Annotated in this window: 46 protein-coding genes (1 of these 46 running past the window's edge); 29 read left to right on the top strand and 17 right to left on the bottom strand. The window is 57.8% G+C overall.

Features of this window, described 5'->3' with window-relative positions; genetic code table 11:
- The 4 genes in view from ACR0FB_RS12950 to ACR0FB_RS12935 are tightly spaced (at most 47 nt apart) and all read right to left on the bottom strand, a layout consistent with a single transcriptional unit that may run on beyond the window.
- Window positions 1–73 carry the beginning of a type I secretion system permease/ATPase gene (locus ACR0FB_RS12950; protein WP_480621069.1) on the bottom strand. 2075 nt of this gene lie to the left of the window's left edge, so only the first 73 of its 2148 coding nucleotides appear in the window; its start codon is at window positions 71–73; its stop codon lies beyond the left edge, outside the window.
- Window positions 70–1413: a TolC family protein gene (locus ACR0FB_RS12945; RefSeq protein WP_480491030.1), complete on the bottom strand. Its 1344-nt coding sequence runs from the start codon at window positions 1411–1413 to the stop codon at window positions 70–72. The genes ACR0FB_RS12950 and ACR0FB_RS12945 overlap by 4 nt, the downstream gene beginning before the upstream one ends.
- Window positions 1400–2233 carry a SapC family protein gene (locus tag ACR0FB_RS12940; protein WP_480621071.1) on the bottom strand — a complete coding sequence of 278 codons (834 nt, stop codon included), beginning with the start codon at window positions 2231–2233 and terminating at the stop codon, window positions 1400–1402. The genes ACR0FB_RS12945 and ACR0FB_RS12940 overlap by 14 nt, the downstream gene beginning before the upstream one ends.
- Window positions 2234–2280: 47 nt before the next feature.
- Window positions 2281–6195 (bottom strand): beta strand repeat-containing protein, encoded by a 3915-nt coding sequence (locus ACR0FB_RS12935; RefSeq protein WP_480621073.1) that lies wholly within the window; start codon window positions 6193–6195, stop codon window positions 2281–2283.
- Window positions 6196–6346: 151 nt separating this feature from the next.
- On the opposite strand from ACR0FB_RS12935, the gene ACR0FB_RS12930 reads away from it, so the two are divergent.
- From ACR0FB_RS12930 to rfbA, 5 genes are all read left to right on the top strand, one after another.
- On the top strand, window positions 6347–8404 hold the full coding sequence (locus ACR0FB_RS12930; protein ID WP_480621075.1) for a dockerin type I domain-containing protein: 2058 nt from the start codon (window positions 6347–6349) through the stop codon (window positions 8402–8404).
- A gap of 377 nt (window positions 8405–8781) precedes the next feature.
- Window positions 8782–9351 (top strand): dTDP-4-dehydrorhamnose 3,5-epimerase, encoded by a 570-nt coding sequence (gene rfbC / locus ACR0FB_RS12925; protein WP_210093419.1) that lies wholly within the window; start codon window positions 8782–8784, stop codon window positions 9349–9351.
- Complete coding sequence (gene rfbB, locus ACR0FB_RS12920; RefSeq protein ID WP_171724549.1) at window positions 9348–10388, top strand: dTDP-glucose 4,6-dehydratase; 1041 nt, start codon at window positions 9348–9350, stop codon at window positions 10386–10388. Before rfbC ends, rfbB begins: the two co-directional genes overlap by 4 nt.
- A complete protein-coding gene (rfbD, locus tag ACR0FB_RS12915) occupies window positions 10385–11248 on the top strand; it encodes a dTDP-4-dehydrorhamnose reductase (RefSeq protein ID WP_480621077.1) in 864 nt (287 codons plus the stop codon). Before rfbB ends, rfbD begins: the two co-directional genes overlap by 4 nt.
- A gap of 18 nt (window positions 11249–11266) precedes the next feature.
- A complete protein-coding gene (rfbA, locus tag ACR0FB_RS12910; protein WP_480621079.1) occupies window positions 11267–12133 on the top strand; it encodes a glucose-1-phosphate thymidylyltransferase RfbA in 867 nt (288 codons plus the stop codon).
- 73 nt (window positions 12134–12206) lie between these two features.
- Here the strand turns inward: rfbA and ACR0FB_RS12905 are convergent, their stop codons facing one another.
- The gene (locus ACR0FB_RS12905; protein WP_171636345.1) at window positions 12207–13061 is read right to left on the bottom strand and encodes a glycosyltransferase family 2 protein; all 855 of its coding nucleotides are present in this window, start codon (window positions 13059–13061) and stop codon (window positions 12207–12209) included.
- A 205-nt stretch (window positions 13062–13266) separates the two neighbouring features.
- Here ACR0FB_RS12905 and ACR0FB_RS12900 point away from each other — a divergent pair, with 205 nt between their 5' ends.
- The 4 genes from ACR0FB_RS12900 (at window position 13267) to ACR0FB_RS12885 (ending at window position 17542) form a co-directional block, all read left to right on the top strand.
- Window positions 13267–13542, top strand: a complete 276-nt coding sequence (locus ACR0FB_RS12900) for a hypothetical protein (RefSeq protein WP_480621082.1) — start codon at window positions 13267–13269, stop codon at window positions 13540–13542.
- Window positions 13543–13937: 395 nt separating this feature from the next.
- A complete protein-coding gene (locus tag ACR0FB_RS12895) occupies window positions 13938–14852 on the top strand; it encodes a class I SAM-dependent methyltransferase (RefSeq protein ID WP_210093415.1) in 915 nt (304 codons plus the stop codon).
- Window positions 14852–16117 carry a glycosyltransferase WbsX family protein gene (locus ACR0FB_RS12890; protein WP_480621084.1) on the top strand — a complete coding sequence of 422 codons (1266 nt, stop codon included), beginning with the start codon at window positions 14852–14854 and terminating at the stop codon, window positions 16115–16117. Before ACR0FB_RS12895 ends, ACR0FB_RS12890 begins: the two co-directional genes overlap by 1 nt.
- 129 nt (window positions 16118–16246) lie before the next feature.
- Complete coding sequence (locus tag ACR0FB_RS12885; protein ID WP_216600201.1) at window positions 16247–17542, top strand: glycosyltransferase WbsX family protein; 1296 nt, start codon at window positions 16247–16249, stop codon at window positions 17540–17542.
- An 81-nt stretch (window positions 17543–17623) separates the two neighbouring features.
- On the opposite strand, the gene ACR0FB_RS12880 is transcribed toward ACR0FB_RS12885, so the two are convergent.
- A complete protein-coding gene (locus ACR0FB_RS12880; protein WP_480621086.1) occupies window positions 17624–18589 on the bottom strand; it encodes a LysR family transcriptional regulator in 966 nt (321 codons plus the stop codon).
- Here ACR0FB_RS12880 and ACR0FB_RS12875 point away from each other — a divergent pair.
- Complete coding sequence (locus tag ACR0FB_RS12875; protein WP_480621088.1) at window positions 18582–19697, top strand: phosphotransferase family protein; 1116 nt, start codon at window positions 18582–18584, stop codon at window positions 19695–19697. The two genes, ACR0FB_RS12880 and ACR0FB_RS12875, sit on opposite strands and share 8 nt — an antisense overlap.
- Window positions 19698–19708: 11 nt before the next feature.
- Window positions 19709–20950 carry an acyl-CoA dehydrogenase family protein gene (locus tag ACR0FB_RS12870; protein ID WP_171724541.1) on the top strand — a complete coding sequence of 414 codons (1242 nt, stop codon included), beginning with the start codon at window positions 19709–19711 and terminating at the stop codon, window positions 20948–20950.
- Between the two features lie 92 nt (window positions 20951–21042).
- Here ACR0FB_RS12870 and ACR0FB_RS12865 read toward each other — a convergent pair whose 3' ends face one another.
- Window positions 21043–22638, bottom strand: coding sequence for a GMC family oxidoreductase (locus ACR0FB_RS12865; protein ID WP_480488851.1), 1596 nt, complete (start codon window positions 22636–22638; stop codon window positions 21043–21045).
- 109 nt (window positions 22639–22747) lie between these two features.
- Between ACR0FB_RS12865 and ACR0FB_RS12860 the strand changes: the two genes are divergently transcribed.
- The 4 genes from ACR0FB_RS12860 (at window position 22748) to ACR0FB_RS12845 (ending at window position 26865) form a co-directional block, all read left to right on the top strand.
- Window positions 22748–23986 carry a TRAP transporter substrate-binding protein gene (locus tag ACR0FB_RS12860; protein ID WP_171636329.1) on the top strand — a complete coding sequence of 413 codons (1239 nt, stop codon included), beginning with the start codon at window positions 22748–22750 and terminating at the stop codon, window positions 23984–23986.
- Between the two features lie 64 nt (window positions 23987–24050).
- Complete coding sequence (locus tag ACR0FB_RS12855) at window positions 24051–24716, top strand: TRAP transporter small permease (RefSeq protein WP_171636326.1); 666 nt, start codon at window positions 24051–24053, stop codon at window positions 24714–24716.
- Window positions 24716–26074 (top strand): TRAP transporter large permease, encoded by a 1359-nt coding sequence (locus ACR0FB_RS12850; RefSeq protein ID WP_171636325.1) that lies wholly within the window; start codon window positions 24716–24718, stop codon window positions 26072–26074. Before ACR0FB_RS12855 ends, ACR0FB_RS12850 begins: the two co-directional genes overlap by 1 nt.
- A gap of 11 nt (window positions 26075–26085) precedes the next feature.
- Entirely contained in the window at window positions 26086–26865 is a 780-nt protein-coding gene (locus ACR0FB_RS12845) for an IclR family transcriptional regulator (RefSeq protein ID WP_480488855.1), read from the top strand.
- A 263-nt stretch (window positions 26866–27128) separates the two neighbouring features.
- On the opposite strand, the gene amaB is transcribed toward ACR0FB_RS12845, so the two are convergent.
- Both amaB and ACR0FB_RS12835 read right to left on the bottom strand, forming a co-directional pair.
- Window positions 27129–28625 (bottom strand): L-piperidine-6-carboxylate dehydrogenase, encoded by a 1497-nt coding sequence (gene amaB, locus ACR0FB_RS12840; RefSeq protein WP_480621119.1) that lies wholly within the window; start codon window positions 28623–28625, stop codon window positions 27129–27131.
- Window positions 28626–28643: 18 nt separating this feature from the next.
- The gene (locus ACR0FB_RS12835; RefSeq protein WP_171233222.1) at window positions 28644–29750 is read right to left on the bottom strand and encodes a saccharopine dehydrogenase family protein; all 1107 of its coding nucleotides are present in this window, start codon (window positions 29748–29750) and stop codon (window positions 28644–28646) included.
- Between the two features lie 641 nt (window positions 29751–30391).
- Between ACR0FB_RS12835 and ACR0FB_RS12830 the strand changes: the two genes are divergently transcribed.
- From ACR0FB_RS12830 to ACR0FB_RS12820, 3 genes are all read left to right on the top strand, one after another.
- The gene (locus tag ACR0FB_RS12830; RefSeq protein ID WP_480621091.1) at window positions 30392–32866 is read left to right on the top strand and encodes a CoA transferase; all 2475 of its coding nucleotides are present in this window, start codon (window positions 30392–30394) and stop codon (window positions 32864–32866) included.
- A gap of 241 nt (window positions 32867–33107) precedes the next feature.
- Entirely contained in the window at window positions 33108–34358 is a 1251-nt protein-coding gene (locus ACR0FB_RS12825; RefSeq protein ID WP_480621093.1) for an aminotransferase class V-fold PLP-dependent enzyme, read from the top strand.
- Window positions 34359–34386: 28 nt separating this feature from the next.
- On the top strand, window positions 34387–36804 hold the full coding sequence (locus ACR0FB_RS12820) for a GcvT family protein (RefSeq protein ID WP_480621095.1): 2418 nt from the start codon (window positions 34387–34389) through the stop codon (window positions 36802–36804).
- A gap of 61 nt (window positions 36805–36865) precedes the next feature.
- On the opposite strand, the gene ACR0FB_RS12815 is transcribed toward ACR0FB_RS12820, so the two are convergent.
- Together ACR0FB_RS12815 and ACR0FB_RS12810 are read right to left on the bottom strand one after the other, a co-directional pair.
- Window positions 36866–37483: a UbiX family flavin prenyltransferase gene (locus tag ACR0FB_RS12815; RefSeq protein WP_480488863.1), complete on the bottom strand. Its 618-nt coding sequence runs from the start codon at window positions 37481–37483 to the stop codon at window positions 36866–36868.
- Window positions 37480–38988: a UbiD family decarboxylase gene (locus tag ACR0FB_RS12810; protein WP_480621121.1), complete on the bottom strand. Its 1509-nt coding sequence runs from the start codon at window positions 38986–38988 to the stop codon at window positions 37480–37482. Before ACR0FB_RS12810 ends, ACR0FB_RS12815 begins: the two co-directional genes overlap by 4 nt.
- 137 nt (window positions 38989–39125) lie before the next feature.
- Here ACR0FB_RS12810 and ubiT point away from each other — a divergent pair, with 137 nt between their 5' ends.
- From ubiT to ubiV, 3 genes are read left to right on the top strand one after another with little or no spacing between them, the layout of a single operon-like run.
- Complete coding sequence (gene ubiT, locus ACR0FB_RS12805) at window positions 39126–39668, top strand: ubiquinone anaerobic biosynthesis accessory factor UbiT (RefSeq protein WP_371807770.1); 543 nt, start codon at window positions 39126–39128, stop codon at window positions 39666–39668.
- Complete coding sequence (gene ubiU / locus ACR0FB_RS12800; RefSeq protein ID WP_480621123.1) at window positions 39668–40645, top strand: ubiquinone anaerobic biosynthesis protein UbiU; 978 nt, start codon at window positions 39668–39670, stop codon at window positions 40643–40645. The genes ubiT and ubiU overlap by 1 nt, the downstream gene beginning before the upstream one ends.
- 4 nt (window positions 40646–40649) lie before the next feature.
- Entirely contained in the window at window positions 40650–41567 is a 918-nt protein-coding gene (ubiV, locus tag ACR0FB_RS12795; RefSeq protein WP_480621097.1) for a ubiquinone anaerobic biosynthesis protein UbiV, read from the top strand.
- Window positions 41568–41615: 48 nt separating this feature from the next.
- On the opposite strand, the gene ACR0FB_RS12790 is transcribed toward ubiV, so the two are convergent.
- The 3 genes from ACR0FB_RS12790 to ACR0FB_RS12780 form a co-directional block, all read right to left on the bottom strand.
- Entirely contained in the window at window positions 41616–42884 is a 1269-nt protein-coding gene (locus tag ACR0FB_RS12790; RefSeq protein WP_480621100.1) for an MFS transporter, read from the bottom strand.
- A gap of 178 nt (window positions 42885–43062) precedes the next feature.
- Window positions 43063–44235 (bottom strand): diaminopropionate ammonia-lyase, encoded by a 1173-nt coding sequence (locus tag ACR0FB_RS12785; protein WP_480621102.1) that lies wholly within the window; start codon window positions 44233–44235, stop codon window positions 43063–43065.
- Between the two features lie 14 nt (window positions 44236–44249).
- Complete coding sequence (locus tag ACR0FB_RS12780; RefSeq protein WP_480621104.1) at window positions 44250–45392, bottom strand: amidohydrolase; 1143 nt, start codon at window positions 45390–45392, stop codon at window positions 44250–44252.
- Between the two features lie 109 nt (window positions 45393–45501).
- On the opposite strand from ACR0FB_RS12780, the gene ACR0FB_RS12775 reads away from it, so the two are divergent.
- Window positions 45502–45963 (top strand): Lrp/AsnC family transcriptional regulator, encoded by a 462-nt coding sequence (locus ACR0FB_RS12775; protein WP_171636299.1) that lies wholly within the window; start codon window positions 45502–45504, stop codon window positions 45961–45963.
- Between the two features lie 131 nt (window positions 45964–46094).
- On the opposite strand, the gene ACR0FB_RS12770 is transcribed toward ACR0FB_RS12775, so the two are convergent.
- Both ACR0FB_RS12770 and ACR0FB_RS12765 read right to left on the bottom strand, forming a co-directional pair.
- Complete coding sequence (locus tag ACR0FB_RS12770) at window positions 46095–48113, bottom strand: CocE/NonD family hydrolase (protein ID WP_480621107.1); 2019 nt, start codon at window positions 48111–48113, stop codon at window positions 46095–46097.
- Window positions 48114–48199: 86 nt separating this feature from the next.
- Window positions 48200–50239, bottom strand: coding sequence for an oxidoreductase (locus ACR0FB_RS12765; RefSeq protein WP_480621109.1), 2040 nt, complete (start codon window positions 50237–50239; stop codon window positions 48200–48202).
- 450 nt (window positions 50240–50689) lie between these two features.
- Between ACR0FB_RS12765 and ACR0FB_RS12760 the strand changes: the two genes are divergently transcribed.
- A complete protein-coding gene (locus ACR0FB_RS12760; protein ID WP_171117928.1) occupies window positions 50690–51034 on the top strand; it encodes a RidA family protein in 345 nt (114 codons plus the stop codon).
- Window positions 51035–51114: 80 nt separating this feature from the next.
- Here the strand turns inward: ACR0FB_RS12760 and ACR0FB_RS12755 are convergent, their stop codons facing one another.
- A complete protein-coding gene (locus ACR0FB_RS12755) occupies window positions 51115–52041 on the bottom strand; it encodes a LysR family transcriptional regulator (protein ID WP_480488880.1) in 927 nt (308 codons plus the stop codon).
- A 157-nt stretch (window positions 52042–52198) separates the two neighbouring features.
- Between ACR0FB_RS12755 and ACR0FB_RS12750 the strand changes: the two genes are divergently transcribed.
- From ACR0FB_RS12750 to ACR0FB_RS12725, 6 genes are all read left to right on the top strand, one after another.
- Window positions 52199–53215 carry a TRAP transporter substrate-binding protein gene (locus tag ACR0FB_RS12750; RefSeq protein WP_171636290.1) on the top strand — a complete coding sequence of 339 codons (1017 nt, stop codon included), beginning with the start codon at window positions 52199–52201 and terminating at the stop codon, window positions 53213–53215.
- 67 nt (window positions 53216–53282) lie between these two features.
- Window positions 53283–53819, top strand: coding sequence for a TRAP transporter small permease (locus ACR0FB_RS12745; RefSeq protein WP_480488884.1), 537 nt, complete (start codon window positions 53283–53285; stop codon window positions 53817–53819).
- Between the two features lie 17 nt (window positions 53820–53836).
- Window positions 53837–55177 carry a TRAP transporter large permease gene (locus ACR0FB_RS12740; protein ID WP_171117920.1) on the top strand — a complete coding sequence of 447 codons (1341 nt, stop codon included), beginning with the start codon at window positions 53837–53839 and terminating at the stop codon, window positions 55175–55177.
- A 17-nt stretch (window positions 55178–55194) separates the two neighbouring features.
- Window positions 55195–55689, top strand: a complete 495-nt coding sequence (locus ACR0FB_RS12735) for a universal stress protein (RefSeq protein WP_480621112.1) — start codon at window positions 55195–55197, stop codon at window positions 55687–55689.
- A gap of 26 nt (window positions 55690–55715) precedes the next feature.
- Entirely contained in the window at window positions 55716–56102 is a 387-nt protein-coding gene (locus ACR0FB_RS12730) for a nuclear transport factor 2 family protein (protein ID WP_209835032.1), read from the top strand.
- Between the two features lie 37 nt (window positions 56103–56139).
- Entirely contained in the window at window positions 56140–57543 is a 1404-nt protein-coding gene (locus ACR0FB_RS12725) for an NAD(P)/FAD-dependent oxidoreductase (protein WP_171636284.1), read from the top strand.
- Window positions 57544–57671 lie beyond the last annotated feature (128 nt).

Below are 57671 nucleotides of genomic sequence, written 5' to 3'. Positions count from 1 at the left end.
CAGCAATATTCAGAAGGCAGGCTTCGTAGCATGTCAAACGGGCGCGATCCGACATTGATTTCAACGTGCTCATTTTACCTCGTTCCAATTGCCAAGCGAAATTCCGAGCAGGTCCAGAATGTCTCCGGTAAGGCTCAGAGCCGCGTAGTTGGTCAGAAAATAACTCTGTTCGGCCAGAATCAGGCGTTCTTGCGCATTTACGTAATCGCGTTGAGCGTCCAGGATTTCGATCAGGCTGCGACGCCCGATCGAGAACTGTGCGCGGGATGCAGCAACACTGTCGGCATTGGCACTTGCCGCAAAACGGGCCGCGCGCAGCCGTTCCGCGCCTGCTTTTTGATCGGATCGAATAAAGCCCAGCTCCCGCATGATTTCGCGAACCAGTTGCTCTCGCGCGAACTCCGCTTCTTTCACCTTTGCTTCTGCGGCGGCGATGGCGGCGCGGCGTTGGCCGGTGCTGTCCAGCTCGTAGTTGAAAGAAAGATCCACGCCAAAATTTGCATCCCGAGTGTCATCCTGGTTGGCAAATGCGGCGACCCGAACGTTCGGTTTGCGACGTGCCTGAGCGGCCGACCATTCGGCTTTGGCTGCCAGCAAGCTGGCATCCGCCCTACGGATCTGAGGGCTGTTCATCACGACCTGGGCATCACTTCTATTCAGCGGTGGGGCTGGTACAGGAGGGGGCAATGATCCGGGAAAAGTCCCGAACACTTCTCGAAACCGCGCTTCGGCCCGATCAGTTCGTGATCGCGCGTCAGCCAGTCTTGTGCGTGCATCTGCCATTCTGGACTGAGCGGCCAGAACATCTGCATTTGAACCGGCGCCGCCCGCTGTGCGGTCCGAAATCTGACGCACCAGTTCTTCATGAACCGAGACATTGTCGGCCGCGATGCGGAGTATTTTTCTTTGATCAATGACAAGCACATAGGTCTCGATGGCGGCCAGCGCCGTGGCCGATGCCGTCTGAATCTGATCGCCCCGTGTTTCCAGAACACGTGCCCGGGCTGCCGTCAGATCCCCCGAGGCAGCCCCACCGTCATAAACCAATTGTGAAATTCTCAGATAGGGTGAAACATCTGCAATATCAGATTCGACCCGTTCGGACCGTGCATTTATTCCCAACGAGATCTGCGGAAGAAAGGCGCCTTCCGCTGCATCTTGATTGGCTGATGCGATATCCATCCTGGTATTACTTTGCGCCAGTGTCGGGCTTGTCTCCACCGCCTGGCGCACGCGTTGCCCGAATGCACTACTGCTGAGCTTTGCCGATGGCTTTGCTGCCCCTGCACCGGTGGTCCCGGGTGCCAAGGACACTGCCACTGGAGTCAAATCAGGAGGGGGCGTGCAGGCGGACAACGCTATTGCAAGCAGAGCGAACGCAACCCAGGACAACACTGCTTTACAGGAACGCATGATGACCCTCCTGACTGCAATGGTCCATGGCTTCTTCTTTCTGTTGCGCCGCAACCAACGCGTCCAAGAACCCTGAAACACCGGTGGTCTGTTGTGTCAGAGAACCATCAGCTTCTCGATGTGAGCGAGCATGTGCATGTGTCAGCCAGATACTATGGGTCAGCGAAATCTGATGAGCGTGAATCAGTCGCAAACCCCCATTCGATGTAAGCAGTGACAAGTGCGCGCGGGGAATTTTCTCCAGGGCTTTCTGCGTGACGCCAAAATGCCCGCACGGGAACTCAACCCCCTGAAAAGAGGTAAGCGGACCAAACAATCCCATGTCAGTAATAACACGACACAGATGAGTTGTGTATTTCATCGACTCTTTCAGGGCGCGAAAGAAGGCTGCGACTTTTTTCAGTTCCGGCGCAAATTGCCCAGATTTGTCGAAGAATACCTCGTCCTCCGGATTGTCAGTGATAAGCCCCGCCGTTTCGTCGACAAGCAATTCGTCACTGCCGTCACCATCCGATTCAATCAGTCGTGGCCGAAACGGAGCACAGCGCAAGACGCATGGCACATAAGTCGCCAGCCATTTGCCATGTGCTGATACAAATGGCGTAGGCTGGTCTGGTTGCATGGACAAAACAGCCACTGGGTAAAAGCCGTGTTCAGATTTCCGAAAAGTGATTGGAAATGTGGCGGCGGCCTGAAGAATTTCTGCTTCGACCACAGGGCAATCTGCCATAGTCCCTGCGAAATCGAACGAGGTGAACCGCCGCCAGAACCGATGACCATGTCGTCCAAGACTGACCGGAGTTAAGCCATTCTGTGCCATAACTGCCTCATGATGTTGAATTACGTCTGTATGTGCGCCGGTCTGGATCAGGCCGTTGCCCCGGTCGGGTCGGTGTGCAGGATGTTATCTGCGGTCAGGCCGCTCAGATCGCTCAGGTCTTGGAACGTGGCCACGGTTTCAACGCTGGCATCGTTCGCCGCCTGGAAATCTACCTTGACCAAAACACTGTTTGTTCCGTCGGTTGCCATCACGTAAAGTTCATCGCCCGCCATGGCTCCGGCAAGACTCTCGACAGCGGCTTCGATTGTGCTGAGGTTGAGGTCTGTGAGTACCGTGCTGAGGCCGACAAATCCGGTGTTTGTGCCCAACGTGTCCCCGGTGGAAAGCAATTCGAACCCGGTGCCATCACCGCGGAGCGTATTGGTGTCCAGCCCGCGGAACATCAGTGCGTCAGTTACATCCGCAGCCGGGCCAATCGTAAAGCCAGTCACAATATCTGTACCATTGCTGGCCGGGTCCGCCTCGAAGACGACGATGTCTCGCCCTGCTGCAGAAACATCAATGGTATCGTCGCCGACACCGCCGCGCGTGATAGTGTCCGTATTCGCAGCGTTGAGCGTGTCATCACCATTGGTGCCAAACTGCACTGTCGTTGGCCCGCCATCAGACGTTTTGATTGTCAGTTCAATAGGCTGGCTGGAGTCCTGGATCGTCATCGTGAAAGTGACAAGCGGCTGAGAAAGATCTGTAAAGGTTGTCGCGGCCCCGGCAAAATTCGTCGCGCCCCCGGCGCCTGGGCTGGCCAAAAACAAATCGAAGGCGTTGTTTTCCGAAACCGATGCAGAGTTGAAGGTGACAACCGAAGGGTCAAATCCGAGCTCTGCCGTCAACGCCAGACCATCAGAGATATCGCGGTCGGCTTCGGCATAGATTGCGAACGTCACAGTAGATCCCGAGCGCCCAACTTCAGAAATCACATAGGCGGCGGGTTCGTGCGCAACGGCTTGCTCGGAAACCAGCAGCGGATCTGGTCTACCCGCAACTGTCGCCTGCGCGGAAAAGACAAGGTCATCACCTGCCTCTACTGCCGAAAAGTTGGACGCCGCGACAGCCAGCGACCAGGATCCGTCTGCGGCCACCGTTGCAGATCCGACCGAACTGCCGTTTAACGTGACATCCACCGACTGGCCGACTGACAATCCGGTCGATGACCCGCCGATAGTAATCCCGGAGGCCTTGGCATCGGCAAGACCAATCGAATTGTTGACCCCGACATCGTTCAACGTCAACAAGGGGCGAAAATCTGTGGAAAGTGAGCTGTTCGCCGCGGCCGAGCTGTTTCCGGCCAGATCGTCAACAGTGGCGGAAATGGAATAGCTCGTTCCGTCAGAGAGCATTCCAAGATCATTTGCTGGAACGGTAACTGCCCACGAGCCATTTGATGCGACGCCAGTATAGGTTTGCCCGCCGAATGTGACCGAAACGGTCTGGCCATCTTCAGCTGTGGTCGTGCCTGAGATTGCAAGATCCACGCCCCTTTCGGTCACGTCCAACACGGCACCCACAGGCAGACTGTTTATGGTTATTGAAGGTGCTGTGAAGTCAGTGGCAAAGCTTGTCGTGGTTTGATTGTGGTTTCCCGTCGCGTCCGAGATCGACGCATTGACATTGTAAGTTTCGTTGTCTTGCAGAGCAGACAAATCTGTCACGGTTGCCGTATAGGTCCAAGTGCCCCCGGTTACCGTTGCTGTTCCGGAAACGTCCGTAGTGCCGTCAGCGCGCGTGATTTCGACGGTAACAACTGTTCCGTCCGGCGCATCGGACGTTCCTGACACTGTCAGGTCGGTTCCTTGTTCAACGGCGTTCATGACGGCCCCGTCGGATACGGTTGAAATTCCGATCGTCGGTGGCGTGAAATCGGTGGTAAAGCTGTTGTTCGCTTGCAAGGCCGGATTCCCGGCAGCGTCCGAGACATCCGCGGTTACGGTGACGGTCGCCGCGTCAGAAAGACCTGCCAGATCCGAAGCAGGTACGGTTACGCTCCAATTGCCGCCAGAAACCGTTGCGCTATAGGACTGCCCGTTCAGACTGACGGTTACAATTTGTCCGTCTTCAGCTGTCGTACTGCCCGAGATGGAAAGATCCGTGGCCCTCTCGGATGCGTTCATGACAGCTCCGTCCGAGAAACTGTCGATGCTAAGCGTCGGCGCGGTCACATCCTTGGAAAATGTCACTGCGGCCTGCGGTGCCGTGACGCCACCGGCGTCGTCGACATCTGCGGTAACAGAGAAGTTGCCTCCATCCGACAAGGACGCCAGATCCCCAGCTGGCACAGTCACGTTCCAGGCCCCGCCAGATACTGTGCCGGAATATGTTTGACCATCGAGGGTTACAGTAACTTGCTGACCATCCTCAACGTTTGACGTCAGCCCGCTGATGGTCAAGTCGGATCCGGCTTCGGCTGCGTTCAGTACGGACCCAACAGGAAGCGGTGATATAGAAATGGAAGGGCCGGTCAGGTCCACGGGAACCGATACAAGAAGCGGTACTGCCGGATTGCCCGACACGTCCTCGACGGCTACCAGAACAGATGCCGGCACTCCGGTGGAAAGACTGCTCAAATCGGAATTGGGGATCGTTACACTCCAGCTTCCGCCAGAAGCGGTGCCTGTATGCACTTGTCCGTTGAACGTGACGATGATGGTTTGACCATCCTCTGCCGTGGTGGAACCGGTCAAGGCCAGGTCGCCGGCTACGTCGATCAGTTCTATCGAGCCGCCAGCCACGGGATCCAGAGAAACAGTTGGTGCAGTGAAATCAGTATCAAAGCTTCCGCTCGCCTGTGGTGCGGAATTTCCCGCCGCGTCGGCAACATCCGCGGTAACGTCAATCGTCGCGCCATCAGGAAGGGCCGAGAGGTCTGCCGCCGGGACAGTGACGCTCCAGTGTCCGTTGGATACCGTGCCCGAATAGTTTTGCCCGTTCATTGAGACGGTAACGGTCTGCCCGTCTTCTGCATCGGTTGTTCCGGTGACCGTCAGATCCGTTGCCTGTTCGATCGAATTCAAAACAGCGCCATCGGAAAACCCGCTGATCGACAGGGTTGGAGGAATTGTATCAATATCGAACTTGACGGATTCGGTTGACAGTTCCGTGCCTGAATCGTCCAGATGCCTGACTGTCACCGTAGAGACGCCTTGCGGAAGCGCATTGGCTTCGGCCGACGTGAGAGAAACGCTCCAACTGCCGTCATCGTTGGGCGTTACGGTTTTGACAAGCGAACCTATCGTGACCTCGACTGTCGATGTTCCTTCGGGTGCGGCAGCATTGGTAAGGGCGCTGTTCAATGCCGTTGACTGAAGTTCGGCCAGGTTCAGGCTGGTATAGCTCGGTTCCGGTTGGGGTTGGGGTTTAGGCTCTGGCGCGACAGGTTCCGGGGAATCGCCGCCGCCGCCGCCGCCACCTCCGCCCGCAGCGGCAGCTGCACCAGCCAGCCCGAGGCCGCCCAGCGCAGCCCCGGCGCCGCTGATTCCGCCAGCTGCTGCGCCAGCTTCAGCTGCGCTGAACTGGGCGATTTCAGCAACCGCCTCTTCTGCGATCATGATTGCGCCGCTGTCCAGGACCTGCACGTTTTCCGCCGCCACGATCATCGTCCGACCGTCAGCCATTTTCAGAAGAACATCGCCGTTTTTCAGCAACTTGGCGGAGCGCACACCCGGAATTGTCTCTGCAAACTGGAAGGCGTAAAGCTCTTCGATGGTTGCTTGTGACAAGGCAGGCAAGGCCATCAATGTTGACATGAGGCCGCCAGCCGCGCCGCGACCCGCCCAACGACCAAGCTTTCCCTTGATCCATTGTTGAACTTGAGATTTGCGATCTCCGTCCGTTGAGTCAGCCGCCGGACGGTTGTTGGCCTCAGGTGCTTTGGTCATCGTGCCCTCGCATGTGGTGTCCGCGATCACCGCAACAGGAAAGGATGTGCTGTTTGGCGTTTTGCTCATCTGTCTTTCCCATTTGTTGCCGTTGCGATCGGACCTGAAAAAATTGAGTTAAACTGAAACCGAACTTCTCGTTTTCACCACAATTCTGCTTCGGTTTCGGTCTGCTCATCTGGTCATCTTGCCGTAACTGCCAGGGGTGGCGCAGGAGGTGATGGCTGTGATGCTTCAGTTCGAAAGTGTAGTGGCAACGGGGAGCACGGCGCTCGATTCAGGTATCGGCGATACGGCTTTAAAAACGCTTAACGGGAATACGTATCTCTACACGGTGACCGGCCCGGGTGGCGGTGTCGCGGTCTGGCGGCTGGCCGACGGTGCCCTGCCGCAGCTGGTTGATACCGAGTATTACAGCGGTTCGATCACCTTCCAGGTGGGGCGCAGTGCCACGCCGATAACGCTGGCGGGAACCGAGCAGATCGCGCTGGATATCAATACTGCCACGGGCCTGGTCGGGTATGACGTGAACGCGGACGGAACGATCGGTAACCTGAAGGAAACGGGTGTGCTCAACGGCGGCGGAGATATCTCGGCCATCATACAGTTTTCACTGGGGTCTTCGGATGTCCTTGCGATGGCGCATGAGGGTACTGGCAATATCGGAACCTATCATGTGAACGCGAACGGGACGCTCAGTCTTGCGGGTTTGATTGCCGGCACGGCGGATGCCATGCAGACGTTGCGGTCGGGTTCGGAACATTTTCTGATCTCAAGTGACGCGGCAACAAACTCTGTCTCGACATATCGCATCGATTCCGGCACCGGCACGTTAACCGAGATCAACAATGACTCGGCTCTCGGAACCCTAGGTGTTTCAACCCCAACAGATGTCGAGACCGTAGAGGCATACGGCAAATCCTGGGTCGTGGTGGCAGGGTCCGGCAGCAACTCTCTCAGTGTTCTTCAATTGAGCAGCGATGGAAGTTTAAAGGCGACGGACCATGTGCTTGATACGCTTCATACGCGGTTTGAATCGGTTCAGGATCTGGCGGTCATAGACGTGAACGGTCGGGTGTTTGTGGTTGCAGGCGGCGGCGATGATGGCCTGTCTCTGTTCACTCTGACACCCGAAGGTCAACTTGTTCATATGGACAGTTTCGCGGATACGCTGGCCAGTGGATTGCAGAATGTCGAATCGCTGGCGGTTGCACATGTGGGCGACGAGCTGCAAATTCTCGTGACATCACAACAGGATGCCGGGGTGAACGTCCTGACGGTCCCGGTCGATGATCTGGGGGTGGTGCGCAAGGGGTTCGGTACCGTGAACGGGAGCGCGTCGGACGATATCCTCAGCGGCGGTATTCTGGACACGACCCTTTTAGGAGGCGCCGGAGACGACATTCTCATCGCGGGGAAGGGTGCGACGACGATGTCAGGTGGTGCAGGGGCCGACATCTTCGTGATGCAGTCCGGTAGCGGTCTGACCACAATAACCGATTTTCAGGCGGGCCTGGATCGTCTGGATATGTTCGACTACCTGCTGTTGCGGTCGCCTCAGCAACTGACCTTTACCAGCACAGCAAACGGGGCTCAGATCGAATATCGCGGCGAGATCGTGCAGATCCAATCCGCGTCGGGCGGCGCTTTGACAAGCACGGATATCTTTGGCGCAGGCTTCGCCGGACCGGATCACATCCCGGTAGATTTCGGGGACCTGGGCGGGCTGACACCGGGCAGCTCTGATGGATTGGTCGGGCAGATTACGGTGGACAGCCAGGTTGCGAATCCGGGGCTGACGGATGCGGAAATCCGGTTCACGCCGGACGGCGGGGGTACGGTATCCGCCACCGCAGATAGTCAGGGGCGGTTTGATCTGGAATTGCCCGATGGCACCTTTCCCGGAGTGCTGGACATCACCAAACACTATTCCACGGCAAGCGGGAAGATTGACGCGCTGGACGCTTTGCAAGTGTTGCGTATCTCGGTTGGTCTTGACCCGACATGGGGTCCAGCGACCGCGGAAAACCTGATAGCGGCAGACGTCAACAGGGATGGCACCGTGAACGCCCTGGATGCGCTTGCAATTTTGCAAGTCGCCGTCGGGCAGCCCACGGCCCATGACCCTGAATGGGTATTTCTGGATGAGAACGCGGACCTTTCCGGAATAACCAAGGACAATGTAACCTATCAGACGGGTGTCGATGTTGTGGCGGTGGATGGGGTCATCAACGTGGACATGACCTCCATCCTGTTGGGAAATCTCGAAGCGGCCTGAGTGCCGAAAGATATCTAGGCCAAAGCAAAGTTGTATCTTTTTTAGCGGTAAGGTGCGGATTGGCTTTTGCCGCCAAATCGACACGACCCAGCCTCAGCGCTCGGATGCCGCCCCATGACGCGGTGCTTTAGCTTTCGGCCCAAGTGTTGTCGCGCCGGCGGCTTCGTTATCTGTTCCATCCCTGTGTTTTCATTTGCAGATGGTCCAATAATTTCAATGAATTCTATCAGAATCGCAAGTTGCCTGCGATAATCGCCTGACCTTTGGAACCGATAAGCCGCTCAAATTGCTGGTCGGACAACATAGGTCTTGGCGTCGGTGGAGCAAATGTGACATAGCAGGCCGAGACTTCAACACAGAGATGAAAATTAGTAACAATGGAAATATTGGCGCTTTCCATTCCGGAAGTGAAACTGATCACCCCGAAGCGTTTTGGCGATCACCGCGGGTTCTTTGAGGAAACCTACAATGTCGACAGCTTTGCGGCACAAGGGATTCATACGCAATTCGTTCAGGACAATCATTCCCTTTCGAGCACGGTGAACACGGTGCGCGGATTGCATTTTCAGGCTCCGCCAAGAGCGCAGGCCAAGCTGGTGCGCTGCGGTCGTGGACGGCTGTTTGATGTCGCGGTCGATATCCGCAAAGGTTCGCCCACCTATGGTCACTGGGTCGGTGAGGAACTGAGTTTCGAGAACGGGCGGATGCTGTTGGTTCCTGCGGGGTTCGCGCATGGGTTCGTGACGTTGGAGCCGGAGACCGAGATCGTCTACAAGTGTTCTGATACCTACGCGCCGGAAACTGAAGGCGCGGTTCGTTGGGACGATCCCGATATCGGCATTGAATGGCCACAGAGTAATTCAGAACCCCAGCTGTCCGAGAAAGATCGGATCGCACCACTTCTGCGCGAAATTGAATCTCCTTTCGTATTCGAGGACACACAATGAAAATTCTGGTTACGGGCGGGGCGGGCTTTATCGGGTCTGCCGTTATCCGTCGTGCGATTGCCGATGGGCATTCGGTCGTCAATGTCGATGCCCTGACCTACGCGGCCTGTCTGGACAATGTTGCCTCTGTCGCGGATGCGCCGGGATACGTTTTTGAACATGCGGATATCCGGGATGCCGCCGCCATGTCGGCGATACTGGACAGACACCAGCCAGACGCGATCATGCATCTGGCCGCTGAAAGCCATGTTGACCGTTCGATCGATGGCCCAGCCGCGTTCATCGACACGAACCTGACCGGGACCTATGTATTGTTGGAAGCCGCACGCGCCTATTGGGTGGGTGCCGGCCGGCCCGAGCATTTTCGGTTTCACCATATATCAACCGACGAGGTCTTTGGGTCCTTGGGTAAAACCGGGTTTTTCACCGAAGACAGCCCATACCAGCCGAACTCACCCTATTCGGCCTCGAAAGCGGGATCGGATCATCTCGTGCGGGCGTGGCGTGAAACATACGGCCTGCCAGTGGTTCTTACCAATTGCTCTAACAACTACGGCCCTTACCAGTTTCCGGAAAAGCTGATCCCCGTTGTCATCCTCAGTGCGCTGGCGGGCAAACCGATCCCGATATACGGGAAAGGCGACAACATTCGCGACTGGCTGCATGTCGATGACCATGCCGAAGCCCTGTTGCTGGTGCTCGAAAAGGGTGAACTGGGCCGCAGCTACAATATCGGTGGCGAGAATGAGATGACCAATCTTGATCTTGTCAGAATGCTATGTTCGATCCTGGATCGCCTCAAGCCGGGTGAAACGCCCTATGCGGATTTGATCACGTTCGTCGCTGACCGCCCGGGTCACGATCAGCGTTATGCCATCGATCCGACCCGGATTCGCACCGAACTGAACTGGCGTCCCTCCTACACGCCCGAAACCGGGCTGGAACAGACGGTTCAGTGGTATCTGGACAACAGCGCATGGTTGAACGCCTTGCAGGCCCGCAGTGGCGTGGGTGAGCGGCTGGGTGTTGCCAAATGAAGGCGCTGGTGTTCGGCCACGGGGGGCAGGTGGCGACCGAGTTGCGGCGTCGCGGACAGGCGCATGGTGTCTTGGTTGAAGCTCTGGATCGCGCCGCGGCGGACCTGTCTGACCCGTCGCAATGTGCAGACGCCATCCGGCATACGGATGCGGACGTGATCATCAATGCGGCCGCCTATACGGCGGTGGACCAGGCCGAAGAGGAAAGCGACCTGGCGCAACGAATCAACGGAGATTCACCCGGTGCAATGGCGCGTGCCGCCGCGGCCCGCGACCTGCCTTTTCTGCATGTTTCCACGGATTACGTTTTTGACGGCTCTGGTCCGACCCCCTGGAACACCGATGACCCCACGGGGCCCTTGGGGGCCTATGGTCGAACCAAGCTGGACGGCGAACACCAGATCGCAGAGGCTGGCGGCCACTATGCCATTTTGCGCACAAGTTGGGTGTTTTCGGCACACGGAAAGAACTTTGCAAAGACCATTCTCCGATTGGCAGAAACCCGTGACAAGCTGACTATCGTCGCAGATCAGATCGGCGGGCCAACACCTGCTGCCGACATTGCCGAAACCTTGCTGAAAATGGCCAAGGCAGGCCTCGAAACCAAAGGGGGGGTGTTTCACTATTCCGGTGCACCCGATGCCAGCTGGGCGGATTTCGCCCGTGAAATTGTTTCTCAATCCGGCTTGTCGGTCGAAATCGAGGATATTCCAACCGAGGCTTACCCAACGCCGGCGCCCAGGCCGCTGAACTCACGTATGGACTGTTCGCGGCTGGAAAATGTGTTCGGAATCCAGAGACCCGACTGGAAAGCCGGACTGGCCGAGATATTGAACGAGTTGAAGTCAGCGACCAGCTGAACCTTGAAAGGACAGATTATGCAGCGCAAAGGCATTATTCTTGCCGGTGGGTCCGGAACCCGGCTTTACCCGATCACCATGGCGATATCGAAGCAATTGCTGCCGATCTACGACAAACCGATGATCTTTTACCCGCTGAGTGTTTTGATGCTGTCGCAGATCCGCGAAATCGCGATCATCACCACCCCCCAGGATCAGGATCAGTTTCAGCGCCTGTTGGGGGATGGCAGTCAATACGGGTTGTCCCTGACATGGATTGTGCAACCGTCTCCTGACGGTCTGGCGCAGGCTTATACACTGGCCGAGGATTTTCTGGACGGTGCCCCGTCTGCTTTGATTCTGGGTGACAACATCTTCTTCGGACATGGCCTTCCGGACCTGCTGCTCGCGGCGGATCAACTGAAGCGCGGCGGTACGGTTTTTGCGTACCGGGTCGCTGACCCAGAACGCTACGGAGTTGTGGATTTCGAAGGGAACAAAGCCCGCGCGATCGTCGAAAAACCCAAGGTGCCTCCGTCGAACTACGCGGTGACAGGTCTTTATTTTCTGGATGGCGACGCTCCGGCCCGCGCGCATGAGGTCAAACCGTCAGATCGCGGCGAGCTGGAAATCACGTCACTGCTGGAAATGTATCTGGACGAAGGTTTGCTGGATGTGCAGACCATGGGACGCGGTTTTGCCTGGCTGGATACCGGCACGCACGGGTCTTTGCTGGATGCGGGAAACTTCGTGCGAACGATCACGGAACGTCAGGGTATGCAGACCGGCAGCCTGGATGAAATCGCCTGGGCGAATGGCTGGATCGACGACGAGGCTCTTGAGGCGCGTGCGCGACTGTTCGCCAAGTCCACCTATGGCACCTATCTGAAAGGTCTTTTGAGCTAGGCCGCGAACTGTATCATGGTTACGTGTTCAGGCGGAAATTTGCACGGGCGGTAAGCTGCTTCACGCTTTGTGATCAAGGTCTGAACGGGGCTGGTCGGACATTCCGGCCATGCCAAACGCCACGCAAGAAAGCCCATTGTTTGGCGCGTTTTCTCGTAGAAAACAACACAACCGGTGACAGCATTTGCAGAAGCGCCGATGCCAGGGCTCGACCAAAAGCCATCGGGACTTCATGCTTGCGGGCGACATAAACGCGTGATTGCCCCATATACCAGCCCTTCAGGCCAGCGATGGCTGGGCTTCCCGGCGAGGATTTGCCTCTGGCGTGGCGCATCTGAGCGTTGTGGACATAGTACAGTGGCCCGCAAACGGCTTTGAGCCGCAGGCTCAGATCATCGTCCTCATGATACAGAAAGATTTCGGGATCAAACCCGCCGACCTCTTCGAACGCTTCGCGGCGGACCAGGAACGCAGCGCCGACGAGGACCGGCAATTCAAAGTCGGAATCGGCTGTTTTCCTGGGCAGGGTTTCATTTCGGGGAATGATCACACTGTATCGCCTGAAACGAGGTGCCCCTTTCCGGTCCAGAATTGCAGGGTTGAAGGCTGACGCATCCGGATGATTGTCAGCCCCCTCTTGCAACGCGTCCAATGCTCCGGGCAGCAAGTGGGAATCCGGGTTCAGAAATAAAAGCAGGTCCGTTGTTGCCTTGGCGGCACCAAGGTTGCATGCGCGGCCAAACCCGATGTTGTCGCGGCTTTCGATCAGAGTTGCGCCATGTACCTCGGCCATTTGCCGAACCGCTTCAATATCATCCGAGCCATTGTCGACCAAAATTGTCGGCACGCCCTCTGGGATGGAATTCAGCATCTCCGGCAGCACGCCACTGCTGTTGTAACAAACGCTTATGATCGTAATCTGTGACAATCCTGCCTGCCGTATCTGTGGAATGGGCCTGATCGTTACTTCCTCTCAAACACAGTTAGGGTCAACCCCGGTTACAGTACGACGGAACCGGGCTGCTGCAGCGGTCCGTGATCTTGTGCGCTCCGCGACGACAATCTGAGAAATGATTGAAATGGTTCTGCCCCTATGAAGCGAAGGCGGGAAACCGATCATCAAGCGCGGCCGGATGGCGAAGCCGCGTCAGGGGATGCAATGCCTGTTTGATCAGAGCGATAAGATTTACCTCTTTGGAAATTTTCGATTTCCGGTGGCCGTGGTGAATGAGCAGATTGTTGCCAGTCGTCGGGTTGAAACCAGTAAATCGCAAACTTCCTTGAAGGTGATATCGAAATTCCGGCGCCAACCACTTGCCGGAACGAAGGCGTTCGCGGTTCTCAGAACGTTCTGCAAATGGTTGCGGACGCAAGCCTGTGCGCTCAACACCCTGCGCGCGTTCGCATGATCTCACAGTGCCAAAGCCGTGGTTTCCAGTGATATCGGTAAGCTGTTGAAAAGCGTATCAAGCATACCTCAACTGAAGTGCGGCGGGAGCTCACGAGGTTCAACCCGACGCCCACGCGGATGCCGCTTCTTTTGCAGAAAAGGCCACGAAATAAAACCCTGTCAAAACACGGTTCTTTGAAGAAGGTTGCGTGGCGCCCTTGGTGTGAATGATCCCCGGGTGAGTGGTCATTGCCGCTGGGGGAGTTTTGTGCAACAGTGTTCTCTGAGTTGAACATAATTTGGGTACAACATCCAAAGCCTTAGGTATCGGTTTGGTATTGGGGATTGCAGAACCAGACCAAACTATATAGCAGCCGAATTGAAGCACGAAATAAGCATCACGGAAGAATTACAGTGAGCGATAGACATACTTACGAATACGACATTGACATGAACAGTGATGTAGCACCCGCACGCGTGCTGCGCATGGTAAAGCCCGGGTCCAAGGTGCTTGAGATCGGGGCCGGGCCAGGTTCGATCACGCGACATCTTTCCGGCACGTTGGAATGTGATGTTGTGGCGCTTGAGATCGACCCTTCGGCGATCGAAAAGCTAAAGCCGTTCGCACGTTCTGTGTACCCGATGGATCTCAACGATGCTTCGTGGAGTGACATAGTTCGCGAGAAAGACGGGGTATTCGACTACGTGATCGCAGCGGACGTTCTGGAACATGTTTACGACCCCTGGAGCGTACTTTCAGGCATGAAATCGCTGTTGAACGACACGGGATCGGTTATTCTTTCGCTGCCGCATGTTGGCCATGCAGCCATTGCCGGTTGTCTTGTCGATGAAGATTTCGAATACCGTGACTGGGGCCTGCTGGATCGGACCCATGTCCGGTTTTTTGGCATCAAAAACGTTCAGCACCTGCTTAATTCGCAGGGTATGAGCATTGAACAAGCCGAATTTGTGGTTCGTACGCCAGAGATGACTGAGTTTTGTCAACGCTGGAGCCGTCTGCCACAGGATGTTCAGGCCGCCTTGCAGCGCAATCGCTATTCCCATGTCTTCCAGGTCGTAAGCAGATCGGTCCCCAAGGACCGCGCAGAGAATGACATCTACCTGATGGGCCTGCCCGTCGAACGACCCGATGAAGAGACCCGGCAGCATTGGACCAACATGATGGCAGGCCTGCCCCTGTCCGAAGAGATTGATCTGCAATCGACTATCGGGCCGGTGGACGCGAGCGCCGCTTCCCGAGTCGAGCCCGGCCCACTGGCCAAGAAGAAAAAAAAATCGCTGGCGCGGCTGTTGGGGTTGAAGAAGTAATGTCCTCAAACACCGCGGATCGTCAATTCGGCAACATCAGGACAATTGCCTTCTACCTTCCTCAGTTTCATCCGATCCCGGAAAACGATGAATGGTGGGGCAAAGGGTTCACCGAGTGGACAAATGTCGCAAAAGCCAAGCCGCTTTTCACCGGGCATTATCAGCCTCATCTTCCTACGGATCTGGGGTATTATGACCTGCGTGTCCGCGAAACGCGGCTTGAGCAGATCGAGATGGCCAAGGCCAGCGGAATTGATGGATTCTGCTACCACTATTACTGGTTTTCCGGGAAAAGACTTCTTGAGCGGCCCGTCGACGAAATGCTTGCGGATCCCGAAAGCGATATGCCGTTCTGTCTTTGCTGGGCGAATGAGAACTGGACGCGCCGCTGGGATGCGGCCGAGCACGAGATTCTCATTGAGCAGAAGTACAAGCCCGAGGATGATCTGGAGTTCATCAAGTCGATCGAGCCGTTTTTCCGGGATCCCCGCTACATAACAATAGATGGCGCTCCGATCCTGATTGTTTATCGGCCGCAGCATTTGAAGAACTCGCGCAAAACCGTGCAGGTCTGGCGTGACTATTGCGCGTCTGTCGGAATTCCGAAAATCCATCTGACCTGTGCGCTTACGCACCGAAACTGGGACTATGCGTCATACGGGTTTGATTCCGGTGTGGAATTCCCGCCCCACGGCATCAACGTGCCCAACCTCTCGCCAGAAGTGGACTTGTTCGACGATTTCCAAGGCCATTGTGTTGATTTTTCTGCGATCGCAGAACAGTACCTGGGTCACAGCTATGGGCCTGAGAACAACGTTCATCGATCGGTTTTTCCGTCCTGGGACAACACGGCCCGGCGGAAGGAAAATGCCATGGTCGTTTTGAACGGAACGCCGGAAAACTATGAATACTGGCTTTCGCGGGCCTTGCACCAAACCGCTCAGGATTTCCCCGACCAGGAACGTTTCGTTTTTGTGAATGCATGGAATGAATGGGCTGAAGGATGTCACCTGGAACCGGATCGCGAGTACGGGCATGCGTTTTTGCACGCCACCAAGGCCGCTCTCCAAGGTTCAAAGCTGACCGACTGGACGCATGTGGGTGTCCCGGAAATTTCGCGCCGTGGCGAAACCACGGAAGGCATCGCGCATCCTGTTCCATATGGTGCCAACAAGCCGTTGGCCAAACGGGCTTTCCGTCTTTTGCGCGATACGGTCAGCGGTCGGTTGCTGAAACAATGGCTGTCCGCGGCCCGCACAAAATAGAAAACCACGCCGGATTGAGTTGCATGAAAGTCCCAAGTACTTGTCATGCAACTCAGTCTCGTGCTTTGCGTGAAAAAAAGGGTTTTCTTTGTCATAGTCGGCACGACGCGCCTTAGTACGAGAAACTGCATGTCCATCAAAGATACCCTGCTTTACTATTTGCTGACCGCTGCGTCGAAACTCAGCCCACCTTTGTCGCCACGTACGGCAAGGCGGTTCAGAAATTCAGCCAAGAAAAGAGACCCCAAACGAGGTTGGGACAAACCGGGGCAATCCAACAGGCAGGGTTTTGAAGCCATCGGTCAGGCTGAAGAGTTCAAACCCTTCGACCCGCCTGCGAAAGCTGAACCCGCAGTACGGGCAATTGCGCATTACCTGCCGCAATTTCATCCCTTCAAAGAGAATGATGAATGGTGGGGCAAAGGCTTTACCGAATGGTCCAATGTCGGAAAGGCCGTCCCGAATTATCCGGGCCATTACCAACCTCATTGTCCGATTCATCTGGGTTACTACGACTTGCGGTTGCCAGAAATCATGGTCGAACAGACGCGGATCGCGAAATCTTACGGGATAGGAGGGTTCTCCTATTACTACTACTGGTTCGGTGGAAAGACCTTGATGGAGCACCCGCTCGAACAAATGTTGGGCAATCCGGAAGTCGACATGCCGTTTTGTCTGACATGGGCAAATGAAAACTGGACGCGCCGCTGGGACGGGCGGGCGCACGACGTTCTTATCGCGCAAAACCATTCGATCGAGGATTCCCTGAACCTTCTGCGTCATATACGAAAATACTTTGATGATCCGCGCTACGTTCGGATAGATGGGAAGCCGGTTTTCATCGTTTACCGAGCGAACATCATACCGAATATCGAGGAAACGACCGCAGCTTGGCGAAAAGAGGCACAAAGCTGGGGCGAGCCGGACCTGTATCTCATAGCTGCCCAGACTTTTGATATCGGCGATCCTGAGAAACTGGGTTTTGACGCTGCTATGGAGTTCCCTCCGCATCAGGTAAAGCGCACCGACATCACGGATGAGATGGGGATCTACAATCCAGAGTTCACGGGTGCCGTTCTGGATTACCAGGCCGTGGTCGAGGCAGAGCTTCAAAAGCCGGAACCCCGGTACAAGCTGTTTCGGTCCTCCACGCTCTCGTGGGACAATACCGCGCGCAATCAGGATGCCCCTCGGATTATGGGACGGTTCACAATCAATGCCTACAAGCGCTGGACGGAACATTTGTGTCGCCAGGTTCTTGCGCAGGAAAAATACAGTGCCGACGAAAAAATCGTTTTCATAAACGCGTGGAACGAGTGGGCAGAGGGGACTCATCTGGAGCCTGACCGAAGATATGGCTTTGCCTATCTTCAGGCGACGTATGACGCGTTACCCAAGAAATCTGAAAGTCAGATCAACACGTGATGTTTTCGACCTTGAGGTTTCGAGGACCTGACGGTTGGCGCCTCTGATATCCGGACGTCACACGTTGCCCGGGGTTGCGTATCAATTCTGATCGACCCTATGATGCTGTTCCGTATCGTTCGCTCTGACGGTGCGACCTGCAATTTGGTCGAACATCCATTGTACGGCTTCGTCGCCGTCGGACCGGATATGCCGATAAAGGCGAAGTTCGATCGGAGGCACATCAACCGGCAGCCTCAACATGCGCAGCCCCATTTCACGCGCGCTGCATTCGGTCAGCGTGGCAACCATATCTGTCTTGTGCAGAATATCCCGGATGTTCAGATAGCTTTGCATCTGAATCCCGAGTTTGCGTCGTGCGCCCAGTTTGCGCAGGACGATGTCGACCGGGCTCGCCCCCTGAGGCCGTGAGGAAACATGCAGATGTGTCAGCTGAAGATAACGCTCCAGCGTCAATGGACCCGAACCCAGCGGGTGGCCGGGTCGCATGGCACAGACATAGCGGTCTTTCATGATGGTCCGGCTGATCAGATCCGAACTGTCCGGCATCGGAATGTCCGACGTGATGTCGATCGTGCCCTGCTGTAACGCCTTGCGCGTATCCCGGCGGGGAATGCGCACGAGGCTGAGTTCGACCTGGGGTGCCGTGCATTGAAACCCGGACAAAAGCCCGGGCAGGATGATGAGGCTGTGAAGGTCGACCAAACTGACCCGGAACAGCCGTTTGCTGGTAAACGGGTCGAACCGTTCACCCTGCGCCGATGCGGCTTGCAACTGGTGAAGAGCGGCTGAGACCCTGTCCGAAATGCTCTCTGCCAGCGCCGTGGGCTGCATCCCCGTGCCGGTCTTCACGAAAAGCGGGTCGTTCAGTGTCTTGCGCAACCGGGTCAGGGCGTTGCTGACGGCCGGTTGCGTGATCGACAGGCGTTCGGCAACGCGGGTCAGATTTCGTTCGGTATAGATGGCGTCAAAAATAACAAAAAGGTTCAGGTCGATCTTGTTGAGCTTGGTCGTCATGTCATTCACCAGAATTATGCTGATGATCATGCAAGTAAATTTCACAAATGTCATTAAGGGCGGTAAGCTGAATGGTATCCCGGCGGAATACGGAGTTTCATGCATGACCTCATCCGGCCTCGAACTCGATACCCAGCGGCTTTCGACATATTTGGGGCGCCATATCCAAGGTTTCGCCGGCCCATTGTCCTATCGGAAGTTTTCGGGCGGGCAGTCGAACCCAACCTATCTGCTGAAGGCCGGTGGTTCGAAATACGTGCTGCGCCGCAAACCGCCAGGTGACCTGCTGCCTTCGGCCCATGCCGTGGATCGGGAATATCGTGTTCTCAGGGCACTTCATGGCACTGCGGTTCCGGTCGCCAAACCTTACGTGCTGTGTGAGGACACGGATGTCATCGGTTCCATGTTCTATGTCATGAGCTTCCAGGAGGGCCGGATTTTCTGGAACCCGGCGCTGCCCGAGTTGGACGTGGCCGACCATCATCCGGTGTTCGATGAAATGATCCGGGTTCTGGCCGCGCTGCATTCGGTTGACACAGGCGCCGTCGGCCTGTCCGACTTCGGCAAGCCGGGAAACTATTTCCAACGCCAATACAGCCGCTGGACCAAACAGTATCGCGCCGCAGAAACAAGTAAACTTCCCGAGATGGAACAGCTTATGGGCTGGCTGTCCCGCAATCTGCCCGATGGTGACGGTTCGGTCAGTCTGATCCACGGTGACTTTCGCATAGACAATTTTATCTTCGCTTCGGATGCCCCGCAGATCACCGCGGTTCTGGATTGGGAACTGTCGACGCTGGGCCACCCGATGGCTGATCTGGGCTATTTCTGTGTGTGTCTCAGATTGCCGCCCACCGGTCTGATCCGGGGGCTGCAAGGGCTGGATCGCGCTGCTTTGAACATCCCTTCCGAAGCTGAGATGATCGAGCGGTATTGTTCGCTGCGTGACCTGCCAGAGATTGAAAACTGGACCTTCTATCTGGCGTTTTCCTTTTTCCGGATGGCTGCGATTGCACAGGGTGTTTACAGCCGTGCGCTGGCGGGAAACGCATCGAACGAGAACGCAATGGCGTTCAAGGGGCTGGTGGCCCCTCTGGCGCAAATGGCGCTCGACGAAATCGCTGCTGCAACGCACTGAAGAGGACCACAATGGATTTTGCTCCATCGCCACGCGCCACGGAAATGCATGACCGGCTGAAAGCCTTCATGCAGGCGCATATCTATCCGCGCATTCGCGACCACAAAGAGGAAATAGAAGCCGGCAATTTCCCCGTTTCGTTCATGGAAGATCTCAAGTCGCTGGCCCGCGCCGAAGGGCTTTGGAACATGTTCCTGCCCTCCTTGCGGGATGATGAGCCCGGAACGCGGCTCAGCAATCTTGATTACGCGCCCCTGGCCGAGCTGATGGGCCAGGTGAGCTGGTCTTCGGAAGTCTTCAACTGCAACGCGCCGGATACCGGGAACATGGAATTGCTGCACATGTTCGCCACACCCGAGCAGCGCGAAGACTGGTTGGTGCCGCTGTTGAACGGCAAGATCCGTTCGGCCTTTGCCATGACCGAACCCGACGTGGCCAGTTCGGACGCGACCAACATAACAACATCCATCCGGCGCGAGGGTGATAAATACGTCATCAATGGCCGCAAGTGGTTCATCACCAATGCGTGCCACCCCAACACCAGACTTTTCATCGTCATGGGCAAAACCGACCCGAACGCCGATCGCCATAAACAGCAAAGCATGATCATCGTTCCAAAGAATACGCCCGGTTTGGAGATCGTGCGCAATCCGACGATCCTGAACATGCACGATCCCGAAGGCCATGCTGAACTGGTGTTCAAGGACGTGCGCGTCCCGGTCGGCAATCTGCTGGGCGAAGATGGCAGCGGTTTTGCACTGGCTCAGGCGCGGCTTGGGCCCGGGCGAATTCATCATTGCATGCGCTCGATCGGGGCGGCGGAAATGGCACTGAACCTGATGGTGGAACGTGCTCAGGAACGGAAGACCTTTGGCAAGCAACTCTCGGAACAAGGCGTGATCCGTGAATGGATCGCCAAATCCCGATTGGAGATTGAACAGGCGCGGCTGTTGACCCTGAAGGCGGCCTGGAAAATAGATCAGGTGGGGGCGAAAAAGGCCTTCCGCGAAATATCCCTGATCAAGGTCGTGGCGCCCCAGGTACATGCAAAGGTCACGGATCGTGCAATGCAGGTCTTTGGCGCAATGGGCATGACACCCGACACGCCATTGGCCGACAGTTACACTTGGGCCCGGGCGTTGCGCTATGCGGATGGACCGGATGAGGTCCATCTTCAGGCCATTGCCAAACAGGAGTTGAAGAATTCCAACTATGGGATGTCGGCGCAGTGGCTGACACCGCCTCTGCGCTAGGTCTGGGAAGGGATGGCATCACCGGAATATCCCTAAGATACGCAAGCCGAGTTGCCCAGTTTTCCTGGCATTCGGATACGCGGCCTGCCGCGCTATGTTCCGGCGGCAAGCAAATCGCTCGCCTTTTCTCCGATCATGATCGCGGGGGCGTTTGTGTTGCCGCTGACGATTTCCGGCATGATCGAACAATCCGCGACCCGCAGGTTTCCGATGCCGCGCACCTTTAGCGCGGGGTCTACGACTGCGGTTTCGTTCGCACCCATCGCGCAGGTCCCCGTTGGGTGATAGATCGACACGGAATTCGATCTGACCCAGTCCAGCGTGCCCTCGTAATCGTCGGTCGAGAGTTGGGATGTCGGGCGGAACTCTTCGGAAATCTTCGATGCCAGCGGATTGTGCTGTGCGATTCTGCGGGCGATGTTCACGCCGTCAACGATGGTTCGGCAATCCGTTTCCGTCGACAGATAGTTCGGAATGATCTTTACATGCTGTGATGGATCCGGGCCGTTCAGATGCAGTTCACCCCTGCTTTCCGGCCGCAGCTGGCACACGGACATGGTAAAGGCGGAAAACGGGTGTACGCCTTCGCCGGGGCTGTCGGCGGACCACGGCTGTACATGGAATTGAATGTCGGGTGTTTCTACGTCCGGGCGCGTTTTCATGAATCCGGTCGCAAGGCTGGCCGCCATGGTCATCGGACCGGCGCGGAACAAAGCGTATTTGAGCGCGATACGGGCCTGATTGATCAGGCTGCGCACCTCGTCATTCAATGTGGGCTCATTGCATTTGAAAACGAGACGGGCCTGCAAGTGATCCTGTAGTCTTTTGCCGACATTGGGCAAGGCATGGACCGGATCGATGCCGTTTTTCTTCAGGTGGTCCGGGTCGCCTATACCCGACAGCATCAGAATTTGAGGAGAGTTGATTGCACCGCCGGACAGGATGATTTCGCGCCGAACGTTCAAGGTTTTCTCATTGCCTGCGCGATCCCGATAGACAAGTCCGGTCGCCTGTTTTCCATCCAGCGTTATGCGTGTCACCAATGCGTTGGTGATGATGTTCAGGTTTTGTCGGTTTCGAATGGGTTTCAGATACGCCACAGCCGAGCTGCACCTGCGCCCATTGCGGGTGGTCAGCTGAAAATACCCTACGCCTTCCTGATCTGCGCCGTTGTAATCCGGATTGAACGGGTATCCGGCGGCTTGCGCTGCCGCGACCCAAGCGTCGCAGATCGGTCGCTGAATGCGCATGTTCGACACCGACAGCGGCCCACCGACACCGTGATACGGGTCTTCGCCGCGTTCTTGATCTTCGCTGCGTATGAACAGCGGCAGCACGTCGTCCCAGCCCCAGCCGACATTCCCCATCTGGCGCCAGCGGTCATAATCTTCCTTTTGGCCGCGCACATAGAGCAGACCGTTCAGAGAGGATGAGCCGCCCAGCACCTTGCCGCGTGGCCAGTCGATCGAGCGCCCGTTCAGGCCCGGATCGGGCTCGGTCCTGTAACACCAGTCCACCGAAGGGTTGTGCATGGTTTTGAAATAGCCAACCGGGATGTGGATCCAGGGGTTGGTGTCGCGGCCGCCGGCCTCTAACAGCGCGACGGTAGTGTTGGGATCGGCGCTTAGCCGATTGGCGATGACACAGCCCGAAGACCCCGCGCCAACTACCGCATAATCCACTTCCATGACCGCCTCCTTCCAACGTCGTTGAAAAAAACTCTATGCAAGATGCTAGAAATATACTAGCCTTTTTTGATACAAAACGTCTCAATAATTGCGAACAGGGAGGTAAGCAATGGAGATTGGTCGGAAACTGAGTGGTATTTCGCGGCGGGATTTCTTCCGGGTAGCGGGGCGCTATGGCATGAGCTCGACGCTGCTTGCAGCAGGAGGGTTTGGCGGTGCGATGAGCCTGGCCAATCTGGCGCAGGCGGCGGAATCCACGTATGAAAAACGCTTTTCGAAAGAACCGAAGTACACGTTGAAATTTGGTGCGTCGGGCTTCAACACCCGCAACTTGCTGATCGAGCGCGCCGGCGCCATCGAATTTGCACGCGACCTCGAAGAACGCACCGATGGCGAGATTCGGATCGAGTTCATCGGCGACAACCAGATCTGCGGACAACTCAGCTGTGTTGAAAAAACCCAGCAGGGAATCGTCGATATCTACGCAGCTTCGACCCAGAATTCGGCCGGCGGTGCGCCTTATCTGAACGTCCTGGACTATGCCTACATGTTCCCCAGCCGGGCGGCGCAGTATCATTTCTTCTACAGCCCCGCCAGCCAGCGCATCCTGCGCGACCCGCTTGAAAAGCGTCACGGGCTGAAATTCCTGTTCACCCATTGTGAACTGCGCGGTCTGCAAATGGGCTCGACCTTTGCCGACAAGCCGACCGTCACCAAGCTGGAAGAGCTGTTCGGCACCAAGAACCGCGTGACCGGTACGCAGCTGGGTCGGATCGCGATGCAACTGCTGAACCTGAACCCTGTTCCGGTGGCATGGGAAGAAACGCTGGATGCGCTCAAGACCGGTCTGATCGATGGTGCGGAAACCTGGGCCTCGGCGGTGGCATATGCGAACATGGCGCCTGTGGTTTCGCAATCGGTGAACCTGAAGTTCTTCTGCGGTACCGAACACACTTCGATGTCTGCCAAAGTATTCGATGGCCTGGGCGGTGAATTGCAGGATGCCGTGATGGAATCGTCCTATTTCACCCAGGCCCTGATCCAAGGCGCGAATGAGGCGGCACTGCTGAACACGGTCGGATTCTCGGATCCGCAATTGCCGCAAACCATTTTTGCGGAAAACGGCGTGCGCCCGGCCTTCCTGCCGGAGGACCAGATCAAGCTGGCCGAAGAAATGTGTGCTCCGAACTACAACCCCGAGCCGTGGGCGCAGTGGCGCGAGCGGCTGAACAAATGGGCCGGTGGCATCGATACTTACCAGGAGATCTACGACATCGCGCGCGAGATCCCAGCGGACACGCTGCCGGAAAATGTCGAGCCGCGCCGCTGGTGGAAGGGCGAGGCCTGATTAGACTGCCAGAACCGGCCCGAACGGGCCGGTTCAATCAATACCCACTGGGAGGACGGGCTTCATGTCACTTTGGGCAGACATTGGCGCAATATTCAGCGCTTTTCTCAGCCAGGATTCTTTCGAGATTCAACTTGCTCTGGAATCCGACGCGGCTTGGATCGTTGGTGCGATCGTTGCCGCGATCGGGGGTTTGCTGGTCATGCTGATCTATCGCATGGTGCCGTTGATCGAACGTCATCTGGAACGGTCGGTCATGGTGTATTCTTATCTTGCCATCGCACTGATCATCTTCTGGGGCGTGATCGACCGGTTTGTCTTCAATGATCAGGAACCCTGGTCCACAACCATTCCTCCGCTTCTTTTCATGGTGATGGCCTGGTTTGGTGCGTCCTACAACGTACGCTTGCGCACGCATCTGAGTTTCAGTGAATTCCGCACCGCCATGCCCCGCGGCGGGCAATTGGCCTGCCTGTTTCTTGACGCGGTGCTGTGGTTCATCTTCGCGGTGATCGTCATCGTGACCACCTCGCGACTGGTGGCGCTTTCGGCCTCGAACTTTCAGATCGTACTGGGCACGGACAATATCATGCAGTGGTGGTTCCTGCTGGCTGCACCATTGTCATTCTTCTTGATGGTCGGTCGCGTGTTTCAGAACCTCGCCGATGATTTGCACAACTGGAAAACAGGCGAGCCGCTGATCAAGCAGGCCGTGATCGGGGCAGACTGATGACAGACGGAACACTTGTTACACTGATCTCGCTGGGGGTCACCTTTCTGTTCATGCTGGGCGTGCCGGTGCTGCTGGTCATCGGTTACTGGGTCATTGGATGTTCCTTTGTCCTTGGTCTGACGCTGGACAATATGGGGGCCGAACTTCTGAACGTCTTCAACAAAGGCTTCGCCCTGTTGGCGATGCCGTTGTTCATCCTGACCGGCGACCTGATCAACAAATCCGGCATCGCGCGACGGCTCAGTGATTTTGCCTATGCCTGCCTGGGCTGGATACGCGGCGGACTTGCAATGGCGTCGCTGGGGGCCTGCGGGCTGTTTGCGGCGATTTCGGGGTCGAACTCGGCCACGACGGCGACCATCGGGTCGATGCTGCACCCCGAGATGGTAAAGGGCGGCTATGACGAACGGTTCAGCGCCGCGACCGCTGCTGCGGGCGGTACTGTCGGTATCATCATCCCCCCTTCGATCATCTTCATCGTCTATGGCTTTCTGATGAACCTGCCGATTTCCGAATTGTTCGTGGCCGGTATTCTGCCCGGTGCGCTGATGGTCATCGGGATGCAGCTGGCGTGCTGGATCATCTGCCGCATGAACGGGTGGGGCTATCTGATCCCACTGCAATTGAACCGGGTGCTGAAAACCGCCTTCGGGGCCTGGCTCGGCTTTTTCGCCATCGGGCTTGTGCTTTGGGGCATATATACCGGCAAGTTCTCTCCGACAGAGGCCGCTGGCGTGACCGTGGGCTTTTGTGTCATTGCGGGGCTGGTCAGCTACCCGATCAACCGCATCATGGGGGCCCGGAACGATATACCGCCAACCGAAAAGAGCTTCGCTGAAATGTTCGTGGTCGAGGGGTTCACGATCCCTGAGATCCCCTCAATCGTTATCAGGTCTGCCCAGATTACGGGTATCCTGGCCCCGTTGATCGCAATTTCGGTTGTGATGCAGCAGATCCTGTCCCTACTTGGCGCACAGGAAACAATCGGAAACTTCGTGACCTCCATGGGGGGGTACCATGCGGTTCTGTTTACATCGATGGTGATCGTCTTCTTTTCAGGCATGGTGCTGGAAAGCCTTCCGGTCACCATCATCCTGGCCCCGATCCTTGCGCCAATCGCAGCCTCGGTTGGAATTGATCCAATTCATTTCTCAGTCATCTTCCTGGTCGGTGCATCCATCGGGTTTATCACACCACCATACGGGCTTAACCTGTATGTCGCTTCAGGCGTGACGGGCGTGCCGTACTTCCGGTTGCTGCGCTATACGGTGCCTTATTTGGTGGCCCTGCTATCGGTCTGGATATTGGTGTCGCTGGTGCCCGAACTGGCCTTGATCCTTCTGCCAAATAACTAGAATGTTGAAGGATGGCCGAGACTGATACTAAAAACAGAGAAACTCAGATTCCCACCAACCTGCGCCTGTTGCTGATCCTTGAAGAGGTGGCACGGCGCGGCGTTGCGGTCAAACCTTCGGATCTGATCGATGCATTGGGATTGGCCAAACCCACAATCCATCGTTTGCTGCAAACGGCAGAGGCAGAAGGGTTCCTGCAACGCGATCTTGACGGACGGTCCTATGGTCCGGGCAGAAGACTGCGGCTGCTGTCCGTGAATACCATGTCCGCCGAGCATCTGCGGACCGCGCGTCTCGCCATCCTGCGCGGCGTGGCCGACGAAGTGGGCGAAACATGCAATCTGGCCATCCCGGATCGCGAAGGCATGATCTATCTTGACCGGGTAGAAACCAAATGGCCGTTGCGAATTCAATTGCCGATCGGAACCCAGGTGCCGTTCCACTGCACGGCCAGTGGCAAGATGTACCTTTCCACCTTGCGCCCCAAAACTCTAAACGGGTTTCTGTCAGCCGGAAAGCTGAAGGAGCAGACCGCCCGTTCATTGACAGAGCCGAAGGCCCTGCTGAGTGAAATCAAGATCACGGCCGAGCGGGGATTTTCCACCGACGACGAAGAATTCATGGCGGGCATGGTGGCGATCGCCGTGCCGGTGCAGGACGCGCAGGGCAGGCTGGTTGCCACGCTTTCAGTTCATGCCCCGACGCAACGGCATGATGTCGGCAGTCTGAAGTCATTTCTCGACACCTTGCGCCGGGGGGCGGAAAAACTGTCGCAGCTGTTGGGCGAGTAAATGGCGCAACGGGATAACCGGCAATAATCAGGCCGACGGCCGTTCGTGGCAGTTGTATCGAGGATGCCGCAAAGCCTAGGAAGGCCTCTTGCCGAAACACAAGACAATCCATCAGCACCGGAATGGCCGTCGTCGCGCCGGCATCGGAACCCTTGGCCAAAAGACCGCCTCAACATGCAGAACAAAGTACCCGGGACTGGGCGTCCCGGGTGGTGTTTTTTGCTGGCCTTTCAAGTTTTTGCCCGACGACTATCCAGCGATACTCAGATGTCGAATTTGACGCCCTGGGCCAGTGGAAGTTCGGCCGAGTAATTCACGGTGTTGGTCTGACGGCGCATATAGGCTTTCCACGCGTCCGAACCGCTTTCGCGCCCGCCGCCGGTTTCCTTCTCTCCGCCAAAGGCGCCACCGATCTCTGCCCCTGAGGGCCCGATATTGACGTTGGCAATTCCGCAATCGGATCCGGCCGCAGACAGAAACTGCTCGGCCTCGCGCATGTTCAGGGTAAACACGCAGGATGAAAGGCCTTGTGGTACGTCATTCTGAAGCTCTACCGCGTCGTCGAAATCGTCATAGCCCATGACGTAGAGGATCGGCGCAAAGGTTTCGGTTTTCACGGTCGCGGTCTGACCCGGCATTTCGACGATCGCAGGTTCCATGTATACACCTGCCGGAACACCTTCGGTAACGCGGTTGCCGCCGAACACCGAACCGCCTTCCGCTTCGGCCGCTTTCAAAGCGGCGGTCATCGCCGCGCCCGCGGCTTCGTCCACAAGCGGCCCAACCAACGTGCCGTCTGTCAGTGGATTGCCGATGGGCAGACCCGAATAGGCTTTTTTCAGACGGCTCACCAGTTCTTCGCGGATCGAGTTGTGCACGATCAGGCGACGCAACGTGGTGCAGCGTTGACCGGCGGTACCAACTGCCGAAAAGACAATCGCGCGCACGGCCATCTCCAAATCAGCCGAAGGGCCGATGATCATTGCGTTGTTGCCACCTAGTTCCAGAATGCACTTGCCAAAGCGCTGTGCGACGATGGGGGCGACAGCGCGGCCCATGCGGGTCGATCCCGTGGCCGAGATCACCGGAACATCTTCACTGGCCACCAGTGTTTTTCCCAGATCGGCGCCACCGATAAGCGTTTGCAGAAGACCGTCCGGCGCATCGCCAAATCGGGCCAGGGCGCGTTCGAAAACCTTTTGACAGGCCAGCGCCGTCAGCGGGGTTTTTTCGGACGGTTTCCAGATCACCGGATCACCGCATACGATGGCCAGAGCAGCATTCCACGACCAAACCGCAACCGGGAAATTGAACGCGGAAATCACACCAACCGGGCCAGCAGGATGCCAGGTTTCCATCATCCGGTGGCCCGGACGTTCGGACGCGATGGTCAGGCCATAAAGCTGACGCGACAGGCCGACGGCAAAGTCACAGATGTCGATCATCTCCTGCACTTCGCCCAGACCTTCCGAGGTGATCTTGCCCGCTTCCCAACTGACCAGAGCACCCAGGTCGTCCTTGGCTGCGCGCAGCTCTTCACCCAACAGGCGGATCAGTTCACCCCGGCGCGGGGCGGGGACAACGCGCCATTCCCTGAACGCAGCCTTGGCTCGGGAAAAGATGGCGTCCATGTCCGAGATCGGCGTCTCGTGCACTTCGGCCAGCAGGCTTCCGTCAATCGGCGACGTGACCCTGAGCGTGCCGCCTTTTAGTTGGGCCTCGGTCAGATCCAGGTTTGCAAGCGTGGTTTGGGCTGTCATTACGATGTCTTTCATATCTCAGGCCGCCTTGTTCTGTTCGGTGACGTCGCCAGCGCGATACAGCTGGCCAAATTCAGTGTTGAGGAAATCGTCCAGCTTGACCTGTTCCTGCCGGACAAAGCCTTTCGAGGGCAGAGCTCCGATCCGCATCAGATCGACCACCCCCAGCACGCCTGCGGCGGTCGTGACCTGAATAGCGCTCCAGACCTGTCCATTGATGGTGCGGGCAAAGGATTTGTTGATCAGGGACTTTTCGCGCAGCACGCCATCAATGACGCCTTTTGCGGTGCAATATACCAGCACCACGTCCTGATCGGTGCGGGGCAGAGCGGCCTCGAATATCTCTTTCAGCAGGTCGCGGCGGCGTTCCAGTCCCAGATCGTTCAAAAGCAGCTTCAGGATATCGCAATGACCCGGATAGCGGATCGAGCGATAGGACACATCCCGCGCCTTGCCTTCCAGCGTTTCCGGCAACGTGCCCAGACCGCCCGAGGTATTGAAGCATTCGTATTCCACGCCGTCATGGCCCAGAATCTCGTAGTTCTCCAACGGCGCGGTCTTGACCAGCTTGCCGTTCACGATGGCATCGCATGGGTTGCAATATTCGTTGATCAACCCGTCGGTGGACCAGGTCAGGTTGTATTTCAGCGCATTCGTCGGATAAAGCGGCAATGCCCCCACCCGCATGTGCAGGCTGTCAATCTGGTCAAACTCCGCCGCCAGCGAAGCTCCGGCGATGCCGACAAAACCTGGCGCCAGACCGCATTGCGGCATAAACGCAGTTGCGCTGTCCCCGGCCAGTTCACGTACCGCATTCGTGGCCGCAACATCTTCGGTCAGGTCGAAATAATGCGCCCCCGCCGCTTTGGACGCTTTGGCGATGGAAGGGGTCAAGAAGAACGGCGCTGCCGAGATGACTGCGTCGAAACCGGTCAGTTCCCGGGCCAGCCCGTCCGCGTCATTGGCATCGATCTGTCTGGTTCCAATGCCCATCTTCGAGATATCACCAAGCGCTTTTAGATCATGATCAGCGACCGTCACAGAGTAATTCGGCGACCCTTTCAACAGGGTTGCAATCATCTGTCCGATCTTTCCAGCGCCGACAACGCACACATTCCAGGACATAAAGATCTCCGCTGTTTCCCATCCTGTCGCAAGCGTGACGCGCGGCCACGACAATTCATAGGTGCCAATTTGACGAATTGATGTAGATGGTTGTCAAATTGTCGGAAAAAGGGATAAATTATCGGAAGCGCAATTGCCGGCCATGTGTCGCGACAGGTCCTGCCACGTGCCAACGTGGCCCTTGGCCCGATTGCGCCGTGACCTTTTGTCTTGTGTTGCCTGACACTTGGGAAGCGTCACGTTCTTGAGCGATTCCAATAACTTGTTTTCTGACTGCCGGGCGCAACGGTCCGGTGATCTTTCAAGCCGACTGATCCGCTTCCATCCAAGCCTCGAAGCGCTTCCAAGTTCGCGTCACACGCGGATTTTTGAGCGGTGTTTCTCGTTTGCGACATGGTTTGGTCAAATCGAACAACTTCTTGGCATTGCTCGGCTGCATGGTACGCCCAGCGGTCGCCGGAGAAGGCTGTGAAGCTCGGCCGTGGCCGCCTTGTCGCGTGTTGAACAAGGGCAGGTGTTGCATTGATCGCGTTATGTCCCAAGCCCGAAAACTCAGCCTGTTCCGAGAAGGGCGTTGTGACCTCTTGCCTGCACGCCGATTCGCAACAAACTCACCAAACACCCTGGGAGGGTCACAACGAATGACTGCAAGGCCACTCAATCATATTCGTGTCCTCGATTTTGGCCAATACCTGGCTGGTCCACTGGTTGGCATGATGCTTGCTGATTTGGGGGCAGAGGTGATCCGCATCGACCCGCCCTGTGGCCCGCGATTGAAAGAACCGGCCACAGACATGCTGTCACGTGGCAAAATCGCCGTGACGATCGACCTCAAATCCGAAGGGGGTTTGCAGGTCGCGCGCGAACTTGTGGCGCGGGCTGACGTGGTGATCGAGAACTTCCGGCCCGGCGTGATGGAGAGGCTGGGCCTGGGTCCGAAAGCTCTGCGCGAAATAAATCCGCGCATCGTGTCATTGTCATTGCCGGGGTTTGCCTCAACCGATCCCGCGCTGGCCGATCTTCCGGCGTGGGAAGCCGTGATCGCGGCCCGCACTGGGCAATTCACGGATATGGGGCTGAACCGGCGCCTGATGGGCATCAACCCATCCTTTTCACCTTTGACGCTGGCATCCGCCTATGGCGCTTCGTTCGGCGCGATGGCCGTGCAGTTCGCCTTGGCTGCACGTGACCGGAACGGAGGCGACCACATCGAGGTGCCTCTGGCTTCGGCCTTGCTGGAAGGGTTGGTGTATAACTGTGAGCAGATTGAAGACTATCCCGAACGTTACAAGTCCCCTCGCGAAGTGGAACTTGACAGGCGCGCAGCCGAAGGCTTGCCAATGGATCTGAGCTTTGCGGAACTGGAAGAGTTCCTGGACCCTTTCTATCGAACTTATACCTGCGCCGACGGGCGTGGGTTCTATGTGGTGGCGGGCAGTGTGAAAACACATCCCCGGCGGGTGTTGGAGACGCTTGGCCTCAAACACCTTGCCGATCAATTGCCGGACTTCGACGCCTATCTCGATACCGCAGACTGGCCGGATGAATGGTCGCTGCGCAACTACCCTGTCGGAGCAAGGGATCGCGCGCGTGTATCCGACGCAATGAAAAAGGCCTTTCTGACAAGGCCCTCTCATGAGTGGGAAGCCCTTTTCGGGTCTGCCAAGGCGCCCGGAACGGCGCAACGGTTCAGCAAGGAATGGCTGGCCGATCCGCACGCTTTGGCCTCGGGCCTGGTGTTGGAGGTAGAGGACCCGCGTCATGGGAAGATGCAGCAGATGGGAAATGTTGCGTGGCTTGCGGATGATGGCGCTGCGCTGGTCAAAAAACCGGGCCCCGATTCCGATGACGCACCCGTTTCAACGATCCTTGCCGAACCGCCGCGCAGCGGACCACCAGCCGCAAGCGGCCAGGGCTGGCTGGAGGGGTTGAAGGTGCTGGACCTGACCAACGTGATCGCCGGTCCGACGGTCGGGTCCACGCTGGCACGATTTGGCGCTCAGGTGACTTCCGTTCAGCCGGCAGAGCCATCAGTTGATCCGTGGAACACCGTGGTTTTCGGCCTGCACGCACATCGTGGAAAACAAAGCGTTTTGCTGAACCTGAGCTCGGATGACGGGAAGCGGGCGTTACGGCGGCTCATCGACTCCTCGGATGTCATCACCATAAACGGCACGGATGAGCAGCGCGATGCCCTGGGGTTGAGCGCGGAAGAGCTGGCGGCGATCAACCCCCGTCTCATACTGGTGCAACTCGATGCCTTTGGCGGTCCTGCGCGCGGACCCAAATCGGACCATCTGGGGTATGACGACCTGGCGCAGGCGGCGACAGGGGTCATGGTGCGTTTTGGCGGTGGCATGGCCACGCCCGAAGAGCATGCGCATTTCGGTACCATTGACGTTCTGACCGGCTATTGCGCATGTGTTGCGCTTGGTGCGGCCCTGCTGAGATTGCAGAAAACCGGCAAAGGCGGGATTGCGCGGGCTGCGTTGGCGGCGGCCGGCAACCTCATTCAGGCGCAATTGATGTATGATTTCGAAGGCCGCGCGCCCTTTGACGAACCGGCCGGGAGCGCAGCTATGGGCTGGGGACCATTCTACCATTGTTACCGCGCGGCGGACGGGTGGATGTTCTTTGCCGCACCCACCGAACAACGCAAAGCCCTGCGCCGTGTCTCGGACCTCGCCAGCGTGGCCGATATGCCGGAAAAGGAATTGCCGGATGCGCTTGCGGATCATTTTGCAAGGCAACCTGTTGAATACTGGCAAAAGGCGTTTTCCGGTTCCGCCAGCACTGTCATGCCTCTTGGATCGTTGCATGACACGCGCGACGCCGTGTTGCAGCCGGAAAGCGCCGGGAATATCGACCTGACGCGGGGAACGTTCAACGTCATTCGGCATGACATGCATCCCATGGGCCGGTGGTGCGATCTGGTTGCCCCAAATGCCGTGCGACCCGAACGCGCCCGGATCGTCATTCCCGGACCGATGCCGAAATACGGCGCGGATACACGCAGCATTCTGCGAAACGTCGGTTATGCAGATGAGGATATCGACGCGATGATCTCTGCTGGATCGGCCGCCGAAAGCTGGTCGGAAAAGTACTTGCCCGAGTAGCCGACCAGCCACAGACGGTTCGGAAATCAAGAAGATATGCCATCCGCCGCCGCAGGCACGGGCTCCCGGGCCTGGCGATGGGCAATATCTGTCGTGACAAGCTTTGGACTGGCACCCGCGCGACTTGCACAGAATATTCAACCGCTTTGCCACAGTTTTTTTTGCATGTCTTGCGGCAAGAACCGTCCTAGGGTCGGCAAAGCACAGCTTTGCACACACAACGAAACAAGAACCACTGACCATGAGCCAAATATCAGAGAGCCTGCTGAACCAAATCCGCAGCCGATTTGCCCAGATCGATCATTGCCCCGAACAGGGTGAGCGGATCTTTTTCGAGAATGCCGGAGGCGCACTGACATTGAATTCAGTTTTGGAAAGCTCGGTTCGTTACGCCGCCATCCCGGACAACCAGGGGCGCGACAATCCGGGATCCCATGCGCTGGTCGCCACGATCAACGCGGCCAAGGCGGATATGCGGGATTTCATGAACGCACCCGGCGGGCAGTTCTTTGTGGGTGAAAGCGGTACAGAACTGTTGTTCCGGCTGATCATGAACGCATGTCTGGGAACGGGTCCGGGCGTTGTGCTGGGATCCACATTGGAACACCCGGCGACGCGTTCGGCCTGTGATCGTTGGGCCCGCATTTCCGGGCAAACCCACGTTTTGGTACCCCATGATGACGCCACCGGCACCGTCTTGGCCGAAGCCTATGCCGCGGCCGTGACACCGGATACCAAAGTGGCGACGATCCTGCATACCTCTCCGGTGACGGGAATGGGCGTTGATGTCGCTGCCGTTTCTCAGGCCATCCGCACCGTGGCTCCGGATTGTTTCATCATCGTCGATGGCATCCAGCACGCAGCGCATGGCCGGATCGATCTGACCGCCTATGACGTCGATGGTTATGTGATTTCGCCCTACAAGGTGTTTTCGCGTCATGGCTACGGCGTGGCCTGGATCTCTGATCGCTTGACCGCGCTGGAGCACAACGCCTTGCTGAATGGCCCCGCGGACAATTGGGAAATGGGCACGCGCGACACCGGAGCTTATGCCACGATGTCCGACGTCGTATTCTATTTCGAATGGCTGGGCAGTCAGGTCAGCGATGCCGAAGACCGGCGCGGCAAGTTTCTGGCGGCGGGTGATGCGATCCATGCGCAGGAAAAGGCGCTGACCGATGCGATGATCCACGGCACCGGTAACCTGAGCGGCCTGGCCGAGATGGAAAAAGTCACCATTCTGGGCGGGGCCGACAACCCGGCACGAGAAGGTCTGGTATCGCTGCGTGTCGAAGGCGTGGCCTCGTCCGAGGTCGTCAAACGGCTGAACGAACACGGTATCCGCACGCATCTGCGCAAGGCGGACCACTATTCCGGCAATATCCTGACACCGCTTGGCTATGATGCCTGTGTACGGGTCTCGATGTGTCACTACAACTCGATCGGCGAAGTCGCCAAATTCCTTGCCGTCATGAAAGAAATCGCCGCTTGAGCCGCGCCATATCCAAGGACATTCCCTCATGAAAACCCATGCACAAGCTGTTGTCATCGGCGGCGGCCTTGCCGGTACGTCGATCCTGTATCACCTTGCCAAACTCGGCTGGACGGACTCGATCCTGCTGGAACGCGATGAGCTGACCAGCGGATCGACCTGGCACGCGGCGGCCAACATCCACGGTCTGCATGACAACAACAACATCACCCGCATCCAGCACTATACGATGAACCTGTACAAAGAGCTGGAGAAGGAAACCGGCCAAAGCTGCGGGGTGTTCCAGCCCGGATCGCTCTATCTGGCCCAGACCGAAGAGCGCGAACAGCAGTTGCGCCTGCAAGAGGCGAAGGCCCGGTTCTATGGGCTGAATTTTCACGAGGTCAGCCGGGAAGAGGCCAAAGAGCTGCACCCGCTGGCGCAGTTTGATGACATCCGCTGTATCATGTACGAACCTGATGGCGGCAATGTGGACCCGTCCGGCGTACCGCATGCCTATGCCGCCGGGGCCCGTGCGATGGGGGCTACCATCGAACGGTTCTGCCCGGTGATCGCCACGGAACAGCAACCCGATGGCAGTTGGATCGTTCGTACGCCCAAGGGTGACATTCATGCCCAATGGGTGGTCAACGCGGCGGGCCTCTGGGGGCGCGAGGTGGCGGCGCTGGCAGGCTTGACCCTGCCGCTGCAACCGACCGAACATCAGTATTTCGTGACCGAAAGCATCGACGAAGTGGCCAGTCTGGGCCGTCGTCTGCCGTCAATCGCCGACCGGGACGGCGAGTATTACTTCCGACAAGAGGGCAACGGCCTGCTGATCGGGGCCTATGAGAAAGACATGAAGTTCTGGGCCGAAGACGGTACGCCGCTTGACTTCGCGCATGATCTGTTTCCCGACGATCTGGACCGGATCATGGAAAATGTGATCCGCGCCACCGAACGCGTGCCGGTTGCCGCCACAGCCGGGGTGAAACGGGTAATCAACGGCCCGATGATCTGGTCGCCCGATGCCAATATGCTGTGGGGGCCGGTGCCCGAACTGAAGAACTATTTCCTCTGCGGCGGTCTGATCCCCGGCTTCTCGCAATCCGGCGGGCTGGGGCTGCTGGCGGCGCAATGGATGATCGTGGGTGAGCCGCAATATGACATGTTCGCCTGGGATCTCGCCCGCTTTGGCGACTGGGCCGACAAAAAGTTCACCAAGGCCCGGGTCGAAGACGCATACACCCATCGGTTCAAAATTCACTTCCCGAATGAAGAACGCAGTGCAGGCCGCCCGGCCCGTGTGCGCCCCGCCTACGAGATGCAGAAACAGATGGGCTGTGTCTTTGGTCTCAACTGTGGCTGGGAACACCCGTTGTGGTTTGCCGATGTACCCGGCACCGAAGAGACCACTGGTTTCACCCGCCAGAACTGGTTTGATCCGGTCGGGCGCGAGGTTCAGATGCTGCGCGACAGCGTGGGCGTGATCGATATCTCGAACTTCGCCAATTACGTGATCAAAGGGCCTGGTGCCTACGACTGGCTGGACCGCCTGGTGGCCAATCGCGTGCCGACCGAAATTGGGCGCAGCTGCCTGACGCCGCTGATTTCGGTCCGCGGTGGCGTGGCGGGGGATTTCACCGTCACCAAGCTGGCGGAAGACGAATATATGATGATTGGCTCCGGCATGGCTGAACGCTATCATCAGCGCTTCTTTCAGATGGTGGAAATGCCTCAGGGCACAACTCTTGACGTCGCAACGGACCGCATCGCCGGGTTCAACATCGCCGGCCCGAAATCACGCGAGGCATTGGCGCGCCTGACCAATGCAGACCTTTCCAACGAAGCGTTCCGCTTCATGCGGTCCCGGAAGATCACCGTAGCAGGTGTTGATTGCGTGGCCATCCGGGTCAGCTTTACCGGCGATCTGGGTTGGGAACTGCACTGCGCCGAAACCGATCAGGTCGCGCTTTACTCTGCGTTGCTCGAAGCCGCCGAAGACTGCGGTGGCGGCCCCGTGGGTGGACGGGCGCTTGGGTCGCTGCGCATCGAAAAGGGTTATGGATCCTGGGGGCGGGAATATTCCCAGGAATACTGGCCGCAAGAGGTCGGGCTGACGGGCCTGATCAAGCTGGACAAGGATTTCCTGCACAAAGACGCCTATCTGTCCATCAAGGACAAAGCTCCGCGCGAGGTCCTGTCCATCTTTGAACTGGACGTGACCGAGGATGCCGACGCCACCGGCAGTGAGCCGATCTTTACACCTGATGGTGCGCCTGTCGGCCGTGTCACATCGGGGGCGTACGGGTATTCAGTCGGGAAATCTCTGGCATTGGGTTTCCGCAACCCCGAGGTGGCGCAGCCAGGGGATGAAGTGGTGATCCAGGTGATTGGCAAACCGCATAAGGCTCGGGTGCTGGCAGAGGCGCCGTTCGATCCTTTGGGCGGCAGGCTGCGCGACTGAAACAACCGGCCCGCCGGATCAAGGTCATCCCATAGCCGCAGATCTCATCCGCGATCTGTGGCTATGGGATGTGCAATTTGCTTTCGAACCGTTCGACAGGGTCCGCCTCGGTTTCGGGATGCCACTGTTTCGCGGCCGGTGCGCAAACCTTCAGACAATCAACAGCGCGCGCTGCGATCTGATCCGCGATTTCGGTTATGTTGACCGGGTTTAAATAGAAGGCAGGCACAGGGGGCAGGATGATGGCTCCCATTTCTGCGGCCGCCGTCATATTGCGCAAATGCGCCAGTGTCAGCGGCGCTTCTCGTGTCAGCAGTACCAGTGGGCGTCGTTCCTTGAGCTGAACGCCCGCCGCTCGTGTCAGCAGGTTGTCGTCCAGTCCATGCGCGATCGCACCCAATGAGCGCATGGAACAGGGCGCGACGATCATCCCGGATACCGGCACCGAACCGGACGCTATACTGGCCCCGATATCGGCGGGCGCGTGATGACGGGTTGCCGACTGCCGCAGTTCCTTCAGGGCATCGGGGCCGCATTCCTGCGCAAGCGTCAGACGGGCAGCGGGGCTGACGACCAGGTCGATTTCGATATCCGCCGATGTCAGATGTCGTGCGACCGCAAGGCTCAAAACCGCACCGGAAGCGCCTGACACGCCTAAGACTACTCGGGTTTTCGTCATGTTCTCAGCTCTGGCATCAATCTGTCTATCAGGTCTTCCGCAAATGCGTGATCAACTTTGTCGGTGCGCATGACCGTCCCCCATTCCCGCTGTGTTTCACTGCCTGTTTTTGTCGTGGCGTCGATGCCCAGCTTTCCGGCCAGACCGGGTTCCGGCGAGGCGAAATCCAGATAATCCATGGGTGTCCTGTCCAGGATCATCACATCGCGGCCCGGGTCCATTCGCGTGGCAAGCGCCCAGGCGATATCGTTCCAGTTTCGGGGGTCGATATCGGCATCTACCGCAACGATCATCTTTGTATAGCTGAATTGCGGCAGCATCCCCCAAAGCGCCATCATCACACGCCGGGCCTGGCCCGGATATCGCTTGTCGATGGCGACGATGGCGATGCGATAGGAACAGGCGGCAGGCGGCAGCCAAAGGTCGTGTATTTCGGGGATCTGAGCGCGAATGGTCGGCAAGGCCAATCGATTGAACACTTCGCCAATGATCGCAGGTTCGTCAGGCGGGCGTCCGGTATAGGTTGACAGATACAGTGGTGCCTCGCGATGGGTCACGGCCGTGACATGCATCACCGGAAACGGCTCGGCGGGGTTGTAGTACCCGGTATGATCCCCGAACGGCCCTTCGGGTGCTGTCTCGCTTGGCGACACCCAGCCTTCCAGAACGATCTCGGCATCTGCCGGTACAAGCAGAGGGACGGATTTGGCCGGAACCAATCGTGGCCGGTTCTGGTTCAGGGCCCCGGCAAATGTCAGCTCAGACACCATTTCGGGCAGGGGCAGAGCCGCCGACAACAAGGTCGCGGGGTTTGCGCCCAGAACTATTGCGACCGGCGTCTTTTCGCCGTGCTGCGCCCAACTGCGATGATGGGCAGCCCCGCCGCGATGTGGCAACCAGCGCATAATCAGACGGTTCCGGTCCAGCACCTGAACGCGATAAACGCCGGCGTTGTAAGTTTGTACCGCGTCGGGTTCGCTGCCACGGGGGCGGGTGATGACCACAGGCCAGGTGATCAGGGGCCCCGCGTCCCGGGGCCAGTGTGTCTGGATCGGCAGCGCAGAAAGATCAACATCGGCTCCGCTTTGGCAAACCTGCTGAACAGCGGCGGTTTTGACCTGCTTCGGTCGTGTGGACAATGCGGCCTTCAGCATCGGCCACCGGGACAGCGCATCCCGCAACCCGCCCGGCGGCGTCGGGGCCCGAAGCGCGGCCAGAAACGCGCCCAGATCATCCAGCCCATCGGAAGAAACGCCCAGCCCGGCGGCGACGCGTTCCGAAGTTCCGAACAGGTTGACCACAACCGGCATGTTGCACTGCCCCGAGGGCACGCCCGTCGGCGTGTCGAATTGCAACACGGGCCCATTGGCCTCTAACACGGCGCGGTGGACAGCGGTCATTTGATGGCGCACGGAAACCGGTTCGGCGATGCGCCTGAACTGCCCTTTTTCTTCACACCATTTCAGAAAATGTCGAAGGCTGGGATATGGCGGCAGAGTGCGAATGGGTTTGCTCCGGCGATGGTGCCTACCCTCTAGCAGCGAAAGAGACCGGTCGAATTGACAACCGTCAAGTCCCGGGCGCCGGGGCGGCTTTAGGAAGGCCGCACCGGTTCACTTTTTTGAGACAGCAGGAGGTCTGTTTGTCCGATCCCCTAAACCAGATACCGCAATGCCCTACCGCTTTGGCCGCAGCCCTGCGGTTTGTTCCGCTTGCACCCTTGTCGCTGTCACTGACGGCGTTTTCCCGCAAAATAACCAAGAAACACCCCGATTTGCTCAACCGGCTCGGGGAATACAGCCGGGCAGCCTTTGTGCTTGATCCAACGGATCTGCCCGTTGTCCTTCTGCTCGAACCGAATGACGGCGCACCGAGTATAAGATTGAGCCGCGGGCGCGTGGACGGGGCCGCGCGAATTTCCGGCCCACTGGCGGCGCTGTTGGGGCTGGTACATGGAGCGTTTGACGGTGACGCCCTGTTCTTTTCGCGCGATCTGGTGATCGAGGGCGACACAGCCGCGGCACTGGCGCTGCGCAACGCAATTGACGACGCAGAGCTGGACCTCGCGCACGAGGCCGCAACCCTTTCCGGCCCGCTTGAACGCCAGCTGAAGCAGATCATCGCCTTTGCAGAGCGTCGGACCGGCCTGTGCCTGACCCGACCCGAGGACGCGATTCTATGGTAATGGAAATCGTTTGCCCGGCGGGAACGCCCGCGGCCCTGCGTGCAGCCGTCAGGGCCGGGGCTCACACGGTCTATTGTGGCTTCAATGACGAAACCAATGCGCGGAACTTTCCGGGGCTCAACTTTGACCGCGCTGAAATGCGGGCCGGAATTTCCTTTGCCCATGATCACGGATCGAAGGTCTTGATTGCAATCAATACCTTCCCGCAGGCAGGCAACGAAGGGATTTGGAAACAAGCGGTGGCGGATGCCGAAACCTGCGGTGCAGATGCTGTCATTCTCGCCGATCTGGGCTTGCTGGACTACGCGGCGCGACATCATCCCAAGCTGCGCAGACATCTGTCCGTGCAGGCCGCGGCGGCCAATGCTGACGTGATCAATTTCTATGCCGAAACTTTCGGTGTAAAGCGGGTGGTCTTGCCGCGCGTTTTGTCCGTTCCGGAAATTGCCGCGATCAACTCTGAAACCGACGTCGAAACCGAAGTCTTCGTGTTCGGCGGTCTTTGCGTCATGGCCGAGGGGCGATGCTCGCTGTCCTCTTATGCCACCGGGTTGTCTCCAAACATGAATGGTGTCTGCTCCCCTGCCAGCCATGTGCAGTATCAAGAAGAACAGGGCGCGTTGAACGCGCGCCTTGGCGGGTACCTGATCCACCGGGTCGAACGGGATGAGCCCGCACCGTATCCGACTTTGTGCAAAGGGTGTTTTTCCGCAGGTGAAAAAACCGGGCACCTGTTCGAGGATCCCGTCAGCTTGAACGCAGAACAGCTGATCCCGCAATTGCAAAAGGCAGGTGTGACAGCCTTGAAGATCGAAGGGCGCCAGCGGTCAAAATCTTATGTCGCACAGGTCGTTCGGAATTTTCGCGCCGCGGTCGATGCGCTGGAGTCAGGCCAGCCGATGCCCGAAGGTATGCTTGCGCGACTGTCGGAAGGGCAGGCCATGACGACCGGCGCTTACAAAAAGACGTGGAGGTGATCCGATGGAACTGACAATAGGCCCGAACCAGTTCTTCTGGCCCTCCGAAACCTGGGCTGCATTTTATGATGATCTGGCCCGATCGCCCGTCGACCGCGTCGTGCTTGGGGAACTGGTCTGTTCCAAGCGCTTGCCGTTTTACCAGGATCGTATCCCTGCGGCGATTTCCCGGCTGGTGGAGGCGGGCAAAGAGGTTGCGCTGACAAGCCTGGCCCTTGTGACCCTGAAACGCGAGCGCAAACTCACGGCTGAGCTTGCAGAAATGGGCGTCATGGTCGAGATCAACGATCTGACCGCGCTGGCACATTTGCCCGGCACCTGCACGTTTGCCGTTGGCCCGCTGGTAAATGTCTACAACGAAGGTACTTTGAAATGGTTGGCTGCTCGGGGTGCGCGCCGGGTTTGTCTTCCGCCGGAATTGCCCATCGCTTCGGTCAAAACGCTGGCGCAAGCTGCCTCGGACTTGGGCGTCGCGATCGAAATATGGGGGCATGGCAGGCTGCCGCTGGCCATTTCCGGGCGCTGTTACCACGCGCGATTGCATGGGCGCAGCAAGGACAATTGCCAGTTTGCCTGCGAAGACGATCCGGACGGGTTGGACGTTCTGACCGGTGACGGCAAGCCTTTTATGGCCATGAACGGTGTGCAGACCCTGTCAGACAGCCATGCCTGTACGGACCATCAGATCGACCTGCTGAAACAGGCTGGCATCTCGGCGTTGCGTCTGTCGCCGCAATCTGGCGGATTCCGTCAACTGTGCGAACTGTATCGAAAACGTATCGACGGTGATCTTCCCCAAGGAGAAGTGGAGCGCGCCCTGCGTGGCGCTGATCCTGATATTCGGTTGAGCGACGGATTTCTGAAGGGGTCCTGCGGTGCAGAATGGTCCGGTGCATCAAAGGCGGCTTCGATCTCGGTTTGACCGCCGCATCGGCACGGCGTCCGTCGCGCCGGACGCGAATGAAACAGCCTATGCTTTGAACCCTTGGGATGAGTCCGGGTTTGTCCGGAATTCTTCCTCTCGAACCCAGGTTTCGGCCTGCAAGACCCCGGGTTGCCCGGTGCCGATAATCCCCACGACCTGCACATCGCCGGTATCGGTGGGAGCGGCCACCTGAACACGCCGGATCAATGCGAAAAGGGCGACCGCAATACCGATAGCCGCCAGAAGAAACGGAAGACCGCGCCCGCCGAACAATGAGATAGAGTTCGGCCCCAGCATGGTTCCCACCAGCAGGCCGACATTCAGCAGCAGCACCATCGTGCCACTGGCGGGAACGATCTGAGACAGCTTGAGCTGATCATTGGCATGCGCCGTCAGGATCGAATACGCGGGATACAGCCCGATTGCGATCAGAACAAAACCATAGACGATATGAGACGGCGACGTATCGATGGCCATCCAAAGACTGGACAGAGTCGTAACGACACCCAGCCCGATTACCACATAGCGTCTGTCGGTGTGATCAGACAGCCAGCCGATCGGGTATTGCACCACCGCACCGGCGATCAGCGCCGCCACCAGCGCCCCTGACGCCTGCGCCGTCGTAAAGCCGTTTTGCAACGCATAAAGCGGCAACGAGATATAAGACGCCGCGACACCGATGCTGACCAGAACGATACCGATGACTGCGATGGGCGAAACCTTGTAAAGCACGGGAACCGACATGCGTTCCGGAGCGGCATATTCCGGCGCCTTGTTGCCCGACAGAAGAAGCGGCACGATCGAAAGCGAAATCAGGATGGAAACAAGCCCGAACAGCAGGTTCCCAGTGGGGTCGGGAAAGCCTACTATGGTGGTGCCAAGCGCCGGGCCGGCAAGCTGGATAATGAAATACAGCGACAGGACCTGAGCGCGCATGTTGTTCTCGGACTTCGCGTTCAGCCAGCTTTCGGTGATGACGTAAAGCCCCGGGTAACAAAATCCGCCCAACAGACGCATCACGCTCCAGCTGATCGCGTCGCTGGTCAGCAGATGCACGATGGCCGCAATCGAAACCAGCGAGGCGAGGGCTGAAAATGCCCGAATATGCCCGACATTTTCGACCAGCCTCGGGGCAAGTGCCGTCCCTGCAAGCGCACCCAGGGGATAGCTTGCCTGCATGACGGAAATCGTGAAGTCACTAAAGCCCAGACTGGCCCCCCGGATCGTCAGCAACGTCGCCAACAGACCGTTGGCAACCATCAGCATGAACATCCCAAGGAACAGTGCCCAGTTTTCGTTTAACGCGCGTATCATAGCGAACCGCTACTGATGCGGGGCGGGCCTGTATACAACTCCTACGACATCGGGATGTCGTTTGATGGAACTTCTCCGTTGCGGGCCACTATGTCGGATTCAACCGTCCCAAGGCCCATTGAAACTGGGTTTTCGGCTAAACGGATTGGCCTCTGTGCCCGCAGGAATTGCGGCTGAGTTACACGTCGCCTTGCATGATCCGGGCATAGATATCGGGATCCGTCACGCCTTCAGAGCCGATCGTCAAAACCCGAGACTGCGGCGTCAATCCAAGCTTCTGGAAAAGCTCGGGGTTATTGGCCGCTTCGATCAATGCGGCCAATCCGGCAACGCCGCTCTCTCCGGCTTCGATCGCCGGATCACTACCATGCGGACGCGCCAGGCGACGGACGGTGGGCGGTATCAGCTGATCGTCGATTGTCAGAAAGTCCGAGGCTTCGCTGCGCAAAACCTCCCACGCCATCGGTGACGGCACCCCGCAGGACAAACCCGCCATGATGGTCTCTTCATCGATATCTACGGACGCGGCTTGCCCCTGCCTTGCGCTTTCGAACAAACACGCCGCCAGATGCGGTTCCACGACCACGACGCGCGGCGCGGCATCACCCCAGGCCTGACGCAATGCTGCCGCAACTGCCGCGGCAAGCCCTCCAACTCCACCTTGCAGAAAGACATGCGTCGGTGCCGCGTCCATTACATCCACGACTTCTTTGACCATGACACCATAGCCCGACATCACGTCGCGCGGCGGGTCGGTGTAGCCTGGCCAGGATGTGTCCGAAACCACGAACCAGCCGTTCTCGTCGGCTTCCCGCCGACACTGATCCACCGAGGCGTCATAGTCTCCATCGATGCGCACGACGTCGGCCCCGAGTTCGCGCATGGCCTGCGCGCGGCCTTCACTGACTTCGGCGTGAATGTAGATCCGGCACGGCGCGCCGAACCGCTTGCACCCCCATGCGAGCGACCGACCGTGGTTGCCATCGGTTGCCGAAACAAGCGTGATACTGGCAACCATGTCGGCGCAGCGGCCAGTACGGATATCTTCCAATGACACGTCCTGACCGGTCCGGCGCGATATTTCGCGTTGCAGAACACGCAAGGCGGCAAAGGCCCCCCCCAAGGCCTTGAAACTTCCAAGACCAAACCGGGGACCTTCATCCTTGTAGTGGACTTCCGCGACTCCGATCTCGGCTGCCAACGATGGCAAAGAATGCAGAGGCGTTGGGGCATACCCCTCCCATTGGGTGATTTCCCTTGCTGCGCGATCGAAATCCTGTTGTGTCAAAACGGTTTCGGCAGCGGGGCCAAAGCTCGGCCTGCCTGCCTGATGGGCGATGATTTCTGTCATGGTCGTGTATCCTGTCAGGGGGTCAGCGGCAGGCGCTGCCGTACCAGCTCTGCCCAGAGTTCTGCACCCAGCGGGAGCAGTGCGTCGTTGAAATCGTAATCAGCCGAGTGCAGCGGACGGCCGTTTGATCCTTCGGTCCCGTTGCCGATAAGCAGGAAACACCCGGGCACAACGGCGGCAAATTCAGCAAAATCTTCCGAGAAAGACATGGCAGAGCGGTCTCCGTCCACCTCAAGACCCATGGCCGAAGCCGCTGCAACGACATGCGATGCGGCATCGGCATCATTGTTTGCCTCGATGAATGCGGTACGGAAATCCACACTCACCTCGACGCCATGGCTTTCGGCCACACCGCCTGCGATCTGGCGCATGGTGCGTTCGATCAGCTTGCGGTCTGCCGGTGACATGGCCCGCGCGTCACCTTTCAGAACAGTACGCCCCGGAAGGACATTGCGCTGCCCGTCGGTGGTGAACTCGGTCACCGACACCACGGCGCCGGATGAAGGTGCAAGCTTGCGTGAAACGATGGTTTGCAGGGCCAATACAAGTTCCGCCGCAGGCGTGATCGTTTCGCGCCCGACATGGGGCATCGAGGCATGACCGCCTTGACCGGAAAGCGTGATTTCAAACAGGCTTTCACTGCAACAGATGACACCGGCGCGGGTGGAAACCCGCCCGACAGGCTCACCCGGAAGATTGTGCGCGCCGTAAACCTCATCAATCGGGAAGGTCCGCAAAACGCCCTCATCGATCATCGCTATTGCCCCAAGCCCATGCTCTTCATTGGGCTGGAACAGAAAGACAACCGTGCCGTCAAACGTCGGATCCTTGGCCAGCAATTCGGCGGCCCCAAGCAGCATCACCGTGTGGCCATCATGTCCACAGGCATGCATGACACCTTCGTTCTGCGACTTGTGCGCAAACGTATTGACCTCGGTAATCGGGAGCGCGTCGAAATCCGCGCGCAGCCCAATGGCGCGATTGCCATTGCCCGCCTTCAAGACGCCCACGACACCGACCCCTTCAAACACCTCGATGCCTAGGTTGCGCAGATGCCCGGCAATCCGGTTCTTGGTCCAGACTTCCTGAAACCCAAGCTCGGGGTTGCGATGAAACTCATGGCGCAACGCACGCAGGCGTTCTGTCAATGCTGTCACGGCAAAACTTCCCCTTCGACGTGTTGCTTCACATGTGAGAAACAAGTTTATTGCAAGTGACCTGAGAAAAGGGCTCTAGTTAGTGGCAAGCCATGCAAGTTTCTTTCACATGACGCAATTGGATGACTTCGACCGCGCGATCCTGCGGATTCTGCAACAAGACAACAGAACCACGCAGCACAAGATTGGCGAGGCCGTAAATCTGTCCGCACCCTCGGTGCAGCGCCGTATCCGCCGGATGGAGGCCGAGGGCGTGATTCGAGCCAATGTGGCCGTCGTTGACCCGGCGGCCGTAGGTCTTCAACTTACCATCTTCGTTGAACTTGAACTGGTCAGTGAAACCCCGGACGAGATCGATGCCGTCAAGAAAACCCTGCTGAATGCTCCGGAAGTCCAGCAATGCTTTTACGTGACCGGAGAGGTTGATTTCATGGTTGTCGTGGTCGTCGAAAGCATGGCGGTTTACGAAGATTTCACCCGCAGGATGTTCTTTGAAAACGGCAATATTAGAAAGTTCAGAACCTTCGTTTCCATGGATACCATCAAATCCGGCAGTGCTTTGGGGTTCTGACCGGCACATGGTGCAACGACAGGACCGTCCAGACATGTCCGCGCAAGTCTGGACCATTCGGTTGGGTTGACAGGACTGCGAAGGCAAGTCCCGTCACGGGTCTCAACGCAATTTTTCCAACGTGTTTTCAACTACATTCCATTGCGCGGAATGACATGCGCTTTCTCTTCCTCAAAGATCAGCTCCTCCCCTGACCATGCCTTCAGGCGCGAGATCAAATGAAACTCGGTGGCCGTTGCCCGTTGTTGGGAATAGGTCCATATCCTGGCCGACCAGTCCTCACGGTCGAAACCGGCGGTCTGCTCCATCGTGGCAACAGCAGAAAGCGGGTCACCCGGATGGATTGAATATCTTCGATCCGACACGTCGCTGAGCACCGTCCCAATATCGTCCAGGCGGAAATCACCCACCGGCCCGAAGACGCCCCCGTCCAGAAAAAACCTGTGTGTCACCTTGCCATTGGTCAGGTCCGTGTGGACCGAGCGTTCCATCGAGCCCGAGCGCACCTTGGTCTTTCTTGCGGCCTCACCGGAAGCCGATGGTTCCGGCAGCGGGCGGGGTTCGGTTGTGTCAACGCCTGGGTTGCGGATGGGCAAGTGCAAATGAGATTGACCCGGGCGGATTGTAAGTGTCACAGGTTCGGGGGCGGGCCAGAGTACCGGCCAGTAAGCCGAAGCGATCTGCAAAACGATGCGATGACCTGACGGAACCCGATATCCTGTTCCATACATCGAGACGGTAACAGCCATCTCTTCCCCGGGTGTGATCGGCGTGGGTTCTGTATCGCTGATCCGGTGGTTGAGGTTGCAGAATCCCCTGGCAATCAGCGTCTGCGCACCGTTCGGGGCTTCGTCCACCAGCAATACAACGACAAAGCCCTGAGTCTGATCTGCTGACACCTTCAGATCGACCGATGGTTGCCCCAGGATATCAAGTGCGTCTTCAAGTGGCGCCGCTTTGAACTGCAACGCGCCGGCGGCGTCGATCCGGCAATCTGCCGCCATGTCTCCGGGAATGGCGAAAGAGCACATATCACCTGCGGCCGCCCCAAAGCTTTGCGGCGAGCAAATCGCAAGCTCTGCCGCGGAAACGGGGTCTGCCTCAAGCGTCAGATGATTCAGCCACAGGGACGTGTTGGTGATATTCGGTGACGGCCAGCTCGGCTCTTCGACCCAGCGCCCCGTGCGTTCCAGATGCGTTCCGGTCGGCGCTGCGCTGTCTTGAAGGAAAAAACGCAAGGGTGGTTCGTCCATCAACCCTGTGTCTTTTCCCTTCAGCCAGTGATCCCAGAACCGGATGACCTCGCCGACGAAATCAGCCTTGGGGCCGGGCACCCCTTCATGCGGGTAAAGATGCGCCCAGGGCCCCATCAGGATCTTGACCGGTCCGCTGAGGTGTTCGGCAATGCGGAATGGGGTATCGCGGTATAGATCCATCCAGCCGCCGAAAAAGTAGACCGGTATATCCACGTCGGCATAGTTCTCGCAGATCGAACCGCGCCGCCACATCTCGTCATGGGTCTGGTGTTCCAGCCACATGGCCGGCCAGAACGCGGCGCCTTCCAACCGCTCGCGCCACATGTCAAGCCAGCGGTCCGGGCCGACAATCTCTGGGTCTGGTGGCATGGCGTTGTACAGCTGCATGATCGAGCCCCACCAGAAATTGTCGTTGGCTAGACATCCGCCGTAAAAGTGGATGTCCTCGCGCCACCGGTTGTCTGTGCCCATCACCGGTGCGATCGCCTTCAACGCCGCAGGGCGCGTCGCCGCCACTTGGAACGCGTTATATGCGCCCCAGCTTTTGCCGAACATTCCGACGTTCCCATCGCACCAGTCCTGATCGGCGATCCACTGGATGAGGTCGTGACCGTCCTGAATCTCCTGATGCGAATACTCATCTTCGGAAACACCATCACTGTCGCCGTAGCCTCGGATATCAACGCGGATCGACGCGTAACCGGCGGCGGCAAACTGCGGATGCATGCTTTCATCCCGCATGCGTGTCCTGTCCCGGCGGCGATAGGGGATGTATTCCACGATACAGGGCACAGGGGCGTTGTTCGCGCTTTCCGGCAGCCACAGGCGCGCCGCAAGTTTCGTGCCGTCAGGCAGCGGTATCCAAACAGTCTCGATGACCTCAATATTGCTCATGTCCGGTCCTTTTCGTTCGGGCGCATAAGGGGTTTCATGCCGTGCGGGCAATCGGCTGTACGTGTTCAACGCATTCTCAGATGGCGTCACCACCGAAGGCCTAGGCGCAGCGCGTCATAGACTGCCGCGTGTATGTTGCGCGAAGAAACGGCGTCTCCGATCCGGTAAAGATCAAAACCGGCATTCGGGTTCACCTGCGGAAACACGTCACCCGAATTGGCGACAAGAGCGTCGTGATCCACACGGCCACGATTTCGCGAAAGCGGCTTGAGTTGGAAATAGAGATCATCCAGAGGCAAGGTGCCCTGATTGACAATGACCTGATCATACACGCGCTTTTCAACAAGTTTCGAGTAATCCGTTCCAATCGCCGCTTCCAGTTGATTGCCTGAGCGAACCAGCGATTTCAGCGTTCGGGTAACGGTGAACACCGCCCCCGTTTTTTGCAGCGCACGCATATATGGCACCAGATTCATGCCCATGATCTCGGGCGCAAAGCTGCGGTCGCGGGTCATGATCTCAACCCGCGCACCGGACCAGGCGATGACCTCGGCCGCCATCAGGGCCGGGTGGTCGCCCGCATCATCGTAGATCAGGACATTTTCGCCCGGTTGCACGTCTGCCGACAGGATGTCCCAGGCCGAAACCGCCAGATCGTTGCCGGTTTCCAATATTGTCGTCTCGGGCAAGCCTCCGGTTGCAATCACGACCATATCCGGGGCAAAGGTTGTTACGTTCTCCGCCTCTGCAAACGTGTTGAACTGAAACCTGACGTCGCGCGCAGCACATTGCGCCATGCGCCAGTCGATGATCCCGATCATCTCGGCCCGGCGTCGGGATTGCGCGGCCAGACGCACCTGACCTCCGGGTTCAGGGGCCGCTTCCAGAACGGTAACGTCATGCCCGCGCTCTGCCGCGACCCGCGCGGCTTCAAGCCCTCCGGGCCCTGCGCCGACGACGACCGCCCGGCGGCGGGATTTGGCTGCGGGGATCACATGCGGCATCGACAATTCGCGCCCGGTAGCGGGGTTGTGAATGCAAAGGGCTTCACCCGCCTGATAAATTCGGTCCAGGCAGTAGGTTGCACCGACGCAGGGGCGGATGTCATCCTCCTGACCGGCCCGGATCTTGGACACGATCATCGGGTCGGCCATATGCGCGCGGGTCATGCCGACCATATCCAACAACCCCGAGGCCACGGCATGTCGTGCGGTTGCCACATCGGGAATGCGCGATGCATGAAAGGTCGGCATCCCGATTTCGGCTCGTACGCGCCCGGCAAAATCCAGATGAGGCGCACTTTTCATGCCCTGTACCGGGATCACATCCGTCATGGCCGGATCCGTATGAATGCGCCCGCGGATGACGTTCAGGAAATCGACCTGACCGCTGTCGCGCAGCCTTCGGGCGATTTCCAGCCCGTCTTCTTCGGTGATGCCGCCTTTTTCGACTTCATCCGCGGTATAGCGGACGCCAACGATGAAATCCTGCCCGACACGGTTGCGGATTGCATCCAGAACCATGAAGCCAAACCGCAACCGATTGTCGAAACTGCCGCCATAGGGCGCGTCCATCGTATTGGTGAGTGGTGACCAGAACTGATCGATCAGGTGGCCATAGGCTTGCAATTCGATTCCGTCGAGACCCGCGGCCTTCATACGCTCGGCTGCATCGGCGTAGTCGCTTACGATCCGTTCGACATCATGGTCTTCCATCTTCTTGGCAAAGGCCCGGTGGGCCGGTTCACGATAATGCGAAGAAGAGACCGACGGCAGCCAATCGCCCTTGTTCCAACCCGTGCGCCGCCCCAGATGGGTCAACTGGATCATGACCGCGCAACCATGAGCATGGCAGGCATCCGTCAATTCAGCCATCCAGCGCACCACCTCGTCCTTGTAGGCAAGGATGTTGTTGAACACCGGTGGGCTGTCGCGACTGACGGTGGCGGAACCCGCCGTCATGGTCATCGCGACCCCAGCTTTCGCGCGCATCTCATGATAGGCGCGGTAACGCTCTTTCGGCATACCGTCTTCGGGGTAGGCGGGTTCGTGACTGGTCGTCATGATCCTGTTCTTCAGCGTCAGATGCTTCAGCTGATAGGGTTGCAGCAGCACATCGCGGGTCATGACCACCCGTCCTTTGTTGGAACCATTGACGTCAGTCGACCAACTTCGCTGTCCTGCATCGGACATGCAAAAAGCAGTGTTTCGGCAGTGCCGGGTGGCATATGGCGCTCCGATATTGGGGCGAGCGGAGAAGCTCTTGACCGATTGAAAGCAGACTGGGAAACCTCCGTCAAACGCCTTGTGAACCAAGGCCGTCATGTTTTACCGAATACGTTGGCCGAGGTGGGTAAGACAGGAAGGAAAAGGCATCAGTGAAAACGACCTGTCCGCAAGGCGCTGGCAACCGCTTATCCCGTCGCCGCGCACCGGACATAAGCGTGCTGTTAGGCTGAAAACTCCCGCGCGGCAGGCTGGCAATTTTTCGATGATTGAAGGTCTGGGCTGGCGGTTGGCGTCGTTTCGCTCTATCGCCCAACTGGAACATACCTTTCGTGACAGGAGACAGCAGTCGTGACCATCACTCGGATCGAGACCGGCAAGCGCATGAGCCGCATCGTCAAACATAACGGAACCGCCTATCTGTGCGGTCAGGTTTCCGATGCCGCAACCGTTGCCGATCAAACCCGTGACATCCTTGCCAAGATCGAGGACCTTCTGGCCAAGGCTGGCAGCGACAAGACGCGTATCCTGCAATGCGTGATCTGGCTGTCGGACATGGCCGACTTTGCCGAAATGAACGCGGTCTGGGATGCCTGGGTGCCAGAGGGCCACGCCCCGGCCCGCGCCTGCGGCGAGGCGAAACTGGCCCGTGATGTTCTGAAGGTCGAGATGATCGTTACCGCAGCCTGCGATTGATCCGCCCGGCCTTGCGCCGTGTGCTGATTTCAGGCGTGGGCGGGTTTGGGTCTGGGAAACAAGACGTCCTGCCCGCGTTCCTACTGTACCTGAGAATGTACCTTTACCAGAGTTTCCAGAAACAGCTTGGCCACGCGTGTTGGCGCAGGTTGTTTTCTGGCCACGGCCGCGAAACGGGTTCTGTATTTGATCTCTTTGGGCAGAACCTTTTTCATAAGCCCATGTTCGACAAATTCCTGCGCCAGATGATCGGGAAGAAACCCAAGGTAGCGACCTGAAAGTATCAGAATGACAAGGGCTTGTTCGTTCTGCACTTTGGCCGCACGTCGAAACCCCAGTTGTTGACCAACGATGAGGTTCGGAGAGTTCACGTGCAGGCCGGCGTAGTTGAACTTGCGAAGAACACTCAGTTTCAACTCTGGATCCGAGCGGTCAAACAGGGGGTGTTCCTGCCCACAGTACAAATACATGTTTTCCCCGTAGAGCGGCGTGTATTCCAGGCTTGCCGATGGTCTGTGCAAAGCGATGATACCGACATCCAGTTGCCCGCTGATGACCATTGTTTCGATCACGTTGGGGGGTTCCAGCGACAGTTCGATGTGAACCGCCGGTGCGGCCTCATTGAACTTGTGAATGGTGCGGGCAAGTTGGGCTTCCGGGTTGGTCGTACATTGATCGAACAGAGCCACGCGAATGCTGCCGGCCAGTTGTTGTTTGACTTCATTGACCTCGGTTCTGAACTGCGCCACGGAAATAAGCAGGTCTTCTGCCGCGGCCAGCACCTTTTCGCCGTCTTCCGTCAGTGAAAACCCTGCCGGCCCCCGGTTGCACAGCTTTAGGCCAAGCCTCAGTTCCAGGTCAGACAAGTGTTTCGAGATCGTCGATTTACCGATGTTCAGCTCGATCTCGGCGGCCGTGATGCCACCACTTTCCGCGACGGTTTTGAACACGCGCAGCAGACGGATGTCCGTGTCGCCGATCCGGGTATCAAGTTTGTTCTGTCTCATATCGTATGTTTGAAATTTATGAAACCTTTCGCGCAAATATTAACAACGACGAAACCAAGTTGGCAAGTTAGCTTCGTGTCGCCGAGGTAGAATCGGACTGGCCACCTTCTCCCCAGGTCAGCGCGCACCTCGAAACACGACATATGGGAGGAAATCCATGTCATTTATCAAAAAGCTTGGCACTTTCAGCGCAGCCGTTTCCGTTGCCGCACTGATGGTTGCAGGCACGGCCGAGGCGAAGAACTTCAAGATCGCTGTCGGCGACAGCGCGGGCAGCGCACAAGAGGCGCTGGGGCTCGCGTTCGTAAAAGCGCTCGAAGAAAAATCAGGTGGTGAGCACACCGCGACACTGTTCCTCAACGGTCAGCTCGGTTCCGAGCAGGACACTGTGAACGAGGCGGCGATCGGCACGCTGGATATGTCGCTGCTGGCGATCAACAACATCACGCCGTTCTCGCCTTCGGTCGGCGTTTTCACACTGCCTTACGTGATCCTCAGCCTGGAAGATGCCGAAAAACTGACCCAGGGTCCAATCGGTCAGGAACTGGTCGAAAACACCATCCGTGATGCCGGTGTGCGCATCATCGGCTGGACCTATACCGGTTTCCGCCGTCTGACGAACTCGAAGAAGCCGGTCAAATCGGTTGCGGATTTGCAGGACCTGATCATTCGCGTTCCCAAAAACGAAATCATGATCGAAACCTACAAGGCATGGGGCATCAACCCGACCCCGATGGCCTGGTCGGAAACCTTCACCGGCCTGCAGACCAAAGTGGTTGACGGTCAGGACAACCCTTACCTGACGATCAATGCGATGAAGTTCTATGAGGTTCAGAACCACGTCACCAACCTGCGTTACATCTTCTCGATCGAACCACTGATCATCTCGGAAGCCGTGTTCCAGGACCTGTCCGAAGAGGAACAGCAGATGATCCTGGAAGCAGGGCAGGAAGCCACTCAGGTCTCGGCCCAGTTCCTGCGGGACTCGGAAGCAGCCATCAAGGAAGAGCTGACGGCCAAGGGGATGGAAATCATCGACCCCGAGAACGACGAAGCCGAGTTCATTCAACTGGCGACCGAAGCTGTATGGCCGCAATTCTACGAGTCCATTGGTGGTGTCGAGAAACTGAATGCAGTTCTCGAAGCCATCGGCCGCGAGCCGGTCCAGCAATAATCGTCGCACGGCGATACCGGGAAGAGCGCTGCGGCGCTCTTCTCACTTCAGGGAGGAGTGAAACCACATGTTCTGGAAATTTCTGGACAACATAGAAAGTGTCATCTGCCGGATCCTCTTATCCGGCTTCGTCTGCCTTTTGTTCGTGCAGATCATCGCGCGCGAGATCTTCGGCTTTTCGGTCAGCTGGATCGAGGAACTCTCGGTCTACATGTTCGTCTGGTTCGTCTATTTCGGCGCAAGTTACGCCGCTCTGAAAGGTGCGCATAACCGCGTGACATTCCAGTTCAAGTTCCTGCCCGATGGGTCGATCAAATACATCGAAGCCTTCGCCGATCTCTTCTGGCTCTTCTTCAATGTCTACTTCCTGTATCTGGCGACGGATTTTGTCTTCAACAAGATGAACAAGTTCTGGAAATCCCAGACCCTGGGTATCGAGATGAAGTACGTCTACATGGTGCTGCCCATCGCGTTTGCGCTGATGACCGTCCGCATCATTCAGGTGAATTACCGCCGCCTTATCAAGGGCGAGGATATTCACGATCCCGATCAGATCGACCTCGACGAAATCAAAGCTGCGACTGAAGCAGCAAAGAAATCCTAAGGGCAGGGGGATAAACCATGGAATCCGAAATCGTCACAATCCTGTTTGGGTCTTTCCTGTTTCTGCTGCTCATTGGTGCGCCGATCACTGTGGCGCTGGGTGTGGCATCGCTGGTCTCATTCCTTTACCTGGACGAGAACCCGATCAAATTCGTGCAGATCGCCTTTACCTCGGTGGGTGCTTTCCCCCTGATGGCGTTGCCTGCCTTCATTCTTGCCGGGGCCCTGATGGAGGCCGCCGGTATCTCGAAACGCCTGATCAATGTTGCTGAAAGCCTGGCCGGTCCATTCACCGGCGGTATTTCGGCTGCAACGGTCATGGCTTGTCTGTTCTTCGGCGCCATTTCGGGCTCGGGCCCGGCAACAACCGCGGCCGTTGGGATGCTGATGATCCCTGCGATGATCGACCGCGGCTATGAGCGCGGCTATGCCTCGGCGATCACTGCGTCCTCTGGCGGCCTCGGGATTATCATTCCTCCCTCCATCCCGATGGTGATCTTCGGCATTGCCGCGCTCGGCATGGCGCCGCCGCCGGAAGCCGTGGAAAAGTTCGGAACCTTTCAGTCGGTTTCGATCTCGAAACTGTTCATTGCCGGATTCGTCCCGGCCTTCCTGATCGCCACCAGCCTGCTGATCCTGAACTTCTTCATGTCGAAAAAGCGCGGCTACAAGGGCGTTTCCGAAGGTTGGTCGATCCGTCACGTGGGCTGCGAAATGTATCGCGGTTTCTGGTCACTGATGGCGCCGCTGGTGATCCTGGGCGGTATCTATACCGGCTTCTTCACTCCGACCGAGGCGGCAATCGTGGCGATTTTCTACACCCTGTTCGTGGGCGTGGTTATCTACCGCGAACTGACCTGGCAGTCGCTGTTCCAGTCGCTCGAGGCCACCACCTGGCTCACGGGCCGTGTTCTGCTGATCCTGTTCACCGCGACCGTGTTTGGCCGACTGCTGGTGGAAAACCAGATCCCGGCGATCATCGCGGATTCGATGCTCAGCTTCACGGACAACCTCTATGTCATCTGGACGCTGATCATCTTTTTCCTGCTGTTCGTCGGCATGTTCATGGAGACGCTGGCCACCATCCTGATCCTGGTTCCGGTGATGCTGCCGGTGGCTTATTCGGTGGGTATCGATCCGATCCACTTTGGCGTGGTGATGGTCTGCACGCTGGGTATCGGTTTCCAGACTCCACCACTGGGCGAAAACCTGTTCATCGCCTCGGGTATCTCGAACATCACGATCGAACAGATCTCATTGCGTGCGCTGCCTTTTGCGGCCGCCAACACGATTGCGATCTTCATCATCGCCTTCTTCCCTGAACTGTCGCTGTGGCTCCCACGGCTGTTTGGCTACTGATCTGAAAGGATGACGACATGAAACAGATGGTCACAAACATCCTCTTTGCCACTGACCTGTCCGAAAACTCGGGTCACGCCATGCGCCATGCCGCCAGCATCGCGCAGGCCACGGGGGCCGAAATTCACGTGCTGCATGTGAATGAGCCACTGTCGGACGATGCCAAGATCACGATGGAGATCTTCATCCTGAATGAAGAAACCCGCAAGACCGCGATCGAGCGTCGTCACGAGATGGTGCGCAAGGTTCTGGCCGAACGGCAAGCCAAATTCTGGGCGCAGTTCGACGGCGGCGATGGAAAAATTCGCGATCAGATCACCTCGGTCGAAGTCACCGATGGCCACCCGGCCGAAGTGATCCTGCGCCGCTCGGTCGAACTGGGCTGTGATCTGATCGTGCTGGGTGCGCATGATCACGGCTTTTCGCATACGTTTCTGGGCACCGTCGCAAAACGCGTTTTGCGGCGCTCCAAGATACCGACACTGATCGTTCCGAACCCGGACGAAACGTAACAACCCCACTGACAAGGAAGTACAAAATGAGCAAAACTCTGACCGCGCAGGACCTGGCGGACACGTTTGACGCGTTCAACCGCCATGACATCGACGGCGTAATGACCCACTTCGCCGACGACTGCGTGTTCTACACCGTGGCTGGTGACGAGAAATACGGCAACAAGGTTGAAGGTGCCGAAGCCATAGCCGCCGCGTTTTCAGGCGTCTGGGCAGGCATGAAAGACGCCCATTGGGACCATCACAGCCATTTTGTCCACGGTGATCGTGCCGTGTCCGAGTGGACCTTCTCAGGAACCGACGCAAACGGTATGCGGATCGAAGCTGAAGGTGCGGATCTGTTCACCGTTCGTGACGGTAAAATCGTCGTAAAACAGGCGCTTCGAAAGACGCGTCCAATGTTCAAAGCCTGATCCGCCGCCCTGCGCGCAGCCTCGGAGAAAAACAAGAATGGTGGATAACAGCATCCCGCGTCACTGGCCCAAGGCCAGCTATGACCCGAAATATGACCCGATCATAGATGCGGGTCCGGGTCACAATCGCGACCACGCGCCCACATATTGGATTGGAACGGCCGGAACACCTCCGGCCGATGATGGACCTGTGTCCAGCGATATGGATGCGGATGTGGTGGTGATCGGGTCGGGGTATACCGGCCTGTCCACCGCCATTCATCTTGCCAAGGAACACGGCATTCAAGCCGTTGTTTTAGAAGCAAATACAGTCTCTTGGGGCTGCTCCACCCGCAATGGCGGGCAGGCCCAGATCTCATCCGGACGGCTGAAACGGTCGCAATGGATTCAGCGCTGGGGCACGGACGTGGCCAAGCGCATGCATGCCGAGGTCACAGAAGCGTTTCAGCTGTTCAACGATCTGATTGCGTCGGACGATATCGATTGCGACCCGCAGCCAGGCGGCCACTACTACATCGCGCATCGCGACAAGGTCATGCCCTCCCTCAAGAAAGAAAGCAAGCTGCTCAACGACGTGTTCGGCTATGGTTCGCGGATTCTCTCTCGGGAAGAACTTCACGAAAAGCACGTGCGCGATATGGAGGCCGCAGGTGCCATGTGGGAACCTGACGGGACCTGCATCCATGCGGGTAAACTGGCCTTCGGCTACGTCAACATGGCGCGCCGTCTGGGGGTGAAAATTCACACCGGCAGCCCGGTCATGGGATGGCAGACGAAGAACGGCGTGCATCACCTGCGCACACCGGGCGGCATCGTCCGCGCCAAAACGGTGGCCTTGGCAACCGCGGGCTATACTCCGCCGGGTCTGAACACGCGCACAAAGCACCGCCTGATGCCCATCCTGTCCAACTCGATGGTGACACGGCCGCTTACCCAGGCCGAACTGGATGAGTGTGGCATTCAGACCAAATCCCCCCTGACCGACACGCGTACGCTGCGCCACTATTACCGCCTGCTGCCGGACAATCGGATGCAGATCGGCAGCCGCAGCGCGGTGACAGGGCGTGATGCCGAGAACGAAAAACATCTGGAGCTACTGAAAAAGGGTCTCGCCCGAAAGTTCCCGGCGCTGACGGATATCAACCTCGACTACTCGTGGTGGGGCTGGGTCGATGTCAGCCATGATATGATGCCGCGTATCTTCCAGCCGGACCCGCAACAGCGCGTGTTCTACGCGATGGGATACGGTGGCAACGGCGTGATGTACTCGGCTCAGGCCGGGCGTCGTATGGCACAGCTGATCGCGGGTAAGAAAGACAAGGCGTTTGAACTACCGATCTTCACGTCCCCGCTGCCCAGCCACGGCATTCTGACGCCTTTCCGCCGACTGGGACAGCGCATGGCGTATGTCGGCTACTACCTCAAAGACGAAATACTGTAACTCACAGGGGCTTCGGCGCCCTGAAAGGATAAGGAAACACCCTTATGAAAATGACGACGGAAGAGGCCTTTGTTAAGGTTTTGCAGATGCACGGGATTGAGCATGCGTTCGGGATCATTGGATCTGCG

This window comes from Ruegeria sp. P10 (assembly GCF_056534925.1).
The sequence above is the reverse complement of the archived record's forward strand: the minus strand, read 5'-3'. Positions and strand labels throughout refer to the sequence as shown.

What these genes read in the sequence shown, in the direction of transcription:
- ACR0FB_RS12945 (WP_480491030.1), bottom strand. Translation starts at nt 1,413, where the DNA reads ATGCGTTCCTGTAAAGCAGTGTTGTCCTGGGTTGCGTTCGCTCTGCTT.
- ACR0FB_RS12940 (WP_480621071.1), bottom strand. Translation starts at nt 2,233, where the DNA reads ATGGCACAGAATGGCTTAACTCCGGTCAGTCTTGGACGACATGGTCAT.
- ACR0FB_RS12935 (WP_480621073.1), bottom strand. Translation starts at nt 6,195, where the DNA reads ATGAGCAAAACGCCAAACAGCACATCCTTTCCTGTTGCGGTGATCGCG.
- ACR0FB_RS12930 (WP_480621075.1), top strand. Translation starts at nt 6,347, where the DNA reads ATGGCTGTGATGCTTCAGTTCGAAAGTGTAGTGGCAACGGGGAGCACG.
- rfbC (WP_210093419.1), top strand. Translation starts at nt 8,782, where the DNA reads ATGGAAATATTGGCGCTTTCCATTCCGGAAGTGAAACTGATCACCCCG.
- rfbB (WP_171724549.1), top strand. Translation starts at nt 9,348, where the DNA reads ATGAAAATTCTGGTTACGGGCGGGGCGGGCTTTATCGGGTCTGCCGTT.
- rfbD (WP_480621077.1), top strand. Translation starts at nt 10,385, where the DNA reads ATGAAGGCGCTGGTGTTCGGCCACGGGGGGCAGGTGGCGACCGAGTTG.
- rfbA (WP_480621079.1), top strand. Translation starts at nt 11,267, where the DNA reads ATGCAGCGCAAAGGCATTATTCTTGCCGGTGGGTCCGGAACCCGGCTT.
- ACR0FB_RS12900 (WP_480621082.1), top strand. Translation starts at nt 13,267, where the DNA reads ATGGCGAAGCCGCGTCAGGGGATGCAATGCCTGTTTGATCAGAGCGAT.
- ACR0FB_RS12890 (WP_480621084.1), top strand. Translation starts at nt 14,852, where the DNA reads ATGTCCTCAAACACCGCGGATCGTCAATTCGGCAACATCAGGACAATT.
- ACR0FB_RS12885 (WP_216600201.1), top strand. Translation starts at nt 16,247, where the DNA reads ATGTCCATCAAAGATACCCTGCTTTACTATTTGCTGACCGCTGCGTCG.
- ACR0FB_RS12875 (WP_480621088.1), top strand. Translation starts at nt 18,582, where the DNA reads ATGATCATGCAAGTAAATTTCACAAATGTCATTAAGGGCGGTAAGCTG.
- ACR0FB_RS12880 (WP_480621086.1), bottom strand. Translation starts at nt 18,589, where the DNA reads ATGATCATCAGCATAATTCTGGTGAATGACATGACGACCAAGCTCAAC.
- ACR0FB_RS12870 (WP_171724541.1), top strand. Translation starts at nt 19,709, where the DNA reads ATGGATTTTGCTCCATCGCCACGCGCCACGGAAATGCATGACCGGCTG.
- ACR0FB_RS12865 (WP_480488851.1), bottom strand. Translation starts at nt 22,638, where the DNA reads ATGGAAGTGGATTATGCGGTAGTTGGCGCGGGGTCTTCGGGCTGTGTC.
- ACR0FB_RS12860 (WP_171636329.1), top strand. Translation starts at nt 22,748, where the DNA reads ATGGAGATTGGTCGGAAACTGAGTGGTATTTCGCGGCGGGATTTCTTC.
- ACR0FB_RS12855 (WP_171636326.1), top strand. Translation starts at nt 24,051, where the DNA reads ATGTCACTTTGGGCAGACATTGGCGCAATATTCAGCGCTTTTCTCAGC.
- ACR0FB_RS12850 (WP_171636325.1), top strand. Translation starts at nt 24,716, where the DNA reads ATGACAGACGGAACACTTGTTACACTGATCTCGCTGGGGGTCACCTTT.
- ACR0FB_RS12845 (WP_480488855.1), top strand. Translation starts at nt 26,086, where the DNA reads ATGGCCGAGACTGATACTAAAAACAGAGAAACTCAGATTCCCACCAAC.
- amaB (WP_480621119.1), bottom strand. Translation starts at nt 28,625, where the DNA reads ATGACAGCCCAAACCACGCTTGCAAACCTGGATCTGACCGAGGCCCAA.
- ACR0FB_RS12835 (WP_171233222.1), bottom strand. Translation starts at nt 29,750, where the DNA reads ATGTCCTGGAATGTGTGCGTTGTCGGCGCTGGAAAGATCGGACAGATG.
- ACR0FB_RS12830 (WP_480621091.1), top strand. Translation starts at nt 30,392, where the DNA reads ATGACTGCAAGGCCACTCAATCATATTCGTGTCCTCGATTTTGGCCAA.
- ACR0FB_RS12825 (WP_480621093.1), top strand. Translation starts at nt 33,108, where the DNA reads ATGAGCCAAATATCAGAGAGCCTGCTGAACCAAATCCGCAGCCGATTT.
- ACR0FB_RS12820 (WP_480621095.1), top strand. Translation starts at nt 34,387, where the DNA reads ATGAAAACCCATGCACAAGCTGTTGTCATCGGCGGCGGCCTTGCCGGT.
- ACR0FB_RS12815 (WP_480488863.1), bottom strand. Translation starts at nt 37,483, where the DNA reads ATGACGAAAACCCGAGTAGTCTTAGGCGTGTCAGGCGCTTCCGGTGCG.
- ubiU (WP_480621123.1), top strand. Translation starts at nt 39,668, where the DNA reads ATGGAAATCGTTTGCCCGGCGGGAACGCCCGCGGCCCTGCGTGCAGCC.
- ubiV (WP_480621097.1), top strand. Translation starts at nt 40,650, where the DNA reads ATGGAACTGACAATAGGCCCGAACCAGTTCTTCTGGCCCTCCGAAACC.
- ACR0FB_RS12790 (WP_480621100.1), bottom strand. Translation starts at nt 42,884, where the DNA reads ATGATACGCGCGTTAAACGAAAACTGGGCACTGTTCCTTGGGATGTTC.
- ACR0FB_RS12785 (WP_480621102.1), bottom strand. Translation starts at nt 44,235, where the DNA reads ATGACAGAAATCATCGCCCATCAGGCAGGCAGGCCGAGCTTTGGCCCC.
- ACR0FB_RS12775 (WP_171636299.1), top strand. Translation starts at nt 45,502, where the DNA reads ATGACGCAATTGGATGACTTCGACCGCGCGATCCTGCGGATTCTGCAA.
- ACR0FB_RS12770 (WP_480621107.1), bottom strand. Translation starts at nt 48,113, where the DNA reads ATGAGCAATATTGAGGTCATCGAGACTGTTTGGATACCGCTGCCTGAC.
- ACR0FB_RS12765 (WP_480621109.1), bottom strand. Translation starts at nt 50,239, where the DNA reads ATGACCCGCGATGTGCTGCTGCAACCCTATCAGCTGAAGCATCTGACG.
- ACR0FB_RS12755 (WP_480488880.1), bottom strand. Translation starts at nt 52,041, where the DNA reads ATGAGACAGAACAAACTTGATACCCGGATCGGCGACACGGACATCCGT.
- ACR0FB_RS12750 (WP_171636290.1), top strand. Translation starts at nt 52,199, where the DNA reads ATGTCATTTATCAAAAAGCTTGGCACTTTCAGCGCAGCCGTTTCCGTT.
- ACR0FB_RS12745 (WP_480488884.1), top strand. Translation starts at nt 53,283, where the DNA reads ATGTTCTGGAAATTTCTGGACAACATAGAAAGTGTCATCTGCCGGATC.
- ACR0FB_RS12740 (WP_171117920.1), top strand. Translation starts at nt 53,837, where the DNA reads ATGGAATCCGAAATCGTCACAATCCTGTTTGGGTCTTTCCTGTTTCTG.
- ACR0FB_RS12735 (WP_480621112.1), top strand. Translation starts at nt 55,195, where the DNA reads ATGAAACAGATGGTCACAAACATCCTCTTTGCCACTGACCTGTCCGAA.
- ACR0FB_RS12730 (WP_209835032.1), top strand. Translation starts at nt 55,716, where the DNA reads ATGAGCAAAACTCTGACCGCGCAGGACCTGGCGGACACGTTTGACGCG.
- ACR0FB_RS12725 (WP_171636284.1), top strand. Translation starts at nt 56,140, where the DNA reads ATGGTGGATAACAGCATCCCGCGTCACTGGCCCAAGGCCAGCTATGAC.